This is a genomic window from Shewanella sp. SW24 (assembly GCF_025653395.1).
GTDB lineage: Bacteria > Pseudomonadota > Gammaproteobacteria > Enterobacterales > Shewanellaceae > Shewanella > Shewanella oncorhynchi.
The window spans coordinates 403701-461371 of record NZ_JAKKSH010000002.1; the positions used below are offsets into that span (position 1 = coordinate 403701).

At 45.1% G+C, this 57671-nt stretch carries 52 protein-coding genes and 1 pseudogene (2 of these 53 cut by a window edge); 25 read left to right on the top strand and 28 right to left on the bottom strand.

Annotated elements, in window-relative coordinates; translation table 11 throughout:
- From fba to tkt, 4 genes are all read right to left on the bottom strand, one after another.
- Window positions 1-290 carry the start of a class II fructose-bisphosphate aldolase gene (gene fba, locus L5M17_RS03485; RefSeq protein WP_028761627.1) on the bottom strand. Its footprint begins 778 nt before the window's first position, so the window shows 290 of its 1068 coding nt (coding positions 1-290); its start codon is at window positions 288-290; the stop codon falls past the left edge of the window.
- Between the two features lie 223 nt (window positions 291-513).
- Window positions 514-1689: a phosphoglycerate kinase gene (locus L5M17_RS03490; protein WP_263145237.1), complete on the bottom strand. Its 1176-nt coding sequence runs from the start codon at window positions 1687-1689 to the stop codon at window positions 514-516.
- 134 nt (window positions 1690-1823) lie between these two features.
- The gene (epd, locus tag L5M17_RS03495; protein WP_105250098.1) at window positions 1824-2840 is read right to left on the bottom strand and encodes an erythrose-4-phosphate dehydrogenase; all 1017 of its coding nucleotides are present in this window, start codon (window positions 2838-2840) and stop codon (window positions 1824-1826) included.
- A gap of 116 nt (window positions 2841-2956) precedes the next feature.
- Window positions 2957-4951: a transketolase gene (tkt, locus tag L5M17_RS03500; protein ID WP_028761630.1), complete on the bottom strand. Its 1995-nt coding sequence runs from the start codon at window positions 4949-4951 to the stop codon at window positions 2957-2959.
- A gap of 445 nt (window positions 4952-5396) precedes the next feature.
- Here tkt and metK point away from each other — a divergent pair, with 445 nt between their 5' ends.
- The 3 genes and pseudogenes from metK to L5M17_RS03515 all read left to right on the top strand — a co-directional run.
- Complete coding sequence (gene metK, locus L5M17_RS03505; protein WP_028761631.1) at window positions 5397-6548, top strand: methionine adenosyltransferase; 1152 nt, start codon at window positions 5397-5399, stop codon at window positions 6546-6548.
- A gap of 156 nt (window positions 6549-6704) precedes the next feature.
- Entirely contained in the window at window positions 6705-7190 is a 486-nt protein-coding gene (locus L5M17_RS03510; RefSeq protein ID WP_105252989.1) for a hypothetical protein, read from the top strand.
- 77 nt (window positions 7191-7267) lie between these two features.
- Window positions 7268-7593 (top strand): annotated as a pseudogene (locus tag L5M17_RS03515) (transposase); the annotation flags it as partial.
- Between the two features lie 137 nt (window positions 7594-7730).
- Here the strand turns inward: L5M17_RS03515 and L5M17_RS03520 are convergent.
- Window positions 7731-10145, bottom strand: coding sequence for a TonB-dependent receptor domain-containing protein (locus L5M17_RS03520; RefSeq protein WP_263145242.1), 2415 nt, complete (start codon window positions 10143-10145; stop codon window positions 7731-7733).
- Window positions 10146-10303: 158 nt separating this feature from the next.
- Here L5M17_RS03520 and L5M17_RS03525 point away from each other — a divergent pair, with 158 nt between their 5' ends.
- Both L5M17_RS03525 and L5M17_RS03530 read left to right on the top strand, forming a co-directional pair.
- Window positions 10304-10708, top strand: coding sequence for a GNAT family N-acetyltransferase (locus L5M17_RS03525; RefSeq protein ID WP_263145245.1), 405 nt, complete (start codon window positions 10304-10306; stop codon window positions 10706-10708).
- Window positions 10709-10805: 97 nt separating this feature from the next.
- Window positions 10806-11918 carry a hypothetical protein gene (locus L5M17_RS03530; RefSeq protein ID WP_263145247.1) on the top strand — a complete coding sequence of 371 codons (1113 nt, stop codon included), beginning with the start codon at window positions 10806-10808 and terminating at the stop codon, window positions 11916-11918.
- A gap of 261 nt (window positions 11919-12179) precedes the next feature.
- On the opposite strand, the gene L5M17_RS03535 is transcribed toward L5M17_RS03530, so the two are convergent.
- The gene (locus L5M17_RS03535; protein ID WP_131525100.1) at window positions 12180-12530 is read right to left on the bottom strand and encodes a hypothetical protein; all 351 of its coding nucleotides are present in this window, start codon (window positions 12528-12530) and stop codon (window positions 12180-12182) included.
- A gap of 80 nt (window positions 12531-12610) precedes the next feature.
- Window positions 12611-13153, bottom strand: a complete 543-nt coding sequence (locus L5M17_RS03540) for a GNAT family N-acetyltransferase (protein WP_263145251.1) — start codon at window positions 13151-13153, stop codon at window positions 12611-12613.
- Between the two features lie 168 nt (window positions 13154-13321).
- Here L5M17_RS03540 and L5M17_RS03545 point away from each other — a divergent pair, with 168 nt between their 5' ends.
- Window positions 13322-14338, top strand: coding sequence for a GGDEF domain-containing protein (locus L5M17_RS03545; protein WP_263145254.1), 1017 nt, complete (start codon window positions 13322-13324; stop codon window positions 14336-14338).
- A 36-nt stretch (window positions 14339-14374) separates the two neighbouring features.
- On the opposite strand, the gene L5M17_RS03550 is transcribed toward L5M17_RS03545, so the two are convergent.
- The gene (locus L5M17_RS03550; protein WP_028759411.1) at window positions 14375-14605 is read right to left on the bottom strand and encodes a hypothetical protein; all 231 of its coding nucleotides are present in this window, start codon (window positions 14603-14605) and stop codon (window positions 14375-14377) included.
- A gap of 71 nt (window positions 14606-14676) precedes the next feature.
- Here L5M17_RS03550 and L5M17_RS03555 point away from each other — a divergent pair, with 71 nt between their 5' ends.
- Complete coding sequence (locus tag L5M17_RS03555; protein ID WP_113939802.1) at window positions 14677-15093, top strand: META domain-containing protein; 417 nt, start codon at window positions 14677-14679, stop codon at window positions 15091-15093.
- A 72-nt stretch (window positions 15094-15165) separates the two neighbouring features.
- On the opposite strand, the gene L5M17_RS03560 is transcribed toward L5M17_RS03555, so the two are convergent.
- Together L5M17_RS03560 and L5M17_RS03565 are read right to left on the bottom strand one after the other, a co-directional pair.
- Window positions 15166-16500 (bottom strand): dicarboxylate/amino acid:cation symporter, encoded by a 1335-nt coding sequence (locus L5M17_RS03560; protein ID WP_263145256.1) that lies wholly within the window; start codon window positions 16498-16500, stop codon window positions 15166-15168.
- 209 nt (window positions 16501-16709) lie between these two features.
- Window positions 16710-17006 (bottom strand): hypothetical protein, encoded by a 297-nt coding sequence (locus L5M17_RS03565; protein ID WP_113939800.1) that lies wholly within the window; start codon window positions 17004-17006, stop codon window positions 16710-16712.
- Between the two features lie 213 nt (window positions 17007-17219).
- On the opposite strand from L5M17_RS03565, the gene L5M17_RS03570 reads away from it, so the two are divergent.
- Window positions 17220-17663 (top strand): GNAT family N-acetyltransferase, encoded by a 444-nt coding sequence (locus L5M17_RS03570; RefSeq protein WP_263145257.1) that lies wholly within the window; start codon window positions 17220-17222, stop codon window positions 17661-17663.
- Window positions 17664-17772: 109 nt separating this feature from the next.
- Here L5M17_RS03570 and L5M17_RS03575 read toward each other — a convergent pair whose 3' ends face one another.
- Both L5M17_RS03575 and L5M17_RS03580 read right to left on the bottom strand, forming a co-directional pair.
- Window positions 17773-19068, bottom strand: a complete 1296-nt coding sequence (locus L5M17_RS03575; RefSeq protein WP_028761640.1) for an aromatic amino acid transport family protein — start codon at window positions 19066-19068, stop codon at window positions 17773-17775.
- A gap of 451 nt (window positions 19069-19519) precedes the next feature.
- Window positions 19520-22084, bottom strand: a complete 2565-nt coding sequence (locus tag L5M17_RS03580) for an acylase (protein WP_263145259.1) — start codon at window positions 22082-22084, stop codon at window positions 19520-19522.
- Between the two features lie 258 nt (window positions 22085-22342).
- On the opposite strand from L5M17_RS03580, the gene yjjX reads away from it, so the two are divergent.
- The 4 genes from yjjX (at window position 22343) to L5M17_RS03600 (ending at window position 27242) form a co-directional block, all read left to right on the top strand.
- Window positions 22343-22906: an inosine/xanthosine triphosphatase gene (gene yjjX / locus L5M17_RS03585; RefSeq protein ID WP_263145262.1), complete on the top strand. Its 564-nt coding sequence runs from the start codon at window positions 22343-22345 to the stop codon at window positions 22904-22906.
- 1 nt (window position 22907) lies between these two features.
- Window positions 22908-23957 (top strand): bifunctional helix-turn-helix transcriptional regulator/GNAT family N-acetyltransferase, encoded by a 1050-nt coding sequence (locus L5M17_RS03590; RefSeq protein ID WP_212599752.1) that lies wholly within the window; start codon window positions 22908-22910, stop codon window positions 23955-23957.
- A 241-nt stretch (window positions 23958-24198) separates the two neighbouring features.
- Window positions 24199-26661 (top strand): ankyrin repeat domain-containing protein, encoded by a 2463-nt coding sequence (locus tag L5M17_RS03595; protein ID WP_263145264.1) that lies wholly within the window; start codon window positions 24199-24201, stop codon window positions 26659-26661.
- 161 nt (window positions 26662-26822) lie between these two features.
- Window positions 26823-27242 (top strand): hypothetical protein, encoded by a 420-nt coding sequence (locus L5M17_RS03600; RefSeq protein WP_263145267.1) that lies wholly within the window; start codon window positions 26823-26825, stop codon window positions 27240-27242.
- A gap of 140 nt (window positions 27243-27382) precedes the next feature.
- Here the strand turns inward: L5M17_RS03600 and L5M17_RS03605 are convergent, their stop codons facing one another.
- A complete protein-coding gene (locus tag L5M17_RS03605) occupies window positions 27383-28588 on the bottom strand; it encodes a serine hydrolase domain-containing protein (protein ID WP_263145269.1) in 1206 nt (401 codons plus the stop codon).
- A gap of 252 nt (window positions 28589-28840) precedes the next feature.
- Complete coding sequence (locus tag L5M17_RS03610) at window positions 28841-29158, bottom strand: hypothetical protein (RefSeq protein ID WP_173497308.1); 318 nt, start codon at window positions 29156-29158, stop codon at window positions 28841-28843.
- A 166-nt stretch (window positions 29159-29324) separates the two neighbouring features.
- Between L5M17_RS03610 and L5M17_RS03615 the strand changes: the two genes are divergently transcribed.
- Window positions 29325-29642 carry an ankyrin repeat domain-containing protein gene (locus tag L5M17_RS03615; RefSeq protein WP_263145273.1) on the top strand — a complete coding sequence of 106 codons (318 nt, stop codon included), beginning with the start codon at window positions 29325-29327 and terminating at the stop codon, window positions 29640-29642.
- Between the two features lie 119 nt (window positions 29643-29761).
- Here L5M17_RS03615 and nqrF read toward each other — a convergent pair whose 3' ends face one another.
- The 6 genes from nqrF to L5M17_RS03645 form a co-directional block, all read right to left on the bottom strand.
- Window positions 29762-30979: an NADH:ubiquinone reductase (Na(+)-transporting) subunit F gene (nqrF, locus tag L5M17_RS03620; protein ID WP_105250115.1), complete on the bottom strand. Its 1218-nt coding sequence runs from the start codon at window positions 30977-30979 to the stop codon at window positions 29762-29764.
- Window positions 30980-31056: 77 nt separating this feature from the next.
- The gene (gene nqrE, locus L5M17_RS03625; RefSeq protein ID WP_105250116.1) at window positions 31057-31665 is read right to left on the bottom strand and encodes an NADH:ubiquinone reductase (Na(+)-transporting) subunit E; all 609 of its coding nucleotides are present in this window, start codon (window positions 31663-31665) and stop codon (window positions 31057-31059) included.
- 9 nt (window positions 31666-31674) lie between these two features.
- A complete protein-coding gene (locus tag L5M17_RS03630) occupies window positions 31675-32295 on the bottom strand; it encodes an NADH:ubiquinone reductase (Na(+)-transporting) subunit D (protein WP_028761892.1) in 621 nt (206 codons plus the stop codon).
- Window positions 32292-33098, bottom strand: coding sequence for a Na(+)-translocating NADH-quinone reductase subunit C (locus L5M17_RS03635; protein ID WP_263145275.1), 807 nt, complete (start codon window positions 33096-33098; stop codon window positions 32292-32294). Before L5M17_RS03635 ends, L5M17_RS03630 begins: the two co-directional genes overlap by 4 nt.
- Window positions 33088-34320 (bottom strand): NADH:ubiquinone reductase (Na(+)-transporting) subunit B, encoded by a 1233-nt coding sequence (locus tag L5M17_RS03640; RefSeq protein WP_028759366.1) that lies wholly within the window; start codon window positions 34318-34320, stop codon window positions 33088-33090. Before L5M17_RS03640 ends, L5M17_RS03635 begins: the two co-directional genes overlap by 11 nt.
- On the bottom strand, window positions 34320-35693 hold the full coding sequence (locus L5M17_RS03645) for a Na(+)-translocating NADH-quinone reductase subunit A (protein ID WP_105250119.1): 1374 nt from the start codon (window positions 35691-35693) through the stop codon (window positions 34320-34322). Before L5M17_RS03645 ends, L5M17_RS03640 begins: the two co-directional genes overlap by 1 nt.
- A 454-nt stretch (window positions 35694-36147) precedes the next feature.
- Between L5M17_RS03645 and L5M17_RS03650 the strand changes: the two genes are divergently transcribed.
- The 4 genes from L5M17_RS03650 to L5M17_RS03665 all read left to right on the top strand — a co-directional run bounded on the left by L5M17_RS03650 (window position 36148) and on the right by L5M17_RS03665 (window position 39210).
- Window positions 36148-37188, top strand: coding sequence for an NADP(H)-dependent aldo-keto reductase (locus tag L5M17_RS03650; RefSeq protein ID WP_263145279.1), 1041 nt, complete (start codon window positions 36148-36150; stop codon window positions 37186-37188).
- A gap of 107 nt (window positions 37189-37295) precedes the next feature.
- Complete coding sequence (locus L5M17_RS03655) at window positions 37296-37724, top strand: hypothetical protein (RefSeq protein WP_173246641.1); 429 nt, start codon at window positions 37296-37298, stop codon at window positions 37722-37724.
- A gap of 232 nt (window positions 37725-37956) precedes the next feature.
- Window positions 37957-38730, top strand: a complete 774-nt coding sequence (ompV, locus tag L5M17_RS03660) for an outer membrane protein OmpV (RefSeq protein ID WP_317629585.1) — start codon at window positions 37957-37959, stop codon at window positions 38728-38730.
- Window positions 38731-38751: 21 nt separating this feature from the next.
- Window positions 38752-39210 carry a CC0125/CC1285 family lipoprotein gene (locus L5M17_RS03665; RefSeq protein WP_028761861.1) on the top strand — a complete coding sequence of 153 codons (459 nt, stop codon included), beginning with the start codon at window positions 38752-38754 and terminating at the stop codon, window positions 39208-39210.
- Window positions 39211-39471: 261 nt separating this feature from the next.
- Here the strand turns inward: L5M17_RS03665 and L5M17_RS03670 are convergent, their stop codons facing one another.
- The 5 genes from L5M17_RS03670 to L5M17_RS03690 all read right to left on the bottom strand — a co-directional run bounded on the left by L5M17_RS03670 (window position 39472) and on the right by L5M17_RS03690 (window position 44686).
- On the bottom strand, window positions 39472-40764 hold the full coding sequence (locus L5M17_RS03670; protein ID WP_219234439.1) for an ATP-binding protein: 1293 nt from the start codon (window positions 40762-40764) through the stop codon (window positions 39472-39474).
- Window positions 40761-41465 carry a response regulator transcription factor gene (locus L5M17_RS03675; RefSeq protein ID WP_105250123.1) on the bottom strand — a complete coding sequence of 235 codons (705 nt, stop codon included), beginning with the start codon at window positions 41463-41465 and terminating at the stop codon, window positions 40761-40763. The genes L5M17_RS03670 and L5M17_RS03675 overlap by 4 nt, the downstream gene beginning before the upstream one ends.
- Window position 41466: 1 nt before the next feature.
- On the bottom strand, window positions 41467-41856 hold the full coding sequence (locus tag L5M17_RS03680; RefSeq protein WP_198572850.1) for a DUF3019 domain-containing protein: 390 nt from the start codon (window positions 41854-41856) through the stop codon (window positions 41467-41469).
- A gap of 9 nt (window positions 41857-41865) precedes the next feature.
- Complete coding sequence (locus tag L5M17_RS03685; protein ID WP_028761859.1) at window positions 41866-42705, bottom strand: MipA/OmpV family protein; 840 nt, start codon at window positions 42703-42705, stop codon at window positions 41866-41868.
- A gap of 280 nt (window positions 42706-42985) precedes the next feature.
- Window positions 42986-44686: a methyl-accepting chemotaxis protein gene (locus L5M17_RS03690; RefSeq protein ID WP_263145291.1), complete on the bottom strand. Its 1701-nt coding sequence runs from the start codon at window positions 44684-44686 to the stop codon at window positions 42986-42988.
- A 324-nt stretch (window positions 44687-45010) separates the two neighbouring features.
- Between L5M17_RS03690 and L5M17_RS03695 the strand changes: the two genes are divergently transcribed.
- From L5M17_RS03695 to L5M17_RS03710, 4 genes are all read left to right on the top strand, one after another.
- Window positions 45011-46360, top strand: coding sequence for an aminotransferase class V-fold PLP-dependent enzyme (locus L5M17_RS03695; RefSeq protein WP_263145293.1), 1350 nt, complete (start codon window positions 45011-45013; stop codon window positions 46358-46360).
- A gap of 69 nt (window positions 46361-46429) precedes the next feature.
- Window positions 46430-46876: a SufE family protein gene (locus tag L5M17_RS03700; protein WP_263145296.1), complete on the top strand. Its 447-nt coding sequence runs from the start codon at window positions 46430-46432 to the stop codon at window positions 46874-46876.
- Between the two features lie 176 nt (window positions 46877-47052).
- The gene (locus L5M17_RS03705) at window positions 47053-48219 is read left to right on the top strand and encodes a membrane dipeptidase (protein ID WP_173497298.1); all 1167 of its coding nucleotides are present in this window, start codon (window positions 47053-47055) and stop codon (window positions 48217-48219) included.
- A gap of 83 nt (window positions 48220-48302) precedes the next feature.
- A complete protein-coding gene (locus L5M17_RS03710; RefSeq protein ID WP_113939784.1) occupies window positions 48303-49475 on the top strand; it encodes an AAA family ATPase in 1173 nt (390 codons plus the stop codon).
- Between the two features lie 37 nt (window positions 49476-49512).
- On the opposite strand, the gene L5M17_RS03715 is transcribed toward L5M17_RS03710, so the two are convergent.
- On the bottom strand, window positions 49513-49830 hold the full coding sequence (locus L5M17_RS03715; protein ID WP_198572856.1) for a cupin domain-containing protein: 318 nt from the start codon (window positions 49828-49830) through the stop codon (window positions 49513-49515).
- Between the two features lie 180 nt (window positions 49831-50010).
- On the opposite strand from L5M17_RS03715, the gene L5M17_RS03720 reads away from it, so the two are divergent.
- Entirely contained in the window at window positions 50011-52410 is a 2400-nt protein-coding gene (locus tag L5M17_RS03720; RefSeq protein WP_263145301.1) for a toxin-antitoxin system YwqK family antitoxin, read from the top strand.
- Between the two features lie 143 nt (window positions 52411-52553).
- On the opposite strand, the gene L5M17_RS03725 is transcribed toward L5M17_RS03720, so the two are convergent.
- Both L5M17_RS03725 and L5M17_RS03730 read right to left on the bottom strand, forming a co-directional pair.
- On the bottom strand, window positions 52554-52928 hold the full coding sequence (locus tag L5M17_RS03725) for a PH domain-containing protein (protein ID WP_105250128.1): 375 nt from the start codon (window positions 52926-52928) through the stop codon (window positions 52554-52556).
- A 201-nt stretch (window positions 52929-53129) separates the two neighbouring features.
- Window positions 53130-55046 carry a peptidase U32 family protein gene (locus L5M17_RS03730; protein WP_263145303.1) on the bottom strand — a complete coding sequence of 639 codons (1917 nt, stop codon included), beginning with the start codon at window positions 55044-55046 and terminating at the stop codon, window positions 53130-53132.
- A 203-nt stretch (window positions 55047-55249) separates the two neighbouring features.
- On the opposite strand from L5M17_RS03730, the gene rluA reads away from it, so the two are divergent.
- The 3 genes from rluA to L5M17_RS03745 form a co-directional block, all read left to right on the top strand.
- Complete coding sequence (gene rluA / locus L5M17_RS03735; RefSeq protein ID WP_105250130.1) at window positions 55250-55927, top strand: bifunctional tRNA pseudouridine(32) synthase/23S rRNA pseudouridine(746) synthase RluA; 678 nt, start codon at window positions 55250-55252, stop codon at window positions 55925-55927.
- A 95-nt stretch (window positions 55928-56022) separates the two neighbouring features.
- Window positions 56023-56484, top strand: a complete 462-nt coding sequence (asnC, locus tag L5M17_RS03740; RefSeq protein ID WP_006080290.1) for a transcriptional regulator AsnC — start codon at window positions 56023-56025, stop codon at window positions 56482-56484.
- Between the two features lie 206 nt (window positions 56485-56690).
- Window positions 56691-57671: the start of a S8 family serine peptidase gene (locus L5M17_RS03745; RefSeq protein ID WP_263145306.1), read on the top strand. The gene runs 2883 nt beyond the window's last position; only the first 981 of its 3864 coding nucleotides appear in the window; its start codon is at window positions 56691-56693; its stop codon lies beyond the right edge, outside the window.

Genomic DNA, 57671 nt, shown 5'->3' on the forward strand with positions numbered 1-57671 from the left:
AATTGGATAGAACGCTGACAAATATCAGGATCGGTACCGTGGTCTTGGTGAATACACACAGGAATATCTGGGTACTGCTCAAGAGCTGCTGCCATCAAATATTTTAAGAACTGTGGGCGAGCGTATTTACGCGCGCCAGCAGAAGCTTGCACTATCACAGGGCTGTCTGTTGCTTCAGCGGCCTGCATGATGGCACGCATCTGCTCTAAGTTGTTAACGTTAAACGCAGGCACACCGTATCCATGTTCTGCTGCGTGATCAAGTAGTTGTCGTAGGGAAATTAACGCCATTTTTTAACTCCAATAATAGGGTGATATCTATCACCGAGGTCGCTATCGTTTGGATGGATTTTTATACCCGCATTCAACTCTGTACCTTAAATAAACAACTTAAATTAAGTACCTTAGATGAATACGGGCGGTTTTTTTATAATTTTTTACTTTTTATCAAAGCTTTGATGTTATCAGAGCTTATCGCGGCGTCTTATGCGCCGCGTATTTTAAAACTTAATGATTAAGCGCCGCGCTTTTCTAACATAGCCACAGCCGGTAATTCTTTACCTTCGAGGAACTCGAGGAAAGCACCGCCACCAGTCGAAATATAAGACACTTTATCGGCAATACCGTACTTATCAACCGCAGCCAAAGTGTCACCACCGCCTGCGATAGAGAACGCTTTTGAATCAGCAATAGCTTGGGCGATACGCTTAGTACCTTCACCGAATTGGTCGAATTCGAACACGCCCACAGGGCCGTTCCACACGATAGTACCAGCAGATTCGATGATTTTAGCCAGTGCTTCAGCGCTATCTGGACCAATATCGAAAATCATTTCGCCATCAGCGACTTCGCTAACCGATTTTAACGTTGCCACTGCTGTTGGGCTAAACTCGCCCGCAACGACCACATCGGTCGGCACAGGAATATCGGCGCCACGGCTCTTAGCATTAGCCACTAAACGCTTAGCTTCGTCGATCAAATCCGCTTCATACAACGATTTACCGACATTGTAGCCCGCCGCCGCAATGAAAGTATTGGCAATACCGCCGCCAACCACTAACTGATCAACGATACCCGAAAGACTTTCTAGCACGGTCAGCTTAGTCGACACTTTAGAGCCACCGACAATCGCCACCATAGGACGCGCAGGATTATCTAATGCCTTGCCTAAGGCATCTAATTCTTGTGCCAGTAATGGACCGGCACAGGCGATTGGGGCAAACATGCCCACGCCATGAGTCGATGCTTGGGCACGATGTGCAGTACCGAAGGCGTCCATCACATAGACATCACACAGCGCCGCCATTTTTTTCGATAAGGCTTCGTTGTTCTTGCCTTCACCCACGTTGAAACGCACGTTTTCGAACACAACCACTTCACCCACGGCAACGTCAACGCCATCTAAATAGTCGGTCGCTAAACGCACAGGACAAGACAGGGCTTTAGCCAAATAATCGACCACAGGTTGCAGAGAATATTCAGCATTGTATTCGCCTTCGGTCGGACGACCTAAATGCGACATCACCATCACAGCCGCACCTTTTTCAAGTGCCAACTCGATAGTCGGTAGAGAGGCGCGCAGACGTGCGTCACTGGTGACGACGCCGTTGCTGACAGGGACATTGAGATCTTCGCGGATAAGCACGCGCTTACCTTGTAGATCCAGATCTGACATATTGATAATTGCCATGGTAACGCTTCCTTTTATAATCAAAAAACAAACTGTTTCACACATAGCCGGTATGAATTGACTGCCGCTCGGCGCTCGACATCCCGTCGAATTGGCATAAATTCAGTGACCCACAAGTGAATAATCTACTTTTATCAGCCTCGCTTGGCCGCAATCATCGCCAAACTCGTATCTAACATACGATTGGCAAAACCCCACTCGTTATCGCACCACAGGAGTAACTTTACCAACTGACCGGCGCTCACGCGGGTCTGGGTACCATCGACAATACTGGAGCGCGGATCATGGTTGAAATCACATGAGACTAAGGGCTCATCAGTATAGCCTAAGATGCCATTAAATCGCCCATTGGCGGCTGATTCCAGCACCTGATTGACTGTGGCAATATCGACGGTTTTTTCTAAGGTCACGGACAAATCGATGGCGGTCACGTTGATGGTGGGCACGCGCACCGAAATCGCTTCAAACTTATTTTTCATGTGTGGCAAGATCCGCTCAATACCGCGGGCAAGCTTAGTGTCGACAGGGATAATCGATTGACCAGCAGCGCGGGTACGACGCAAATCATCATGATAAGCATCAATCACTTGCTGATCATTCATCGCCGAATGGATAGTGGTAATGGCACCGCTTTTAACTCCGAAGTGGCGATCGAGCACATCGATCACAGGCACGATACAGTTTGTGGTGCAAGAAGCGTTGGAAACCACTGTGTGTTCGGCGCGGAGTAAATCGTGATTCACACCATAGACAATCGTGCCATCGACATCCGCTGAGGATGGATGGCTTATCAGCACTTGTTTAGCGCCAGCATGAATATGGGCTTCGCAGCTTTGACGATCAACTAATACGCCTGTGGCTTCATAGACAATATCTATGTCCATCTCGTGCCAAGGGAGTTTTGCCGGATCGGGCTCGTGGAGAATTTTTATCGCATCGTCGCCAATCAGCATATGATCATCAACAAGCTTCACTTTATGCGCAAACCGACCGTGGGTGGTGTCGTACTGGGTCAGATGAATAATGGCTTCAGGTTTAGCTAATTCATTAATCGCGACAATCTGCATTTGCTGCCGTTTTCCAGACTCATATAAAGCTCGGAGAATAGAGCGGCCGATACGGCCATAACCATTGATAGCGACTCGGATCATTGAGGTCTCAATTTCCTCTTAATACAAAAACGGCCTGCAAACGATTGCAGGCCGCATTATACAGATTAACACTTAAAAAGTTTAACCTTTTGTATTGAATCTAATCCCTTGAGCGATTAGCCCAATGATTTTGCAGCATTCAGCACATTTTCAACGGTGAAACCGAAGTGATTCAATAGCACGTTACCCGGCGCAGACTCACCAAATGTGGTCATGCCCACAACTGTGCCTTCAAACCCGACGTACTTGTACCAGAAATCGGTATGCGCCGCTTCAATAGCCACACGTTTAGTCACAGCACGTGGTAATACAGATTCTTTATACGCGGCATCTTGCTTATCGAACTCAGTTGTCGATGGCATAGAGACGACGCGAACGTGTTTACCTTGCTCAGTCAGTGCAGCGGCTGCATCCATTGCCAATTGTACTTCGCTACCAGTTGCGATCAGGATCAGTTCTGGTGTACCCGCACAGTCTTGCAGTACATAAGCACCTTTAGCCACATTAGCTAATTGCTCAGCGGTACGCGCTTGAGCTTTCAGGTTTTGACGGCTGAAGATCAGTGACGTAGGTGCATTACGGCGCTCAATCGCAGCTTTCCAAGAAACTGCCGTTTCTGCCGCATCACATGGACGCCATACGGCCATATTTGGCGTCATACGCAGGTTAGCTAATTGCTCAACTGGTTGATGCGTTGGGCCATCTTCACCTTGACCGATAGAGTCATGGGTATAAACGAAGATGTTTTGAATGCCCATCAGCGCCGACATACGAACTGCGTTACGAGCATATTCCATGAACATCATGAACGTTGCGCCGTAGTTGATGAAACCACCATGCAGCGAAGCACCGTTCATAATGCCGCTCATGCCGAATTCACGCACGCCGTAGTAAATGTAGTTACCAGCTGGATCGTCTTGAATACCTTTAGAACCTGACCACAGTGTCAAGTTAGAACCCGCTAAGTCAGCAGAGCCGCCTAACAGTTCAGGCAACATAGCGCCAAATGCACCGATAGCATTTTGTGAGGCTTTACGGCTCGCAATACCTTCGGCTTTGTCCTGTGATGCTTGCACGAATGCCTGCGCTTTTTCTTCGAAATCAGCAGGTAATTCACCTTTCAGAACGCGACGCTCATATTCAGCAGCCAGTTCTGGGTGAGCTGCGCGATAAGCTGCAAACTTCTCGTTCCACGCTGCTTCACGGGCAGCACCGGCTTCTTTGGCATCCCAACCCGCATAAACGTCAGCAGGGATTTCGAATGGCGCATGTGGCCAGCCAAGGAATTCACGGGCTGCTGCGATTTCCGCATCGCCTAGTGGCGCGCCGTGGCAATCGTGGCTGCCTGATTTGTTAGGTGAACCAAAACCGATAATGGTTTTGCAGCAAATCATGGTTGGTTTATCAGTAACGGCTTTCGCCGCTTCGATAGCAGCACGGATTGCCGCGCTATCGTGACCATCAACACCGGCAATCACATGCCAGCCGTAAGCTTCAAAACGCTTTGGCGTATCATCGGTGAACCAGCCTTCAACATGGCCATCGATAGAAATACCGTTGTCATCCCAAAATGCGACCAGTTTACCTAAACCTAAAGTACCGGCTAATGAACAGGCTTCGTGGGAAATACCTTCCATCAAACAGCCATCGCCGAGGAAGCAGTAAGTGTAGTGATCAACGATATCGTGACCATCACGGTTAAACTGTGCCGCTAAGGTTTTCTCAGCAATCGCCATACCAACAGCGTTGCTGATGCCCGCACCGAGTGGACCCGTTGTGGTTTCAACACCTGGGGTGTAACCGTATTCTGGGTGACCCGGGGTTTTAGAATGCAATTGACGGAACTGTTTAAGCTCTTCAATTGGTAATTCATAACCAGTCAGGTGAAGTAAAGAGTAAATCAGCATTGAACCGTGACCGTTAGAGAGGATAAAACGATCTCTATCTACCCATTTCGGATTGTTCGGGTTGTGCTTAAGGAAATCATTCCACAGCACTTCAGCAATATCTGCCATACCCATTGGGGCGCCGGGATGGCCTGAATTTGCTTTTTGAACTGCATCCATACTTAACGCACGGATTGCGTTTGCGAGTACTTTACGGGAAGACATGCTCTCTCCTGCTTGTTTGTGGGGTCTAGCGGGCAATTTGGATGCATATTTTCCCCTACATGCCAGTGTGACGCAAACTAAAATTACCATTCACTCAGCAAAAGATGGGCGAATATGTACCCAAACAACCTGAAGATGCAGGATTCAGGTCGCTTGGGTATACAAGTCGCAGAAACAAGCCGGTCACTTTGCTCGCGTTTACTTGAGAGGGCATAGCAAGGATCACTTGTAATGGAGAAATAAATTTCTCAAAAACATAGCAAACTTAATACTATGAAATATAAGAAAAATAACCTATTTATGACTGAGCGTAGTCGTTTTCAGGTCACAATCTGAGAGGATTTTTTATTATCGGGGGTGATCGGCAATCGGATTTAAACTAAAATAGCCGTCTAGATGTAGATGCTTCTACACGTTTGAATGCTAACGACGAGATTTTCCTACTATGGCAAAGCACTTGTTTACTTCTGAGTCGGTCTCAGAAGGTCATCCCGATAAGATTGCAGATCAGATTTCTGATGCTGTGCTAGATGCAATTCTGGCTCAAGATCCAAAAGCACGCGTAGCGTGTGAAACTTATGTCAAAACCGGCATGGTATTAGTGGGTGGTGAAGTCACTACCTCTGCCTGGGTTGATATTGAAGAAATCACCCGTAAAACGGTGCGTGAAATTGGTTATACCCATTCAGATATGGGGTTTGATGCAGACTCGTGCGCAGTATTAAACGCCATTGGTAAGCAATCACCCGACATTAATCAAGGTGTAGACCGCGCAGACCCTGCAGAGCAAGGTGCTGGCGATCAAGGGTTAATGTTTGGCTATGCCAACAACGAAACCGACATTCTGATGCCTGCACCTATCACCTATGCCCACGCATTAGTGAAACGTCAGTCTGAAGTCCGTAAAAATGGCACGCTACCTTGGTTACGCCCAGATGCGAAAAGCCAAGTCACTTTTGCCTATGATGATGGCAAAATTGTCGGTATCGATGCAGTTGTGTTATCGACTCAACACAGAGATGACGTTTCACAAGCCGACTTAATTGAAGGTGTGATGGAAACCATCATCAAGCCAGTATTACCAGCTCAATGGTTAAACAAAGATACTAAGTTCTTTATCAACCCAACTGGCCGTTTTGTTATCGGTGGTCCAGTAGGTGATTGTGGCTTAACGGGTCGTAAGATCATCGTTGACACTTACGGCGGCATGGCCCGTCATGGTGGTGGCGCATTCTCTGGTAAAGATCCATCAAAAGTGGATCGTAGCGCGGCATATGCTGCCCGTTATGTAGCAAAAAACATAGTTGCAGCAGGTCTTGCTGATCGCTGTGAAATCCAAGTGTCTTACGCTATTGGTGTGGCAGAGCCTACCTCTATCAGCATCGAGACCTTCGGTACAGGTAAGGTGTCTGAAGAAGTGCTGATCAAGTTAGTACGTCAACACTTTGAACTGCGCCCATACGGTTTAACGGCCATGCTAGATTTAGCACGTCCAATTTATCAAGCGACCGCCGCTTATGGCCACTTTGGTCGCAGCGAATTCCCATGGGAAGCTACTGATAAAGCCGAAATATTGCGCGCTGACGCGGGTCTATAGTCTTAATTCATTTCAATTTTTACACTTAAGACCCATAAAAAAACCGCTATCCAGCGGTTTTTTTATGTCTGACATTTGGTTAGATTAATAGTGCTAAGACAAATATGGCAAGATAAAAAGCAGCATATACACAGACCATTAGAGTGCACAGACCCTATGACCGATAACGCCATCTTATTACAGCAACTTCAATCTTGTGCATGGGCAGCCAACGTAGGTCTGCCAGAGGAAACAGCAAAGACATACGGTACATTAGAGGAGATCGCCGCTTTTCTTGAATCCGATCCTGAAGCCTTTTTTGAAACACCTTACGAAATCCACTATGAAAGCCTGTGTGTAACAGACCATGACTTGGCAAATTCGTTAAAAACAAAGGCAGTAGTAAATGATGTGCATGCTTGGATTTCTGACAGCGAAGTCGATGAAATTTCTAAGTCAGCTTACCTCTCCACTTGGAAAATTATTCCCGTTGCAGAAATATGCGCGCTGACATCCGATGACGCTAATACGCTCGCAACACTGCTCCTAGCTGACGTTAAACTTTCAGCCTTTACGAGTGAACGCCTATCTTGGTATCTCTGTGGAAGAATACCCTTTGGTTATATTGGTACTTATCCAAACGGACAATGGCTGATTCTGTAGGCTTATACGCTAGCACCTTTAATTTTTCTGACTTCATCTAGGGTCTATTGAGCTTTCGAGAATGATTTTTAGAGAGCATGCCAAGATTGATACTAACCAATGCACGCAGGGAAACACTATTTCATTTAATGAACAGCACAGGCCGTGTTTATGATAAACCTGAACATAGATAAACATTTGAAGGCATTCTTTACCGCCTTCTAGCAGGCCCCCCTTAGCAAGATTGACCCAAAGAGTTGGGCCATTGGAGTACGGTTTTTAGAGGGTTTCATTTATGGTCTAAAAAGACATTCAGGCCTATTTACTCAAAGCTTTAGTGAAAATGGCCGACACGGAATGGGTCTTTATTGATGGCTCGATAGTGCGGACTCACCAGCACAGTGCAGGTGCACTGAGTAATGAGTAATGAGTAATGAGTAATGAGTAATGAGAGTTACCCTATTGTTTAATTGATAGTGGATACCTTTATCAAACGGGTAACTCTCAGTTTTATCTATCGCCCATGAATATCAAATAATGGCTAATGCACAGGGTATTCGTTTAGAAACGTACATTCATACCAACCCAGAAGTTACGGGCCTTATCTTTGTTATTAAAATCATCAATGTAAGATGCTGTGTATCCGTTTTGGCCATTATCGTCAGAGACACAAGTGGTGCTAGTGTCACTACATTCGGTGAAGACAATATCGTATGAAGTAAAATCTTTATCAAACAAGTTATTTACTCGCATGTTGAAGGTGACAAACTCACTCGCCTGATAAGAACCACCAAGATGGAACACGTTATAACCTTTATAGTAGAGTGCAGCATCATTAATGATATCCCAAGAGCGATAACGTTTAGCACGGTATTCTGAGGTCAAGAATACGTTAAATGAGTCGGTCAACTCCCATTTTAATGTCGCGTTTGCCATATGCTTGGCACTGTTCCCGAGTGGACGGCCTTGCTCTGCACCGCTTTTCTGCTCGCTATCTGTGTAGGTATAATTAGCATTTAACGTTAAGGCATCTAGAATTTCCCAACGTCCCGCGAGCTCAGCACCTTGAATAGTAACTTTATCTATGTTGACTGTTTTGCTACTGACTGCATAACCTAAATCAGCATATTCACCCGCATCGGAACATTCTATGCTCGTACCTTTACCACAGGGTTGTGAAGCAATCTTATCGTCAAAGTCATTTTTAAAGATAGTGACGTTAAAATTATGGCCATCTGGATGGGACCAATACAGGGCGACTTCGCTGGACACACTGGTTTCAGCTTCGAGATCTGGGTTACCAAATTGCGGTGAGGTTCCTTGGCCACCAAAGCCAACGACACCATCATACAATTGTGTGGTTTTAGGTGTTTTAAAACCTGTGCTCACCCCACCCTTTACAGTCCACTCATTATTAATGGTGTAAACGCCGTATAGACGTGGGCTGAGTTGGTTGCCAAATATTTCATGATCATCATGACGTAAACCCGCAGTAACAGATAAATCAGAAGTCATGCTCCATGTATCTTCAGCAAAAACAGACCACATATTGTGTTCTTGTACTGCGCCCGGCGTACCTTCTTCCATACCAAATACACCGTCTTTCAACTCACCACGAATCACCTGCGCCCCCGTCACTGCGACATGATTTCCTGCAGCTTCAAATGGAATATCGAGTTTCATATCAAGCGTATATTGATTACTTGCCATTTCGCGTTTAGGTCTAGGCAGGAAAGTGGATTCAGCAATCGCTTTACGTTCGGCTTCAGTCATGCCGGTGTAATCCCCTTTACCATCAATCATCTGCAGTAGTAATACTCTTTCAGCAGTGGTAAATGGCAGTGTGCGGCCATTATTTTGTGTGTCTACATAGGATAGTGACACAAAGCTTGTACCAAAATCCCAAGCACCTTCATGGGTTAACGCCCAAGCATCACGGGTAAATTTTTGAGTCTCGCTGTAACCCGCTCGCGGATTTGATCGTCTTGCCCATTCACCACCGCTGGCTAGACAAGCAGCCTCACGGGAACCTACGCCGCCTTTACAGAAGTTACTGGCAATCCAGAGACTATCGATATTATCAACAGTACCAAGCGGATACTCGCGTTCACCGTTATCATTGATCAGTGGCGTATTATCATAATCTTGAGATGAGGAATCTAAATCAAACCAAATTTTGTGATGTTCATTTAGCGTCCAACTTAAACTCCCACCTAACATATGATTTTCGTTATCGACTGTTTTACCGCCACCACCAAAACCGAGTGAACGAGTGCGTACTTCTCCATTGGGATAATCTACTGGTGCATACTCTGGTGTAGACCCCATTCGATCATAAATACTGCCATGAATCGATAACCCAAGAACGCCTTTAATGAGGGGACCCATCACGCTGAAATCGGTAGTGATATCTTCGCCATAGGCATCATTGGTTTGATGAGTTCGGCTGTGAGTGATAGAGCCAGACCATTCGTCGCCCACTTTTTTAGTGATGATGTTCACCACACCACCTAGAGCATCTGCACCGTATAACGTTGATGCTGGCCCACGAATAACTTCAATTCGATCAATAGCATCAAGTGGTGGTACATGACCAAATTGATTGCCACCAAAACTGTTTGGATAAATATCACCATGGTTATTCTGACGCTTACCATCGACAAGGATTAAGGTATAGTCAGATCCCATACCGCGTAGACTGATGGTACCTTGCCCTGTTTTATCACGGGTTTCACCAATATCAACCCCTTCCAAGTCACGCACTGCATCTAGGAGAGTGGTATAAGGTTTTATCATCAAATCTTCTTGGGTGATAACAGAAATACTGGCGGGTGCATCAACCAATTTCTGTTCATATCCAGAGGCAGTAACAACCATAACTTCCATTTTTCTGTCGGGAGCCTCTTCGGCTTGGACAAAATTACCCGTAAATACAGCGGTAATGGCAACTGCCAAGCAAGTTTGACGAAATAACATAAACCTCTCCTGTTTAGTAAACTTAGTTTACAAATGTAACTTATAAATGATTTCGCGAATGATAATGATTAACATTAGCGAGATCAATCAAAAGTTGAATACAACAGAAATAACATTTACGTTTATAAAGTAATCACATTCCAGAAAGAGTTTTTGACATGAACTTTGAAGTTATGAGTGAAGAAAATATCGCGATTGTGGATGCGCTGGTAGACGGCGTTAGGCAATTTAATGCTGGGCTGTTAGGACCTGAGAAATCAGTGCCTTTGACTGTCATTGCACGTGATGAAGCTGGCAAGTTGATTGGTGGTGTGGGTGGCCGGACTATCTATAAAAACTTCTTAATCAATGTTGTCTGGGTTGATGAGCAAACCAGAGGCACTGGGCTTGGGCATAAACTGATGGCACTTGCCGAAGCTGAGGCGAAACAACGCGGTTGCCTAGTAGCCCAAGTGGATACCTTATCGATTCAAGCCCCAGTATTCTATGAGAAACAAGGTTTTGAGATCATAGGCACAGTCACCACGACACCTGAGCGCTACTTTATGGTGAAAAAGTATTGATAATTGGTAAAAGTACTATTGATAAAAATGCACAAATAATATCAATGACTATAAACAGACGAATAAAATAGATTTACTCTATAAAAAAGGAAATTAAATGAAGTTATTTCTTTCCACAATAATATCTTTTCTTATGTTTGGCTGCATGTCTTATACTTCATCGATACCAGAAGGGTATACAGGAGAGCTTGCTACAATTGATGATAGTTTTCAAAGACTAAGTCGAAGTAAAGCAAGTTTTTATTATATAAAGCTAATCGATGGAGAACCTATCCATAATAGCTTAACAGCATCTTCAGCGGCTTCTAATGGAAAAGGCTCGCAATTGATTGCAATGGGCGCATCAAGGTCGATTCCAATCAAACCCATAAACTTATATCTCATCGGCCAAGTCCATCACTCCGCTCCAATCGGATATATTTTTAGCTCAACCTCAAACTATATCATTGAGGGAGAAGTTAATTTTACACCGAAGAAAAACGAAAAATATCTTATTAATGGGAGTTTAAGTGAAGATTACTCTGCGGTATGGATAGAGGATATTAACGGAAATGTTGTATCAAAAGTTATTGAGAAAAGAGGCCTATCTCATGTTTCAATAATTGACTCAGGTCTTCAACCCAAAAAGATAGAACTTTCAAAAAAAGAATTATTCCTCAAATTGGCTAGCGGAGAAAGTGAAAACTTGGTTGTTTCAAAACTAGGCAAGCCGGACAAGATTACCAAATATGGTGGAAATTTCCTGATAGAAAAACCACCTAGCGTAACCTATCAGTATGAAGGCCTTGGAAGTATCCAGTTCAGTGCACAAAAGTCAGCAGCTCTCTTTATCGAACGAGTGACCCCAAACATTGAATGGTCAGATGATATATCATCAATAAAAATGCAGTTAAACAGCACAGGAGCAACATTACAGAGTTTAGCCAAAGGCTATTATCAACAAGATCATATCAAAATAGAGGTGCTAGATTTATTTGCTGAAAAAATCTGGACTGAGAAAAAGAATGAAGATCCCTACGTGATCGATGCTGTTTCTTGGCTTTGTAAAGTGTTAGCCAAAAGCAATAACTCACGCTACAGGTCAATATTACAAAACATTGCAACTGAGGCAAACGAAAATAAACTACGAAAACATGCCAAAAATAGCTTAGACCTATTACCAGTCACGGATGTTGATCAATTCATTCCAACGGAAAATAAATTTTACTGAAAATGAATTAAAACGTGTTTGTGCCTAGTGTTAACTAGGCTTTTATATTAAAAATTGTAAATACTAAACCTTATTTTAGTACAATCTCACTTCAATTTTATATTGAGTTAATTGGCAGTGATTCTATGTAGTTTAATTATGTCGTCAGCAAACATAGACTTACCACAGACTTCTTTGGGGGGAATGTTAAAAGTAGCAATCCAAGACAAGCTGCTGAAAACCTGTTCACCTTTAGTGGCGACCTGAAGGTCAAGTATGAATTTAGCAATGATCGAAATGGGCATTTTGCATGCAGAGTAGACCGATCTGCTCTTGGGATAAAATAGCGCATTCTAACGCGCTTTTGGAGTTTACACGGCTAAGTTCCTTATCGGTCAGTCGCGTAATCACCGTCGAATAGGCATTGGTTCGACCACAATCGAGCCAAATATTCCCCACTTGTACCCAATAATGCTGCACTTGCCCTGAATCGGAGATAAACTCGACTTCAAATCCCCTCGCCTCACATTCATGGTGAGCGCACTCAGATAGGACCAATCTCAAGTTGTCCCAAGCCGATAAATTGACTTCGGCATAGGCCGTTAATAGTGACTCAACAAATTGTACATTCATGTATTTATCTCCGTTATTTAACCTGAACTCGGGTTATTTACACAGTAGAGATTGAATCCTTAATTTCTATCATCGAACAACTAAGCTTGGGTCTTTGCCGCCATTAAATAATAATCTCTTGCCGAAACGGTGAAAAAATCCACAACCTGCATGTGCGCTTTACCCGAGTGAGCGGCAAAGGAACGTTCATTATCTTCAGCAATAAAGGTCAACATATAGCTAAAATGCGGAGCAACTTGGCGACGAATTTCATGGACTAATGCCTCGAAAATCCCTTGCCCACGGTAGGCTTGCTGCACCCATATCGGCCCGTATTGGCAAGAATTGACCTTAGTTAATTTAGGTCCATCCCAATCGAGTTGCCCCAAACGATTCAACAAAGTGCGGTAAATGGGCCAATGTTCGAAAAAAACCCAACGGCCTGCAATCACGTAACCGACGATCTGCTGCTCAACCTGCGCCACTACAATCCAATGGTGCTGCACTAATTCGCTCAATTCACTGTGGGAAAAAGCTTGCCCTTGTAACCCCATACTGGCGGAAGCTAATTCATCATTAAGATGTTTTTTCTCTAGCATCGCTAATAAATCAACATCTTGAGGTAAGGCTAGTCTAATTTTCACAGTGTTCTCACAGCATTATTTCGGCTTTGGGCCCAATTTCAGCCCGCCAGTATACTCGGTTGGGTTAATAGGCACAGCAAGAACAAGGCAATATTTAGGGCTTTGATTTGCTAAATATCCTTTTATTTCCCAAACTTAATGGATATTTAGCCATAGTTAGGCGTTTGTATGTTGCCAGAAACCATTAATCCCAACTTGAGTTTACTTGATACCGATAATCAACAAGTCAATCTCACACGCTGGATGCACCAATGTGAGCTCATCAAAAGCTATTACAACGCCAACACGGTTTTCATATTCCAAAAAATCAGTGCAGGGTTTGAAATCATCGTCAGTTCAATCACTGAAACACCGCAATTTACCGCAGGCACTTTATATCCCCCAGCACTCGAACTCTTCAAACAGATACAAAACAGCCAACCTGATGGTTTATATCAAAACCTCGGCAGCTTTATGTTAGAGGATTTACCAAGGGATTTTGATGGTATTCAGCATATTCTCTCACGTCCTATCGCTTGGCCGGATGGTAGCCAATTTGGTGCCCTGTGTGTACTCAACCCGCATATAACAGAACCACTAGTCAATGCCGCTATGCTCGAACCGTTTCAGATATTGCTGCAACAGGAATTATCTCTGCTTTGCCAGAACCATCGCATTGAATCCCTTTCGATGCGCGACCAAGAAACCGGCATGCTCAATCATTATGGTTTTTTGATGATGGCGCCAAGACAGCTCAATTTAGGCCGCCGCTTTGGCGCCCATGCAGGTATCATCTTCTTTGAATTACTGAGCACGGATAACACTCCAATACCACTCGAAAATAATCACCACAGACTGTTAGGCAAGTTAATCCAAGATACGATAAGAACCGCTGACGTTGCCGCCCATTACAACAGCACTCAATTTGTGGTACTTGCTTTTGTGGATGGTGAACGGGATGTTCTACATATTATGAAGCGAGTAGAAAAGCAGCTAGAACAACAAAACCATCAGCTAAAACTCGATGTGAGCTACAGTTTTTTTACCCCAGAATCCAGCGCCAAACTTGCACCTATGATGGAACTCGCGCGGGGCAAACTCGATTCAATGCGCCCACCTGTATCCCAAGCCGCAGACACGCCAGTAGAACCCGCCATTGACTCAAGCTTGTACGATAATCCCGCCGCAGATTCGGCAGAGCTTTGATTTAATGAAATTTAGACTTAATTAGACAGTACAAAATTACTTGGAATGCTCATCTTGGCGCTTCGCCCATTGGATAAACAGCACCACAGGATAGGGCGACATTAAGACCAACCCTAAACCAATCAGACTTGAGATCAATAACATGCCGCTTATCTCTAGACTCCATTGCGTCAACATATAAAACCCAAGTCCACAAACTAGCATCAATACACCTAACCAATGTAAAAACTTCAACAAATTCAGAGTACTTTTAAATGAGCCTGTCATATAAACCCCTTTAGATCTTACGAAAAACTTGTCACACTATGGCCATAATCATGGAAAAAGGAACCGCAACGATGTTAAAACAAACATTCATTTTAGGTGCATTACTCTTAGGCATCACCGCCTGCCAAAGTGCCGATATAGCACCAAATGATACTATTCCATTAGAAGGCCGCTGGCACATTGAAATGGTTCAAGGCCAACCGACTATCGATTACAGCCCAGCGCAAATTACCTTTGAGGCCGAAGGTAAATTACATGGCAACAACAGCTGCAATAACTTTTTCGGTCAATATACTCAGCAAGGCGAAGAGCTTAAGCTATCTCCTGCCGGTAGCACAATGAAAGCCTGCGTGGATGCCCTAATGCAGCAAGAGCACAAAGTGATGCAAGCTATGCCATTAGTTACCAAAGCAAAATTAGTGCAAGGCCGACTTACCTTACTTAACAGCGACGACAAGCCAGTGTTAGTGTTAAGCCAAATGAAGTAACCATAAAACTTGTCAGCATAAAAAAACCGCCAATGGCGGTTTTTTAGTTAACGAACTAGCAATAAAAGCTCCCTATGCTTTGACACTCTTAGCCGCTGCAATTTCGAGGGCGATATTCTGTTCGGCTATTACGGCGCTTTGATCTATGTCGGCATTATAATGCGCCATATCCAACTCATCTTCAGACTTTGCAATGACAGTCGTCGCCACTAAGTCACCGGAGACGTTTACCACAGTACGCACCATATCTAAAATACGGTCAATTCCCGCAATCAATGCCACCCCTTCTAAGGGAAGCCCTACGGTTGTGAGTACTAAAGTCAACATCACTAAACCCGCACCGGGCACACCCGCAGTACCAATAGAGGCCAACGTCGCCGTTAAAATAATGGTGAGATAATCGACGACAGTCAGGTCGATACCAAACGCCTGTGCCACAAACAGCACTGTGACCCCTTGGTATAATGCTGTGCCATCCATATTGATTGTTGTGCCTAGCGGTAATACGAAGCTAGAGATTTTCTTATGAACCCCCAAATTTTCACTCGCACACTTCATACTCACAGGGAGCGTGCCCGCAGAGCTCGATGTGGTAAACGCCACTAACATGGCATTGCTAATCCCTTTAAAAAACTGCAGCGGGCTTAACTTTGCAAATCCGCGCAGTAAAAAACTATAGAATCCAAGCACATGAATAATACAGCCAAGATACACAGCAATAATAACTTTGATCAGTGGCCAAAGCATATCAATCCCATACTCCCCCGCTACCCAAGCCATTAGCCCAAATACACCGTAGGGTGCGAGCTTCATCACCATGTCGGCCATTTTATACATGGCCTCAGCTAAACTTTCGAACACTTTAATTGCAGGTTTGCCATGCTCGCCAATCAGCACTAAGGCGATACCTAAAACAATCGCAAATACTATAACTTGCAAAATTTGCCCGCTTGCTAAAGCCGCAATAGGGTTCGTCGGCACTATGTCGATCAAAGTATCGACTAAAGAAGGTATTTCTTTGGCAGTTTGAGTCGCGCCTTCTGCCAATGACAAACCTAAACCAGCACCGGGTTGAAGAACATAACCGACAATTAAACCGATAGTGATCGCGATAGCCGTGGTAAAGAGATAAAACGCAAAAGATTTAAAACCAATACGCCCCATCTTGTTCGTATCTTGCATCGAAGTGACGCCCACAATCAGTGAGCAAAACACCAATGGCACAATCAGCATCTTAATGGCATTAACAAACAAGGTGCCTATCGGCTTTAAGTGAGTCGCTTGCTCGCCGAAGATGATGCCCACTAAAATACCTAGCACCATACCGATAACAATTTGCAGCCACAGCGGCACTGACATCCAGCGAGACCAAACACGGCCTAATGCTGACGACTTTTGTTTTGTCATATTGATAACCTTGAATTCGAAACTATGATGGGGCAAAGACCAAAACTAGCGCGCTAGTTTCTCAGTCTAAATGGGGCAATCGCCGAGTCTAGCAGAGGGGTTTTAATCGAGAGATGATCTGGGTCACGTTGAGCTAAACCGCCTTAAAATCAGTAATATTAACCAAACCAACTTTGTTAAATTGGCCACCGAGATGTTAGTTTTTCTGCTTAAGCATCAAAATATTCTGTGACTTTTTTTGGTGCTATTTGCTGACGATAAAGCGACGCAGGCGGTTGCTCACGCTCAATCAAATAACTCCAATAATCGTCATCAAAACCACTGAAAATAAAGTCGGACTTACCGTTAGCTTTTAAGACCAACCACCACCAAACTAAACCCCATAAACCGAAGCTCAACAGCGTTAAAATAAAATGCAGACGATGATTTATCTGTTCATCAGCAGCAATATCATAGACGGGTAAAATTTTAAGTTTATAGCGGCGAGTAGACTTAATAAATCCCATCATTAACTCACTTAGTTCAGCGAAAGGACACTAAAGATAAGCCTAGAAGATAAGACTTTAGTCGTGCAAATATCCACAGTAATAAATAATATCAGTGCCTAACCTGCCACTGCCAAACTCGTTATCCCTCGTCGTTCCATGATAAAGTGAATCACAAAATGTTGTTTACTAAACAAGAGCGGTATTGCCAAATAACCGCCTAGGAGTTGTAGTATGTTGATTCGTAAAGCTAAGGCTCAAGACCTAATCGCCTTAGTGCAGTTTAATCAGGCCATGGCCCAAGAAACCGAAGGCCTAGCCTTAGATGAAGCGACACTGGCTCGAGGTGTGGGCACGCTACTTGAGAGCCCGCAAAAAGGGTTTTACCTGGTCGCTGAAATCGCAGGTGAGCTAGTCGGCTCGCTCATGGTGACATTTGAATGGAGCGATTGGCGTGCGAAGGATTATTACTGGATCCAGAGTGTGTATATTCGCCCGAAAAATCGTCGCCAAGGCATCTATGCCAAACTCTACAGCGAAGTCAAACAACTGGCCGAAGCCAATGGTGGTGCCGCCAGCTTCCGTTTATATGTCGAGCAAGAAAATCTCGCCGCACAGCAGACCTATCAAGCGTTAGGGATGAAGCAGAGTTACTACTTAATGTACGAAGAAAAATAAGCGATTCAAATGTTATACGTAATAAAAAAGGATCGGGCCAATGGCACGATCCTTTTCTTTTTACGACTCACGATTCACATTCAAACCGCGTTCCTACTAAGATTAAAACTTAACGAAAGAAGCCAAACAGAATAGCCGTCATTGCCAATAAACCCGCTATAACCACGAAGATATTGCTGATGCGACCACGGTGCGCTTTTAATGCTGGCACTTTGTATACAGCGTACATAGGCATCAAGTACAGGATAGCCGCGATAATTGGGCCACCTAAAGCTTCAATCATATTCAAAATACTTGGGTTTTTGATTGCCACGGCCCAAATCGTCACAAACATAAACACCAGAATAAATTTGTTGATTTTTTGCTCTGAAATGCCTTTCTTATTCGTGTCTAACTGCTTAACAATAATCCCCTTCATGCCTTCTGTCGCGCCCATGTAATGGCCAAAGAAAGAAGACACAATCGCGATAAAGGCGATTAATGGACCAAAGTAGCTCACAAAACCACTTGAATGCACGTTGGCGAGATAAGACAAAATCGGTAGATTCTGAGCTTTCGCTTCGGCCAATTGTGCTGGCGATAATGACAGCACACAAGAGAACACAAACAACATCACAAAGCCCACTAACATCATGGAAGTATTACGTAAAATAACATCAGCTTTGCGAGAAGCATTCGCGCCATGGTCACGTTTCAATGACACAGAAAACTGTGAAATCGCTGGAGAATGGTTAAAGGCAAACACTAAAACTGGAATCGTTAACCAAACTGTGCCTAAAAATGCACCCGCTTCTGGTACAACGAGTAAAGCATCCATTTTCCATTCAGGGATCAGGTAGATAGACATAAAGGCCAAAATACCCACCAGCGGATACACCAGCAATTGTGTCACTTTGAGCATGAATTTCTCACCTGCGACCATTACAGCCATCATACCGAGGATCAATACACCCGATAGAATGAAGCGTGGTGGCGATGCCATGCCTAACTGATTGACGATAAAGCTATCAACAGTGTTGGTAATACCCACACCGTAAATTAATACAATCGGGTAGATAGCAAAGAAATACAGTACGGTAATGGCTTTACCCGCACCAACACCAAAATGCTCTTCAACTACTTGAGTAATGTCGCTACCAGGAATGCTTGATGAACAAACAAAACGAGATAAACCACGGTGGGCAAGATAGGTCATAGGACCGATGATCACTGCCATTAACACAAGAGGCCAAAAGCCGCCCATGCCCGCATTGATAGGTAAAAATAAAATTCCAGCGCCAACGGCAGTGCCGAACAAACTCAACATCCAAGTCGTGTCTTGGCGAGTCCAAGGTAAGTGTTTCGTTGAATCTAGATTCTGTGTGCTTTGAGGTGTTCCAAGAACACTGGTCGCATCTTTTTGCATATAAAAGTTACCTTACGGTGTGACTAGCATAATAAATTCGCGCTAAGGATAACCAAAAAAAGCCCATAAAAGTTGATCTGACACGGCTTTATGTAAGGGAATTTCATAATAAACTGATATTGAGATCTAGATCGCTGATTTAATGTAATAAGTTTTCAATGCAGCATCAAAACATATACATAAAAAGCCACTTAAAAATACAAGATATTCACCTCAAGCCAAATCCAGTGACATTGCATAAGCGCCGAGAAAAACAGCTAACCGGACATGTGTCACAAAAATCAACAAAACAAGACGCGTCACAGCATACTCACGTCTAAGGTAGATTAAGATCACAGTCGTTAATGTTAAATTTTTACAAATCGCTATCAGTCGTAAACACGCATAAAAAACGGCTCATCCGGATTCAACTCCGAAGTGAGCCGCTAACGATTAAAGCGCAAAATCTAACTTATGGTTTTTGTAGTGTCAGCTCAGTTGTCGACACTACAGCTGGGGCTATGTCAGCCTCTTTGAACAACAAAGGACGGAAGCTTTTAGCACTCGAGTACAAGATACTTTGATCGGCAAACGCAGGCGTTAAGATATTACTCGACTCAGAGTAAGTTAAAATCCCCCGCGCCACAGGCCCCTCGTCGGTAAAGTTCACCGCCATCATCCAACTTGACCCGTAACGCACTTGGTATCCTTTCGCCGTTAAGCCAGAACTCATCGCCTTGCCAGTGACCACATCCATCACAGCAGCGTATTTGTGTTGCGGGATCAAAGTGTCATCACCCGACAAACTGGTTGAAAACACGTTGAATCCACCTTCAGCATTATGGCTACCCGGCCAAGGTAAACGCGACCCGCTTGGCGTTCCATCTGGCAGCGATTTCTCTACAAATTGCACATCCCCCAATGGCGCATCTAAGGCAAAGCCTGCGGCCTCAAGGTTAAGCGCACTGTGAGCCAAGGCCTTTAAGGCACTACCATCCGTAGTCAAGGTTTTAGGTGTCGTTGCCGCATTAGCGGGATCGAATCCTTGGGTCAACATGGTTGTTTGGCTGAATAGATGGGCAAATTCACGTAGTAAAGCACCACCTTTACTGTCGTTATCTTGCTTACCGTTCCACGCCTTTAATGCCGCACAAGCCGAAGAGACATCCTTAGATAAACTCGCCGACACCACCACAGGTGTACTGCCTTGGGCATCACACTGGGCAATCAAGTCAGGCAGCACTAACTCGGCGAGATAACTGCGATTCGACAGCACAGCTGCTTCGAGTTCTTCCAAGCTGAACTTGCCATCAGCCCCCGCGGCGTCCTGCATTAAACTCAAACCCATCCGTGTCCGCAGTGATAGCTGTCCAGCCTCTGCGCCGTACATAGGCGAGAAGTAAGTCAGCGGTTCATTCAAGTTAGTCGACCAAAAGGAGTCATTGGAGTTTTGCACAAAGTCGCTGCGCTCAAGCTTGGGCGCACGTTCATAGGGCGTAGGACCATCGAAGCTAAACAACGAAGTGTTACCGGGTAAAATCGTAAATCCGGCTTTTGCCTTAGCCGCTTTAATATCCGGTGAGGTTTTTAACAACACGACTGCAGATTCGGATAATCCTGGCACAGTTGAGTCGTCGATATAAAAAGCATTGCCCTCTTTATCGGCGTACATAGTGTTATTGAAGATGACACCATCGTAGTCCTTAAATGCCTGTTGGAACTCTTCTTTGTTCGTCGCCATGTTCATGGCTAACCAATGGTCAACAGGGTCCATAGTCCCCATATTGGCATCTTGGATCATAAAGGCACTGCCATCATCCCAACCAAAAGGCGCTAAAGCGGGAGGAGCTTCGACCATAGGGCCTTTGGCGGTAGTATAAATATCTTTCTCGGCGACCAGCATGCCCGCAGGACCTGCATTCACTAGAACCGATACTGTCTCTTTGGTGATCGGCATAGGTTTACCATCAAACAAATACTGCATCCGATCACCCGAGACTAACTCAAGGTTATACATCACAAAATGCTCAGCGGTAGAGAAGGTATGAGTCCAAGCGAGATCTTTATTGAAACCAATATTAATCGGTCCAGGCATACCCACTAACGAGCCGCCCATCATATCTAAATGCCCTGGGATCGTAATATGGGATTGCCAAAAACGCAGGTTACCCGTATGCGGGAAATGCGGATTACCTAGCACCATGCCCTTACCATTTTCGGTTTTATCCTTCCCTAAACCCCAACCATTTGAACCTAAATCGCGGGGATTGGTCTCTGGTGTCGTGATACGAGCCGCGCGGGCAATCAACTTAGACTGCATATCGGCCACAAACGCAGTTTGGTCTTGGCTAGGCGCAGGCCCAACGATACGCGGCATGTATTCCTGTGCATCTCCTGGGTTCGCGTAAAAAATCAGATCGAGAAAGTTAGCTGCGCCCGGTAATAAGGCGATAGAAAACAAATAAGTCACCACATCTTCTGGCACTATGGGTTTCACCCAAGGCTGACCACCACAGAAAGGTTCTGCCGTTTGTGTGCCCGCTTCGACATCAGCAAGATATTGGTTATAACCAGAGGCAAAACCTTGGATAAGTGCCCGAGAGTTTTCACTAAATTTCGGCCATTTTTCTTCGGCTTGCGCTCTGATCTTTAACGCTTTATAGGCAAAATCTGAGATAAGGTTACCGTTATCTTCCGCCGTAGGTTGACCCGTAGTGAAGTCAATCGACGCATGGGGGCCAAAGTACATAGAACGCTGTGAGTTCGCCTTGATAAAACCATCGGCTAATACACATAAGTTGTCCTGTGCCTGCGCATAACCACTACCAAAACCTAAACTTTCTAAGTTGTCGGCTTGGATATGCGGCACGCCGTAGGTCGTACGACGAATACTGGCTTTGAGTAAACCATTGGGGGCGAAAGCTTGCAGTTGAGTTTCAGGTTCGGTAGGCGTAGTGCTATCTTCGCTATCGTTACAGCCAGTCAGTATTACACCGCAGGCCATTCCCATAGCAATCACGAGTTTGTTGAATTTCATTATTATTATCTCTTGGTTTTGGTTCCTTCAATGACATAGCCTTACTGCCTATTCCAGCCCAAATTACTGAAGGAGCAATAGTTGCATGTCGCTTCCTAGTCCCTAAGGCTGGCTATTGCCTCCCCTACTGTTGGCTTTTTTACTGAGCTTCGCCGACGACTGTGGCAGAATAGAAAACCCAAACGCTTAGACACCTCAGACCATTTAAGCAATGATTCAAACGAGCGTCCACATTAAAATCCAAAATAAATAACTTATATGCAACAAAACATTATTAAGATAAAAGTGGGTTCTAAAAACCCGGTAAAAATCAACGCGGCAACTAACGCCATGGCACAGCTGTTCCCAGAGAGCATCATAGAAGCCAGCGGTATGGATGCCCCTTCTGGTGTTGCAGCGCAGCCAATGACAGATCTCGACACTCGACAAGGGGCGATCAATCGGGTGCGCTATTGTCAACAGCAGGACCCGCAAGAGACTAAAGCCGACTACTATTTTGCGATGGAAGGCGGTGTCGATTGTTTCGACTTTGGTCCTGCCACATTCGCTTATATCGCTATTGGCCATAAAGACCAGCTTGCCATTGGCCGCAGTGCGATTTTACCTTTACCAATGCAAGTTTATCGGGCATTAGAAGCGGGGGAAGAACTCGGGGATGTCATGGATAGGTTGTTCAATACAATCAATATTAAGCAAAAAGGCGGTGCCATAGGTTTACTCACCCACGGCCATGCGACCCGTGAAAGTAATTACACCCAAGCGATTATTCTCGCCATGGCGCCATTATTGAATCCTGATATTTACACAGCAGATTGTTATTAATATGTTGCAAGAGGAGTTAAAGCCCGCTAACTTAGTTGTGACATGCAACCAAACCTATTCGACTATGGCTCAAACAGACGCACCATTGGCTCAAGATCCCGCGAAGCCTGTGACTCAAACTAAGCAAACGACTGAGTCAGGCTCATCCGCCCAACTCAGGCATTTGTCTCGCTATCTGGTGAGAAATTTAGGCATGCTCAACGCCGCCTTTGGGGATTTACCCCTTTCTCCCGTGCAAGCCCATGCCCTGTTTGAGATAGGCAAGCAGCCCCTGACCATCAAAGAGCTTGCCTGCAAACTCAGCATAGATAAGTCCAATGCGAGCCGCGCTATCAAGCATTTGATCGATAAACATCTTGCCCAGAGTCAGGTACATCCACGGGACAGTCGCTGCTTAGTTGTGCAACTGACACCTGCGGGTAAGAAGTTACTCGTTAAATTGGATACTCAGCAGAATCAATTATTCCAAGGGATCTTAGCCCAACTGACTCCATTGCAAACTTCACAAATCGAAGAGGCCCTCGTGTTATATAACCAAGCCGTACATAACGCCAAGCAGCAAAGTGGTTGCCACATTCGCCAAGCCACAGCCCAAGATGATGCCGCAATTGCCAAAGTCATCCGCGATGTTTCGGCCGAATACGGCTTAACCGCGGATAAAGGCTATAGCGTGGCAGACCCGACCTTAGATTGCCTAAGCCAGATTTACTCCCAAGCGGGCGCCAACTATTGGATTATTGAATTAGAGGGCCGCATTTTAGGCGGCGCCGGTATTGCGCCTTTAGCTAACAATGATGGCGTCTGCGAACTGCAAAAAATGTACTTTATGCCAGAAATCCGCGGCAAAGGACTCGCAAAACGCGTAGCGTTAATGGCACTCGATTTCGCCCGCGAAACGGGTTATCAAAGCTGCTATTTAGAAACCACCGCTGTACTAAATGAAGCCGTAAAACTCTATGAGAAATTAGGCTTTGTACATCTGTCGGCTCCCCTAGGGAACACAGGCCACGACGCCTGCGAAATGCCGATGCTGCTAGATCTTAATCAATAGGATATGAAGCAGAATTCCAATCAAAGTAACAATGCCAAACATGTCATCATGCAACTTGTTTGGCATTATCAATTTGTATCACAAAATGTTATTCAAACAGGATCATTTTAATTATCAGTCTTAGGGCATAGTTTTTCTTAACTTAAATGCATTAATATATGGCAATTTTACCTCACTCAATTTTTAATAAATTGAAAGGTGTTTGATATAATTTTGTTAACGGCATTAAATAGGGAACATTATGCTCAGTTGGATTTTTAGTGATAAGAAACTCACACTTAGGGAAATATGCCTAGATAACACGCTTTCGACCTCGGCTAAAATAAAGAAAGTTGATCAATTTCTTGCCGATAGTGGAGATCTCAACTTTATTGATCTCAATGTTTCGCCCTGCAATATATTAGTTCCACTATCTTGCAGTCCTCAGTCCGATTTAGTGCTTATAAAATACTTGCTCAGCAAAGGCGCTAAAATCGAATGTAATGGTTTCAGTGCATTGCATTCGGCTATTGAATATAACAACTCAGAACTCGTTACCCTATACCTAGACTCTAGTGCCAATCTTTACTTTCAAAATCAATATAACAATTGCTGGCTCAACTATCTATTTCATCCTAATCCGCAATATATCTATCAACACCATCAACGTAGAGATATGATCGATCTTCTACTTGCAGCTAACTTAGATATCAATAAACCGGTGAGTTTCTGGACCAATGGTGAATTAAATCACCCACTAGAAATATTATATGATGAACGCAATAAAGATCTGTTCCTGCATATCATTAATAAAGATATCCCATTAGATATTGGCAAATTAAGCCTAATTGAAAACATTATTTCTTCGAGCGAATTTTGGGGAGTAGAAACATTTTCTCCCTTGGTTAAACGCTTCCCTGCATTTAAAAAGTCACGCTATATTATGGCCAACGATAGCAGCTTCTGGGATGATGCCAATTTACTCGAACTATGCGTTTACACTAAAGCGCAAGACTACACTGAATACCTGTTAGACCATTATCCGCAGCTCAAAGCCGATTCTCACGCCAAAAGTTTGGTCTATGCGGCATTGACCTCAGAATTTGACCTTAGGATTATCGAAAAACTGATTAAGGCCACCGTCGATATCAATCGCATCTATAGGATGACACCGCCTGATGCCGACCATTCACCCTTGCTCAACCAATATATTAATAATGCCCAATTTACCGATCCGAATAAACGGAGTTACATCTACCAAGCCCTTGAACTGTTGCTCAAATATGGCGCTAATCCAAATGCCGAATTTGTGAATACGGGTAAATCCTATGAGATGTTAGTCTGGTCGAATTTACGACTATTGGTTTATCCAATGGTCGAAAAGAAAACCTTTCTGCCCGAGTTTTTCGATCTGTTCCTGCAATATGATATGGATATCAATAAAAAATTTGGTGCGGTGGATGAACCGACCTTACTGACTATCTGCCAGCGTGGTTCAGGGAAAGAAGATCAAGCAACGCTTATCCAAGTGATGGAATATCTGCTCACCAAGGGGCTGGATTTAAGCCTCACCAATATCTATAACACTAACTATGTGTCTGCGGCGGCCATCTCCTGTCGAAGCCAACTACTTGAATGGCTCATTCACCAAGGCGGGGATATTTTTACCCATTGTGGCCACGATAATTCGCCCATTCTACACAAGGCGATTTCGACCTACTGGTGGGATGAAATTACCGGCCATATGCGGCGAAAAACCGTAGAACTATTACTGCGCCATGGAGCAAAGTTAGAAGAATTCTCGGTGGATGAGCAATTTACGCCATTAATGTGCTCCAGTTACTACGGCGCGCAGTCCTGCGTAGAGGCGCTACTCGAACATGGCGCCAACCCCAATGCCATCAATGGTGAAGACACCACTCCTGCCCTTTGCGCTGTGATAGGCGGCAGTTCAATCGAGTTCCCCCGCTTTGAATCAACGGCGGTGCGGATCTTAAGACTTTTGCAGCAATATGGCGCCGACTTAACCGTGACCAATAGCTTAGGCAATAGCCCGCTAATAGCGGCTATTGAGCAAGAATATAAAGAGATTTTCGAAGCGCTGCTGCAAATAGCCTCCTACAGTGAAACTCAGCTTGAGCAAGCACTCAGCAAAGCCCTGCCGCAAAGCTATTTCCAGCGCCGCCTGCTACAAACACTGGGGCGCGAGATACCGCCAGCCCCCACAACCATAGCCCACAATCGCGCAATACCAGCAACAGCTTCGAGCAATGCCGATCCTATGACGGCCAATCCGCAAGCATCTGAGGTGAATGTGACACCTGCGCCCGTCAAGCAAACCAAATTAGAGGTGAGTAATGCGGCGGCAAATCGAGATCAAATCCCAACGCTATTCGATCTCAAAACCAAAGTGCAGAGCTTTTTTAAACTGATCGCCACCGATCCGACGATCACAGTTGAACAACTCAATTCGGTGAGAGTCCTTATTGATCAATTGATAGAAAAACTCGACAACTTTAGCTTTTTCCGCAATCAAGCGACAAAGGCCGAATTTGAGGAAGGTGTTCAGGAATATATCGATGAAACCGTCGAAGAAATTAACGGAATTATCGAGGATGATTATCCAGCGCTTACCGAAGCCTTAGTCGATTCAGTTTGGACGATTTTGCAGTACTTTAGGGTTGATATTGATATCGAGACCGCACTTAGAAAGCGCTTTTGGTAACTGTAAGTCACAGATTAACGTCTCTTTGTTAGGGACGTTAATCATTAAAATAGAGTTTGAATTCTCTGTTAGCTAACAAACTTACACCCTTAACTAAAGAAAATGGCTCTTTAAAAGACACAAGTGCCGATAAAATCTATTCAATGAGGAGATTCAACCATATGAAACATCAAGTACTATTTGGTATAAAATCAACAAGTAAAGATGAAAAAACAATTCATAATAAACTCAAAGAATTTCTAGCATTAATAGATAGAAAAACATCTACAGCTAAGAACCCTACTATGCTTGAGAGTTTTTTACCATTCAGGATAAAACATTACCATTGGAATCTAAATAAAGAGACAGGCACATTCATTAAATTATTTCCCAATGTAGATCTTGATGCAAATACTTTCGCACCATCAAAACCAGAATGCAGCTGGTTATTGAGTATCATTTTCCACCAAGATTTTCCTGGATACGAAAGAATTAAATCCGAAGATTATATAATTAGCTTGTTAGACTCATTGAACTATGAATATGAAATGATATATGAAACAGATAGTCGTGATTCAATTAAATATGGCGACATTAAGTAGTAAAAGACTATATTTATTCCCTTAACGCGGGAGATAGTAGCCATTATCTCCCGCAGAAACTATATCTTAGAAATCTTTTAAGTACTAAAGTACCATGCTTAATATCAGCATAAGGGCACTTATGTCAGTAGTCAGTTTACTCAAATCACTGGTGCAAGTGATGTTTTAACAAGCAGTAACTGGCTACGAATGATTTGACGTATCTGATTATGCAGTTCAAATACTCGAGCGCGATCATTAAGATTTAGCGATAGATTTTCCAGCATCACCAGATCCAAATTAAATTCAGGATAATGAAGTGTCATCGACATATAGCCAGATAAATAGCCCGTATGACTGTATTCGACGAGACCATCGTCCTTATTGATCCTCACCCCATAGCCATAGCGCATATTCGGCCATAAGAATTGGATCTCGGTATACGCCGTTGTCATCCGTTGATAACTCTTTGCACTCATCAACTTGCCAGAGTGTAATAGATGCTGAAAGGCGGCATAAGCTGGCACTGAAGCAATCAATCCCCCGGCAGGTAACAAAGCTTCATCAAGCACTAAGTCAGCAGGGGCAATCACCTTGCTTTCCTGTAAACCTACGGCGAGTGAAGGCACTTTGGCGTGAATCGCCTCAATACTGCCAAGCTCAGCGCTCAAGCCATTAAGCTGGTATCGCGTTGCAAACTGCGCCACTTGCTCGGCAAAGGATTGGTGATTGACCTTCTCAAGCACTTGCCCTAAAAGTGAATAACCGAAGTTGGAGTATTCAAATTGGCTACCCGGCTCGAATCGATTAGCCTTACCCAGTTTATCGACACCCGATGTATGCGTCAGCAGTTGGTGCAGCGTAATCCGCTCGTCATATCGACTGGTATTCAATGCATCCGCACTTAGATTTGCCCACGCCACAGTGCCTTTTAGCGCCTTATTCCTCCCATCTGCATCACCAAAAAGATAATGATTAAGCGATAGGTTTAAGTCGAGTTTCCCCGCATCGACCGCCTGCAATATCAAGGTTGCGGTGATTTGTTTAGAAAGTGATGCCATCACAAAGCGCGAATCTTGACTAATACCTTCCCCCTTTTGCAGTTCAAGCTGCGGCTTGCCCTCCTCAAGCAGGATAACACTGCCACTAAATGGCTGCGGCGAATCCTTTATCGCGGCTTGGATTAAGGTCTTAATCTCCGCCACCTTCGATACTGAAGATGCGGTTTGGCTTTCAACGGCAATAGAGTTACTGCCTTGCCCGATTTGCTCTTGTTCAGCACCTGTTTCTAATAACAAACCAAAACTATTGGCACTTGGGAATAATAAAAAACCAGTCAACAGGGTACTAATAACACTCAAACGCATGGGTTATCCTTAACGTAATTAACAAATAATGCTGCCTGCTAGAAAAAAGCAAGCTTATCACAAGCGCTTTTTATGGATAATACAATTTAATCTTTACAATTGAATTATAAAGGAAATATTCCATATAAAAATGACACAACAAAGTGATACCTAGGGCAACGAAGCTAATCCGAACAGTATAAACCAAGTGGCAGTCTTCCCCAGTTTGTAGACTGAATATCTCAAGTTGCAGCGAATACACATTCAAAATGGCTATAAAACGACAATAGTAATAATTATCGCACCTAACATATATAAGCCTGCAGAAAGTGATATCGATTTTAGTGGGCTAAACTCCTCAACTTCCAACGTCTGTATATCTTCAATTTTGACTAGTTGCCCTTCTCCCTCGATCTGCTGTTCCGTTGCACTTTCGACTTGAAATTCCATTTGTTCGCCAGATATTGTGGTGACTTTGACCTTTTCACCTATGTAGCTGGATACCGATTGAGAATCCAATTTAACTTCATTGAGTGAAGAGCATGCGCAGAGGGAGAAACAGATAAGTGATACTACTGCTAACTTTTTCAAACAAGCCTCCTATCCTACAACTATTACATCCATGATAAGTTATACCTGTAGACATAAGCATTTAGGTATATGCTACTCAGCTTATGGAGTTTCGCCCACAAGTTAAAGAAACCTAGGCTAAATCCACTTAAATTAAATCCTTTGGATGAGGTTAAATAGCGATCAAATGAGCACTGAACTCATCGATGCGGTTAAAGCCAAAGATACGCTTGCTGTTAAGCGCATTATTGCAAATGACGCTGATCTTGAAGGCGTGGACAATGGCGGGATGACGGCACTCTTGCATGCCTGTGAGTTGCAGTCTTTTGAACTGCTCAAATTATTGGTGAATGCGGGGGCCAATGTGAATCATCCAAACTCGCAGGGGTATCATCCGCTCGATATTGCTTACTGGCACGGTGAGTTTCGCATGGGATGCTATACCGCTGAGAGTGAGCTCATAGTGAGCTATTTAACCCGCCACGGCGGCAAATCCTTTAGCTAGGTGAGGTGCTAAATAGCATCAAAATGCGAAAGCTAAAAACTGCGAAATGATAAAAAGCACTATAAACAAAAATCGCGTTAAGCTGGGCCTAACGCGATTTTTTATTACTCACTTACAACCTAATCACCAAAGTCATCGAGTAGGATGTTTTCTGGCTCAACGCCTAGGCTTTCAAGCATCTTAATCACTGAAGAGTTCATGATTGGAGGACCACACATGTAGTACTCGCAGTCTTCTGGTGCCTTATGATTTTTAAGATAATTCTCATAAATCACATTATGAATAAAGCCAGTGTAGCCAGTCCAATTATCCTCAGGCAATGGCTCAGATAACGCCACATGCCAGACGAAGTTGTCATTCTCGGCCGCTAGGGCATCGAAATCCGCTTGGTAAAACACTTCACGGGTTGAACGGGCGCCGTACCAGAAGCTCATTTTACGTGTGGTTTTCTTACTCTTAAGCTGATCGAAAATGTGTGAACGCATTGGTGCCATGCCGGCACCGCCGCCGATAAACACCATTTCTGCATCGGTTTCCTTCACAAAGAACTCACCGAATGGCCCTGAAATGGTCACTGTATCGCCCGCTTTCAAGTTGAAGATGTAAGATGACATCTTGCCCGCTGGCACATTGGCCGATGGTGGCGTCGCAATCCGCACGTTCAGCATAATGCGGCCCTTTTCATCGGGATAGTTGGCCATAGAGTAAGCGCGCAACACTTCTTCATTAACGGTAGAGACAATGTCAAACAGACCGTATTTGTCCCAATCGCCACGGTATTTTTCAGGAATATCAAAGTCAGCGTATTTCACCACATGGGCTGGCGCTTCAATTTGAATATAACCCCCCGCTTTAAAGCGAACATCTTCACCTTCGGGTAACTCAAGCAATAACTCCTTGATAAAAGTTGCCTTGTTATCATTAGAGATCACCTGACATTGCCACTTCTTCACCCCAAAGATTTCTTCGTCAAGTTCAAGTTCCATATCGGTTTTCACTGAGACTTGGCAGGCGAGACGACAACCTTCTTTAGCCTCTTTCTTAGTGATATGGCCCATTTCAGTCGGCAGAATGTCACCGCCGCCCGATTTAATTTTCACTCGGCACTGACCACAGGTTCCGCCGCCACCACAGGCAGACGGAATAAAAATACTCTGACTCGCCAAAGCGCCGAGTAACTTGTCACCCGCGGCAACTTGAATGCTTTTTTCGGCATCTTCGTTGATGCTGATCGTCACTTCACCCGTAGCCACTAATTTCTTTTTGGCGATTAGAATCACTATCACCAATAGACAGACCACTAGCGTGAACATGCCTATGCCAATTGCCATTTCCATCGTATTACCCTTTTCTAGCTCTTTTCTAAAAAGAATCTGGTTTCACTTTCTCAATTCTTGGCTCGCCTACTGTAGCTTTACAGCGAGATCCCTGAGAAAGACATAAAGCCCAGCGCCATCAAGCCTGTAGTAATAAAGGTGATACCAATACCTTGTAAGCCTTCGGGAATCGCGTTGAATTTCATTCTTTCGCGCAGTCCCGCCAGCAGTACAATCGCCACCGCCCAACCAAGACCCGAGCCCATCGCAAACACCACTGACTCACCGAAGTTGTAATCACGGTTCGCCATAAAGATCACCCCTGCAAAAATCGCGCAGTTCACTGTGAGCAAAGGTAAGAAGATCCCAAGGGAGTCATACAGGCTAGGAATGTACTTATCCAAAAACATTTCAAGGATTTGCACTAATGCCGCAATCACACCAATGAAAGTGATCAGTTGCAGGTAACTTAAATCGATACCGGGTAATCCCGCCCAAGACAGAGCGCCAGGTGCGAGCACTTTGACGTAAATCAGCTGGTTTAACGGCACGGCTAAGGTCATCACCACAATCACGGCAACGCCTAAACCAAAGGCGGTTGACACCTTTTTAGACACGGCCAAGAAAGTACACATGCCCAAGAAGAACGACAGCGCCATGTTGTCGATAAAAGTGGCCTGCAAAAATAGATTTATATAGTGTTCCATATCTGCTCCTTAACCCCGTTTCCGCTGGATCACATTGATAGTCCAGATCAACACACCAATCAGGAAGAAGGCGCTCGGTGGTAACTTGAACATCTCATTTGGCAAGTACCAGCCGCCATTTTCGATGGTGGTGAACACAGGGTGACCGAATAAATTACCCGTTCCTAACAGCTCGCGTACAAAGGCGACACTGATCAAAATCAAGCCATAACCTGTCGCATTACCGAGCGCATCGACGACCGCTAAATGCGGTGGATACTTCATGGCGAAAGCTTCTGCACGGCCCATGATGATACAGTTAGTGATAATTAACCCAACGAATACAGAAAGTTGCTTAGATAACTCATAGGCTACATCCTGCAGAACCATGTCGACGATAATCACCAAGGAGGCGATAACCGTCATCTGCGCGATAATGCGCACACTGGTCGGGATAAAGTTACGGATGGCAGAGATAATCAGGTTAGAAAACACCAACACAAAGGTCACTGCCAGTGTCATCACCACAGCGGTTTGCATTGAGTTACTGACCGCCAGTGCCGAACATACGCCCAGCACTTGCATTGCGACGGGGTTATTGGCAAACACTGGCCCCGTTAACATGTCACGCATGGATAAAGTGTTGCTCATTTTGCCTCTCCCAACTCACCTTGCAATTCACCCTGCGCTGCCGACGCTTTCAGCTGGTTGAAGAAGGTTTGAAAACCTTCAACGCCAAACCAAAACTCCATTGCGCGCTGCACGCCGCGGCCCGTCATGGTCGCGCCACTCACCGCATCCACACCGTGAAGATCGCCTTCTTTAACGCCACCCTTTACAAGACGTATCGCAAATTTGCCTTTTTCATCAAATAATTGCTTACCCTTCCACAACGATAACCAATGGGGATCGGTCACAAAGTCGCCGATACCAGGGGTTTCACCGTGTTCGTACACGACTAGCCCTTTAATGGTGTTGAAATCGGGTTCAACCGCCACATAACCGTAGATCATCGACCACAGACCTTTACCGTAGAAAGGCACAACCACGCTGTCTAACTTGCCGTTGACATCGAGCACTTTAAACACGCGGGCATCGTTCGCACGGGTTTTAATCTTGGCAATATCTTTTTTCGGCGCACTTGAAGTCTCAGGATTAATTGCCGCCATACGCTCATCGAAATCGAGGACGTTAGCGTCTGAGTCCACCTTACCTGTGTCTAGGTTGATCAATAATGGCTTAACAGATTTAGCAAAAATCTCTCTAAACTCATTGCCCTGACCTAGGTTCACATCGGCGGCCATCAACACATAGCGCTGCACTTCGTCACGTTTTTTGGCGACTTTACGTTCTTTCAATATGCCTGCAGTGCCTGTGATCATAAAAGAGCACAGGAGGCAGAGCGTGATGGTGAAGATCATGGTCCCCACCACAGTATCTTTCTTAAATACCATGACGTTTTAATCTCCGTTTGATGTTGGCGCGGGCCACCAGATAATCGAACAGCGGCGCCCAAAGGTTGGCGAACAGAATGGCTAACATCACGCCCTCAGGCATTTTGGGGTTAGCGACACGGATAAGCACAGTCATAAAACCAATCAAAGCACCGTAGGCAAACTTGCCTTGGCGAGTGTACGAAGTGGTCACAGGATCGGTGGCCATAAACATCATCGCCAGCGCAAAACCGCCAGTGACAAGATGCCAAGTCCACGGCATTGCCATCATTTGATTGCTGCTAGAACCGATGTAATTACACAGCGTTGCAGTCGCTATCATGCCCAGCAACACACCGAGCACAATGCGCCAATCCGCTAAGCGGCTGATCAGCAATAATGAACCGCCGATCAAAATCGCTAAGGTGCTGGTTTCGCCAATCGCACCCACGGTAAAGCCAAAAAAGTTGTTCCACCAGTTAGGATCGCTAAAGGCGCTAAACCAAGAGTAATCGGCAAAACTCAACTTGCCCGCTGCGGTTTGTGCCAGCGCCGTTGCACCAGAGAAACCATCAACGGCAACGAGCTGTTTAATGGTTGAAACTTCAGATGGATAGGCGAAGTAGATAAAAGCCAAGCCTGCCAACGCAGGGTTAAGGAAGTTATATCCCATGCCGCCAAACAGCTCTTTAGCCACGACCACACCAAAGGAAATCCCCATGGCCACCAGCCACAACGGTGTCGATACTGGCAAGATTAAGGTAAACAGCAGGGCCGTCACGAAGAAGCCTTCGTGCAACTCTTGACCACGAACCCGCGCAAACACCACTTCCCAAAACAAGCTGGTGAGCAGTGCTGTCAGGTAAATCGGCAGATAAAAACTAAGACCATAGAGGAATAAACCTAATATCCCAGTGTCTTGGCTAAGGCTGCCAAACAGGGTATTAAAGATTTCTAACTTCCAAATATCTGGCGTCGATAATCCTCCCGCGAGCGCAAGCTGTGCCTGTAGGCCAATGTTATATAGACCGAATAAAATGGCGGGCAGTAAACACAAACCGACTAGCGTCATGGTACGTTTCACGTCAATCGCGTCACGCACATGCACTTGGCCCTTAGTGCTACGACCGTTGGCAATGACGAGTGAGCGCAAGAAGCCCTTCATCGACTTACCCGTTGCGTAGTACTCTTGTTGTAAATCAGAGGCGTCCTGTAAATCAGGTTTTTTCACTTGTTTGGTCATTAACCTTCCCTCTCAATAACATCTAGACAGGCACGTAATTCTTTACCAAAGTCATATTTGCCGGGACATACGAAGGTACACAGCGCCAGATCTTCTTCATCTAACTCCAATGCACCTAAGGCCTGCGCCTCGTCGGTATCACGCACCACTAAGTCTCGAACGAGCAAGGTGGGTAAAATATCCAATGGCATCACGCGATCTAACTGACCAAAAGCCATCATGGCGCGAGCTGAACCGCCCTGATGAGTCGTAAACTCGAACAATTTAGTCGCACCAAACAGGCGTGATGTTACGGCACGAGTGATGGAGAATTTGTCAGAACCACCGCGCACCCAAGGGAGAACATGGTGCTGCGAATCTTCGCTTAACACTGACACTTGGTTGTGGAATCGGCCTAAAAAGTCATGTACGCCCGCCGCGGTATGGCCAGATAACACAGATCCCGATACCACGCGGTTATGGCCAGGTTTGATTTCATCACTCACTAAGGCACTTAGCTCAGCGCCCAACTGAGTGCGCAGTAAACGCGGGTTCAGCACACTCGGGCCACCTAAGGCGACGATGCGGTCGGTATACAACTCACCGGTTTGGAATAACTTGCCATAGGCAATCACATCTTGATAACCGATATGCCATACCTGACGTTCTAAACTCACTGGCAAGGTAAAGTGAATATGAGTGCCCACTAAACCCGCGGGATGAACACCATCAAAGCGGCGCACCTCAAGTTGTGGTAATGCTTCTTTAACAATCGCTTCGCCCTTATCCTGGCACAGGTAAACCTTGCCTTCGGTTAAACGGCTCAACACCAGCAAGCCAGCTTTAAAAGCCTCGGTTTGCTCGGCGATAATCAAACGGGGATCAGCGGCCAGTGGATTAGTATCGATAGCGGTGACGAAAATACCTGCTGGCGTGCTATCGAGCGCAGGCACGCGCGAGAAAGGCCTAGTACGCAGGGCCGTCCATAGACCACTCTTCACCAACTGGTCTTGAACGGTTGGTCGAGGGAGAGCGGCAATGTCTTGATGGATATCGAAAGAAATCTGCCCATCGCGGTTTTCACCGTCATCACAACGAATGACGACTGATTGTAGAATTCGACGCTCGCCGCGGTTAATCGCTACGACTTGGCCACTAGCGGGTGCAGTGAACAACACACCAGGCGTTTTTTTATCTTCAAATAGGGCTTGGCCCTTTTGAACAAAATCACCCTCTTCGACCAACATCGTCGGCTTAAGCCCAACGAACTCTTCTCCCAGAACAGCCACTTGGGATGGCTTAGCACCGAGTTCAATGACCTGTCGCGGCTCACCAACAATCGGCAAGTCGAGGCCTTTTTTGATCGTTACAATTTGGTTTGAAAAATCTGCCATCACAAATATCAACCATGAAAAATTTTTAGATAAATTTAGGGTAGAGATTTGTTAACGCAGATTCCGATATTGGCGTCACATTCCGCTGCAAATTCGTAAGTTAGATACGTAAATTTACGCAATTTTGTGACACAGATTCACATCCTTACTTACTGTAATCTGCAAATGTAGTTTTATAACAATTTATTCATAAATACGTCATTACTGATTTAGTAGTACCTAAGGTTTACAAAAATAAGCCAAAATCTCCATTTCAGTGCAGTAAAGCGCTAAAACCGTTAAAAGAGCAACTCAGCGAACAAACTTCAGCCAATGGCATGCCTCAAAATGGGGCAGGATGGCTAAACTTGCTGGCTATTTTTAGCGCACTAACATTTCAACCTATGGTTTAACCTTTGCTTTACAGCAAAAGCTTGGTAGCCTCAAACTAAGAGAGTTTCCGTAGGAGAAATAGATGGAATACAGACGCATACCGCATTCTAATCTTGAGGTCAGTAAAATTTGTTTGGGCACTATGACTTGGGGCGAACAAAATACCCAAGCCGAAGCGTTTGCACAGCTGGACTACGCCATAGGCAATGGCATCAACTTTATCGATACGGCGGAAATGTATCCCGTACCACCTAAGCCGGAAACCCAAGGGGAAACCGAGCGTATCCTAGGGCACTATATTAAGGCCCGCGGTAACCGAGACGACTTAGTGATCGCCACTAAAATTGCCGCACCGGGGGGTAAAAGTGATTACATTCGCAAAAATATGGCGCTGGACTGGAACAACATCCACCAAGCGGTCGATGCATCTTTAGCACGCCTCCAAATAGACACTATCGACCTTTATCAAATCCATTGGCCTGACCGTAATACCAACTTCTTTGGTGAACTGTTTTACGATCAACAAGAGCATGAACATCAAACACCGATACTTGAAACCCTAGAAGCGCTCGCCGAAGTGATCCGCCAAGGTAAAGTGCGCTATATCGGTGTGTCGAACGAAACGCCTTGGGGCTTGATGAAGTACCTGCAACTCGCCGAAAAACATGGCTTGCCGCGTATTGTGAGTGTGCAAAATCCCTATAACTTGCTTAATCGCAGTTTCGAAGTCGGCATGAGCGAAATCAGTCACCGCGAAAACTTGCCATTACTGGCCTATTCGCCACTGGCCTTTGGCGCCTTGACGGGAAAATATTGCAACGACCAATGGCCTGAAGGCGCGCGCCTGACCTTGTTTAAGCGTTTCGCCCGCTATACAGGTTCGCAAATGGCTCTGGAGGCGACAAAAGCCTATGTCGATTTGGCCCGCGAGTTCAAACTCACGCCCGCACAAATGGCGTTAGCTTTTGTTAACTCACGTAAGTTTGTCGGCTCCAATATCATAGGCGCCACCGACTTATATCAACTGAAAGAAAACATCGACAGTTTAAAAGTCACCTTATCACCAGAGCTATTAGTGCGATTAAACCAACTGTCCGATCAATTTAGATTACCTTGCCCTTAGTCGATAATCGGGTTAAATAGTGGAACTATGGCATCAGGTAAATGCACCTGATGCTATAGGCTTTTCAGCGGTAGAATCACACCTCAATTGATTAAATGGACCTTATCATGTTCTATATACTTTTTTGGCTAATGCTATGTTTTGTCACTGCAATTATAGCTTCCAGTAAAAACAGATCAGCCGTTTTATGGTTCTTCATCTCATTTATTGTGAGTCCATTGATTGGCATTATTTGCGTTGCTTGTATGCCTGCAATCACGAAAAATGAGGCTCAAGCACACACAAATGAAAATGTTCAAGAAGATAAATCACTTTATCGTGACTGCCCAGAATGCGCTGAAGAAATAAAATGCGCAGCCCGAAGGTGTAAACATTGTGGCTCAGAGGTAGTTCCGCAGGAAATCCCCCAAGTAGAACATGCTGCAATCTTAGATGAAAATGCTGACGGTCAGCCATGCAGTATCTGTAAAAGTAGAAGAACGCATGACCTATATAACGGTGTCGCTATTTGTAATCAGTGTAAAGTTTGGAATTAGTCTGCTACTTGGTTAATTCGATGACCTAATAGCATCAAGAAACGCTCTTGATGCTATCAATTTTAAAAATTAATAATCTTAAAACCTTATTACAAACCTAATCCCTCCTCGTTTAATAAGAGATTCCCCTCCTTTCAAACCTTATCTAGGTTACATTCGGATACAGAGTCCTTTTAAGAAGTGAAATATAGTGGCATCACAGTCACTAGACAGATGTCTTAAGGATAAAAAAATGAAAAAACTTTGCTTTGTAATCACAAGTGTTTTGATGTCAAGCCACGCTCTTGCTGAAAGCAATACCTACATTCGTAACGGTAATATCTATAGTCATCAAGATCAGTTCTTTGCTGGCGCAGGTGTTGCTACTGGTAGTCAGTTTTATAAGGGTCAAGATCACCAGACAGGTGCCTACCTCAATGGCGGCTACCACGGTGAAGACTTCAACGCCGATCTGTCCGGCATCAACTACCGCTTTTTAGGCACGAACGATAGTGCCGTTAATTTCAGTATCTTTGCCGTTGCCAATCCTGGCTTTGATGCCGATGATGCGGATATTTTAACGGGCATGAAGGATCGCAAATTCAGTGGCGATCTGGGTTTAAACGCCGACATTAATTTAGGAAATGGCACGTTATCGACCAAATTCCAACACGATGTCACCAATATTTATGATGGTTTTCAGGCTGATATCACCTATTACCATCCAATAAATGTAGGCTTCGGTGATCTGGTGCCTTATGCGGGTGTGCACTACTTCAGTAAAGACTTCGCAAACTACTACACAGGTGTGACGTCATCTGAAGCTACGGCGCAGCGCCCTGCCTATCAAGCCGACGGCACCTTTGCATATAAGCTAGGCTACGCTTTGGTTATTCCAGTCACTAAGCATTTAGATATTACTCAAGCCACAGGTTACTCGCACATAGGTGCCAACATGGCTGACTCTCCGCTCATAGACAGTAACAACCAGTGGGTTACTACCCTTGGCGTGAACTATAGCTTCTAAACAACCTGACGAGACAAGACCATGACACTTATCAGAAAAACATTTTTATGTGCTGGATTAGCTCTGATGCTTTCAGCTTGTGCCACTTCCTACGATACCGAAAAGCAATTTTGGTCTTTCGGTAAAGGATTTGAAACCGCACAGATTGCACCCGATAGCTGGCAGATAAGCTTTGTTGGCAATACCAACACTGACCGCGCATTGGCCCGAAAGTACGTCATGCGTAAGTCAGCAGAGTTATGCAAACAAGCGGGTTATAACTACTTCACTTTTACTCACGAACAAACCGATCGTGATGCAATTGGCCAGTTTGGAGTAGGAGCGAGCGCGAGTAAGGATATCTTGTGGGGGAGTTCGACGATGAATCAAGAAACCTCTGTCATGGTCGAAGTCACAGGTTTACATAGCAAGCCAGAAAATGCGAGTTCCCGCATCTATGAAACAGATTACATACTTAACAATGTCAATGTGAAAAGTTAATTGCTCATCAAAAATGCACCAGTCTAGATTCTCGTTAGGTATCAAGGCTGGTGCGTTTTATTTATAAATCCCCCCTGTTTAGCACCAATTCGTTAGGCACTCATTCGTATAGTGAATTGAGTCATTCCGCCTCTGTCTCTAAATCAACACAGCAGATTAGATGACGCAGATTTAGCCACATTGCTCGCTTCAGCTCATGTTAAAGAAACAGACAAAAACGACTCAAACCTCGCATTACACCAATCGTATTAAACCCCAACTTTAAACTTCAGCCTTGAATTTTAGTGACATGCGAGCCCCACCCAAGTCAGGAGCACGGCCAATACGTAATGGGGAACCCATCCAACAACCAATTCTATCGACAATCGCCAGACCCATGCCATGACCGGAATTTCCGCGGCTATGCTGACCACGCACAAAAGGTTTAATCACTTGAGCAGATTCCTGTTCATCTATGCCAGGGCCATCATCGTCAACGTGTAACCACGCAATCCCATCTTCCAATGCCAACATCAACCGGATATTGGCACGGCCAAAACGCAGCGCATTACTGAGCAAGTTATTCACCTGCATTGACAAGTACTTAGGATCTGTTTTGATATTTAGCGGTATTGGGCAGGTGATGAGTTCCATTGAAAACCCTGAGTATACTTGGCCTTGATACTTTTCCAGCAACCAAGTATTAAGCTCAATAGGTTGCCAATCAGGTTGGATATTCGCCTCATCGAGGCGGGCATAGCTGAGCAGTGTCATGACCAACTCTTCCATAGTGTCCAGATCGCGGTTCAATCGCTGAAAATACTTCACCCTAAGTTGTTCGCTTTGGGTTTCTTCTAACGCCGCAATACCAAATCGCAGCCGCGCAATCGGAGTTTTTAAATCATGGGAAACTGCCCGACTAAGCAATTTATTGTCATCGATCAATTGCTGGATGCGATCTGCCATGCGATTGAATTCGCTTTCTATTGTGCCTATATAGGACGCTTTACTGACCACAATTCGCTGCTGTAATTCTCCCATACCAAATGCTTGAGTCACCTTACTGAGATTAACCAGTTGGCGGATTAAAGGAGACACCCACACCAATAAAATCACCACCACACCGCCATAAAAAAGCATGGTATACAGCTTATTCGCGTTAAAACTCACATCGGCTGGCGTCACTATCTGGGTATTGATATTCAGCACCTGACCCGTTTTAGGCAATAAATAGTGCAAAGAGATGCCATCATCGGACTCCAGCAGTAATGATTCCCCTGAATAAAACTCTGTTTTTAGGGCTGAGGGTAAGACAAAATCCGCTTCATTCACCAAAGACAATTGATCTGCATTTCGCTGATTCCAGTTGTCTATAAACGCATTATTTGGGGCGGGATCGTTATCTAAGGTTTGCGCCAGTGAACCGCCCAGCAGTTTTAATGCCGCGAGGTGAGTTGCTGGGCTAGGCGTTTCATTATCAGGATCAATAAGTGTTGCAAACTCACTTATCGACCAGCCTAGGCTGGCAATGGCCACCAGCACGACCAGCACCAGAGAAGTCATTAACTTCTTCATAAAGCTTGCTCGGCCTCATCGCGGCAAAACAAATATCCCTTGCCACGAATGGTTTTGACTTTATAGGGCTGACTCAACGCTTCCTGCAACTTCTTGCGTAAGCGCGATATGCGAATATCCACCGAGCGGTCTAGGCCATCGTATTCAATGCCCCGCAGTTGAGCCACCAATTCATTGCGGCTCACTATCGTACCCGCCTTCAATGCCAGCAGCCACAAGACATCAAACTCATTGGCATTCAAATCCAGCGGCTGTTTATCAATGGTGACTGATTTTGCCGTCGCATTTAACACTAAAGAATCAAACACTAATTGCTGCTTTTGCTCCTCATCACTCACTCGGCGTAACAGGGCCTTTATCCGCGCTAACAGCACCTGTGGTCGAATCGGCTTAGTGAGGTAATCATCAGCCCCAGCATCTAACCCGCGGATTTCATCGCCGTCCTCAACGCAAGCCGTCATAAATAAAATGGGCCCAGTATAAAATGCCCTGGCCTCCTTACACACATCGAAGCCATTCTTAACGGGCATCATCACGTCGAGTAGCACTAAGTCAGGCATCTCATCGGCTATCATCTCTAAGGCAAAATCACCTTGGCTAGCCACTGTGACTCCGTAACCGTGATCCAGTAAATAATCACTGATCCACTCTGCCAGTGAGGTATCGTCCTCTACGACTAAGATATGCTTTGCAACTGACATATTAGAATAACCTCCAACCGGACTGACTCTGTTTAGGGGCCTTATAAACCCATGTCACGACCACTTTAACTTGCGCGAGCGGTTGCACATCATCATTACGGATAAGACTAAAAGTCGCCGTTTTATCCCCTTCAAAACTATATTGATATTCTTGCAAAGCTTTGCCAGTCCAACAGGTTAACTGGTGCTGACGGTCAGTCAGTATGAGGCAGTATTCGCCGCTCGCGGGTGTCTGCCATCGGAACAATACATCTTGATAGCAAGTTTGCCCTTTATGCAGTGCAATGCAGCGTTCTGGGGTTGCGGTAAAAATAACGGCATCATCCTGACTCCAAGCCAAAAAAGGCGCGCTCAGCATCACTACCGCTAACAATGGATAAAATCGATTCATGCCCTCCTCCTAAAACACATAGCTAAGAGAAGCATTAAAATACGATGTATAACTCGCTTGATTGAAGGGACTGTCGGTCACTTCTTGGGATAACACATTGAAGCGATACATGGCCCGAAAGACAAAATTTTCACTCAACGGATAGGCAACCCCTAACTCCATGCCGTAACTGAAAGAGCTATCCGGCCGATACTCAGGAAAGCGTTCAGTGGCTTCTTCCTTACTGATCCCAAAAAGATAGCGATTCAAGGTGGCAGATGAGTAACCTACGCTCCCCAATACGTGAAAATTCCAATTACGAACCTGCCAGGACTTACCCAATCTTGCAGAACTTTGAATACCTTGATCATCATAATAATCAGATACTAACCTATACTGAAAAACATAGTTATCGCCCCAATAACGTGTGGCACGAAAACCGGCACCAACATAGAGAGAATCTTCCGATAGTAGATAAGCATTGCGGCCAGCTTCATCCAGCGTACTGGGATCCACATCAGGACGGGACCATGAACCTTGCAAGTTAGCTAATAGCAGTTCTAATGACCAATCCTCTGAGCTCCAAAGATTAAATCCCAAATTAATGCCATCTTGAGATTGATGGATCATCTCAACAAACAGCCCTTTGTACTGGTACATGCCACTGACTAACAGCGACAACTGTGCAGAACCTGAATCCGTTTGCCGAACATCGACTTGATTAATCCCGTAAACACTCATGCCCAGCTCAAAATCACCGCCGTCAGCAAGGCGATTAGTTCCTCCAGTAACACTGCTCGCAATATCTGATGCTGCAGCGGTTCTAGGAAGAATGCTCAGCGTTAACACAAGAAGCCAAAGAATACGCATGCCCATTTAATTCACATTTTTAGTCGTTATTTAGCGCTACATATTACAACAGTTTGTTGCAAGTCACTGCACAACCAGTATCATTTTTACGGCAATTGTGTGTCGGATAACAAGAGAGACCTATATCCCAAACAACTTGAATCCTGCATCTTCAAATTTTTTGGGGATATACACACCTCACATTGAGTTAAGGCACAAATGAGGCTCAAGCTAAGATGAAGTGGCGCAGTTAAGTTAACCGCTGTCAGTCGTTGGCACACTGAATTATGGGCTAATGCATTTAAACAACTCGCACCTTAAACTGCTGCATCGTTTCCCTCAATGAATTCGCCTGCTTAGACAGTGACTCGCTGGCTTTAGCTGTTTCGTTAGCGCTGCTGAGTACCAACTCACCCGAATCACGAATCGCATTAATGCGCTCACTAATATCTTCGGCGGTCACGGCTTGCTCCTCACTAGCGGTCGCGACTTGAGTATTAGCCTGAGTCAGTTCAGTCAACGCATCTAAAATCTCAAATAGGTGCTGCTTGGCTTGATTAACGAGCAATGACGACTCACTGATTTGCTTGTCGTTATTGGCGAAGGATTCGACTGAGGATTTGGCATCTTTCACGAGTGTTTGGATAAGATCGCTGATCTCCTGCGTGGCCGTTTGACTGCGCGTTGCCAGTGCCCGCACTTCTTCGGCAACGACAGCAAAACCACGACCTTGATCTCCCGCCCGCGCCGCTTCAATCGATGCATTCAAAGCTAATAAGTTCGTCTGCCCCGCAATCGCATCGACCACTGAAACAAAGTTGAGGATTTTTCCCGTACTTGCCTGAACCTGTTGAATAAGTTGATTCGAATACTGGGCGCTGGCAACCAACTGCTTCGAGATTTTTTCGCTCGCATCGACAACCTCACAACTTTCTTTCACTTTATGCTCAGCTTGTCCCGCTGAGTAAGAAGCGGTTTCTGCACTACTCGCCACTTCAGTGATCGTTGCTGCCATTTGGGTCATAGAGGCGGCGACTTGGTCAGTGTTATCCTGCTGCCTCAACATAGCCTCACGATTATTCTTGGCCACCGCATTAAGCTCAGTCACCATAGAGGCAATTTCTTCACTTCGAGCAATCACTTGGCCAACAGTTTTACTTAAAGTCCACGCCATTTGATTCATACTGACGGTAAGTTCGCCTAATTCATCCTTGGAATCGACGCGCAGCTCTTGGTTAAAGTTGCCCTTTTCCATCATGGCGGCAGAATTACGTAACCGATTGATAGATTTGACCATGTATTGACTGCAAGCGATGCCAATCAATAATCCTATGACTAAAGACACTATCGAAATAATCGTTAAGCCATAAATCGCCCTAAGCTCTTCTTCCTCAGTCACAGAAACCGCAGTTTGGGTCATTTGCTCTAAACGCTCAACGAATTGCCTCAGCTCAGTATTAAATTCGTTTTGCGCAATCTCTAAAGATTCAACCCGCTTAGCCAAGGCTGCAGGTTCTTCTTTTTGCTGTATTCCAGTAATCACAGTGGCAAGCAGGGCTTCATAATTACCAAAACGTTGAATAATAGTGCCAATCTCTTGATTTAACTGCTGAGTTTTTTCATGTAATTGCGGATTTTCAGCCTCTTTTAATGCCTCATTGAGCATAGACTGAGTCGAGAGTAACTCCTTGCTAATGTCTTCATTGTGCTTGATAACATCCGCAATAAAAGCCACTAAAATTTGCTGGCTCGATGCGGTTTCAATGTCCGCGGCACGAAACGCTTTTTCTAAAATGACAGAGCTTTCAAGCTGCTTAATGGTGACGTCAGTTGATAATCTCACTAACGGAAGATTCTCTTCTGCAATGGCTTGAATTTCCTCCGATACACGCTGCATCTTCAACAAACTAAATCCAGACAAAATCAAGATCAGCACTAACATCACCCCAACGAGGGCGATCATCTTATGTTTAATCCGTAAGTCTTTTAAAAGCTTCACCATAAAACTACTCTCCAGCAAACACTGACAACGAAGGACGTCCAATTTAGGATAGTCGGTGTTTTAACTTTCGGTGGATGAATTAAGCGTAAAGTATTAGCTGAATTTAAAAGAAAAACTTAAACATTAGAAAAATCGCATCATAAGTCTAAAACCGTTTAAGGCGTGCGAAATATCTATTAGGCAGCAGTTTGAACAGACCTTGGTGAAATTAGGCGTTCAATACCACTGTCCAATACCAACGCCTCAACAAACCGCTAAAACTTGCATTCACATGGCAGATCACAGAAGATCCCTTGGCCTTTTTCATTGCCCTTAGCCTCGCCCATGACTCAACCTGCATCGCCTACGCCAAATACTGTGACTCACACAGCGACGAATACAATGGCTGACATTGAAACATCCCATGCCTCGGCGAGTGCTATGCCTGATACCACAGTGACACTTTGCTCATCTGAGGCATATCAGCTAAATGCTCAGATTCGGTCGCAATTCCCAGCGTTAAATCAACTGCTTGATGTCTATCCCTTGTGTTATCTCGACACCGCAGCCACCAGCCAGAAACCGCAAATGGTGTTAGATGCCATGGCGCAGTTTTACGCTAACGACAATGCGAATGTACACCGTGCTGCGCATCAGTTATCAGCGCGTTCGACCTTAAGCTATGAGAAAGTGCGCGATCAGTTGCAGCAATTTTTGAAGGCAAAACGCCGCGAAGAAATCATTTTTACCCACGGCACCACAGAATCAATCAACTTAGTCGCCTTTGGACTCACTGCACACGTAAACGCAGGCGATGTAATATTAATCGACGCCGCCGCCCACCATGCCAATATCGTACCTTGGCAGGAACTGGCAAAACGCACGGGGGCAATGATTAAACCAATCCCGCTCTGTCAGGATTGCCGCTTAGATATCAACGCCTATAAAACCTTGCTCGAGTTAAAGCCTAAAATCGTCGCCCTGTGTCATGTTTCCAACGCACTAGGTACAGTCAATCCCGTGGCTCAGCTAGTGCAGTTAGCGAAAAAACAAGGTGCTATCACCTTAGTTGATGGCGCACAGGCAGTTGCGCATTTAACGCTGGATGTGACTGAAATCGATTGTGATTTTTACGTCTTCTCAGGGCATAAAATGTATGGTCCCACTGGTGTTGGTGTGCTTTACGGCCGTTTCGACGCGTTAGATAATCTCGCGCCACTATTAACTGGCGGCGAGATGATTAAACGCGTGAGCTTTGAGGCGACAGAATTTGGCAACCTGCCGAATCGCTTAGAGGCGGGCACACCGCCGATTGCTGAAGTCATAGGTTTGGGTGCGGCCATTACATTTTTACAAACCGAACTCATGCCGCAGGTTCAAGCTTATGAAGCTGAACTAGTTAACTATTTACAAAGCCAATTGCGCGCGCTCGGTGAAGTGCATTTATACGGCGCCTTTGATGACAATATCGGTGTAGTCGCGTTTAATCTTGCCGGTGAACATCACCAAGATGTAGGCATTTTGCTGGACCAACAAGGGGTTGCCGTTCGTTGTGGCCATCATTGTGCCATGCCATTAATGCAGAGCCTGAATCTTAAGGGCTGTTGTCGCGCCTCTATCGGTATCTACACCAATAAAGACGATATCGACCGCTTTATTGCCGCGTTAGCCTCGGTAAAAGACTTGCTGCTGTAATCCAGCATTTAGCCACTGTTCTACCCAACTCATACGATGCTCAAAATAAGTTAGACAGGATTTCGCCCTATGACAGATTCAATCATGCCTATGCCAAATGAGGCCGATTTTCACTATTTAGTGCAAGATGCCGAAACCTTACTGGCGCGTTTTACCAATGCCCCTAACTGGCAGGAAAGATATCGCCACATTATGTTGTTAGGGAAAGACTTACCAAGCTTAAGCCCTGAGCTTCGCATCGAGACCGCTCAAGTAAAAGGCTGCGAGAGTGATGCGTGGATTTACCATCTAGAACAGGCTGGCAAACACTATTATTTAGCCGACAGCGATGCCCGCATCGTTAAGGGATTGATTGGATTATTGCTTGGTGCCTGCCATGGCAAAAGCCGCACTGAAATCCAAGCATTTGATCCTACAGCTTACTTCAAACAATTGGGCCTAGAAGGTCAGCTCAGCCCATCGCGCACTAACGGCCTTAACTCACTGGCAAAAGCAATGGTTGAAGCCACTCGATAATCATAACCCGAGGGTTTTCATTTACTGTGACAAGCGATAATTGAAACCACTCGGCAACAACAAATAATCACAACTCTAGCTCAGGGGCAAAGGCCAAAAAAGGGATTTAATCAAAGACTTCTACGCCCTAAAAAGGTATAAAGAAGTTACATTTGCGTTATTGATAGGAACCGAGCATGCCCATCAAGGCAGTCAATCACTACCGTCGTACACTCCTTAAAGGTCTTGGCGCAGCAACTCTGTTAAGCCCACTCGCCAGTTTACCTAGCTTTGCCGCCGCACAGAGGCGGATATATGTCGATGGTTTATCTTTCCTTCCCGATAACTTAAGTGATGTAACTGCCGCTAAGCTCGATGCCTATCTTTGCGATATTTCGGCTATTGAGACCATAGAACAAGCCGATGGCACTCAAAACTACAAACGCACTTATAAAGCTTGCATGGAAAGCATTAAGCAGGCCGCTAAACGGGTGAGCGATCATCCCGATATTTTACTGCAAGGTCTGAGGGGGCGAGATATTCAACGTGCCCGCGACAGCCAGCGCACTGCGGTATACTTTCAAATCCAAGGCGCAGATTGTGTCGAAGAAGACAGCGAAGCTAACCAGTGGGCGCGGGTAGATGAGTTTCATCAACAAGGGCTACGCGTACTGCAGCTCACCCACCATTACGGCAATACCTTTGCCGGTGGCGCCTTAGATAATGATGCCAGTGGCGGACTCAATAAACCACTCACGGCCCACGGGCACGAGCTTATCGCCAAACTCAATCACGCCAATATCTTGGTCGATGTGAGTCACTCCAGCGCTCAAACCGCTTTAGATGTCGCAAAAATCACTAAATCACCCATAGTGCAAAGCCACGGCGCAGCGCGCGGTATAGTAAACCATGCCCGTTGTTCCCCCGATGAAGTGATCCGCGCCATCGGCGATAGCGGCGGCGTATTCGGCGTATTTATGATGAGTTTCTGGCTTACCAATAATGCCGTGCCCACGATTGATGATTATATTCGCCAACTGGAATACGTTATGCGTGTTGGTGGAGTGGACTGCGTGGCAATCGCTAATGACTTCCCGCTCCGTGGCCAAGAAAACCTACTGGCACTGGGTAATGACAACGCCAAAGGCATTAAAGAATATCAAGAATGGTGGTACAGCCTGAGGGCGAAAGGCGTGCTAGGTTTTGATGCAGAGCCAAGGCATGTAGTAATCCCCGAGCTGAATCATATCGATCGCATGAGCCGTATCGACGATGCCTTAGCCAAGGCACGCTTTAAATCTACCGACCGCGACCGTTTTATGGGTGGTAACTGGCAAAGAGTGCTCAACAAAGTGCTACTGTAAATGCCATTGTTTTATCGTCATGTTTAATTTACTTTGTCGATAAATTTACTGGCTTATCAGCTTGTTTCAGTCTTGGATATTCTATGCTGACCACACTCGCTATTTTCAATTATCGCTCTCTGCGTGAAATCGTCTTGCCCCTAGGGCAACTCAATTTGATCACTGGGGCGAATGGTAGTGGTAAATCGAATCTATACAAGGCACTACGTTTACTCGCACAAACGGCGCAAGGCGGCGTTGTCAATGCTTTAGCCCAAGAAGGCGGACTCGACTCCAGCTTTTGGGCGGGACCAGAAAACCCCACCAAAAGTATGCTAGCGGGCGACACCGCCATTGAAGCCACCGTCAGGCAAGCGCCAAAACGCCTAAAGCTTGGATTTGCTGGCGAAGATTTTAGCTATCTTATTGAACTCGGTTTACCCAAACCCGACGCCACTACGCTGTTTGGCTTAGATCCACAAATCAAGCGCGAAGCCATTTGGAACGGGCCTAAGTATCGCCCCTCAACTGTATTGGTTGAGCGCCGTGGTCCTATGGTAAAGAGTCGCAGTGCTGACGGACAAGGCTGGATAACCTTAGGCGCACACCTGCAAACCGGCGACAGTATTTTTACCGAACTTGCCGATCCAGAGCGCAGCCCTGAAGTGCTAAAGCTTCGCGATAGTATCCGCGCATGGCGTTTTTACGATCACTTCAGAACCGATGCAGAAGCGCCAGCCCGTCGTCCACAATTAGGTACAGCCACGCCAGTATTGCACCACGATGGGCGCGACCTTGCATCAGCAATTCAAACCATTTTTGAGATAGGTGATAAAACGGCTTTTGACCATGCGGTCAGCGATGCGTTTCCCGGTGCTGAGGTTCGAATCGAACCTCAAGAGGGCGGCATTTTAGTGCTCGCATTTCATCAGCATGGTTTATTAAGGCCACTCAATGCCAGTGAATTGTCGGATGGCACCCTGCGCTATTTGCTGTTAATCGCCGCCCTACTGACCCCAAGACCGCCAGAGCTTATGGTGTTAAATGAGCCAGAAACTAGCCTACATCCCGACTTATTACCTGCGCTTGCACGCTTAATCGCTAAGGTATCGGAAGAGTGCCAGTTGTGGGTGGTTTCCCATGCTAATCGGCTTATTAATGCCTTAAGCCAATTTGAACACTGCAATACCTTGGCCTTAGACAAAACCTTAGGCCAAACGCAGATCCAAGGCCAAGACTTACTCAATACACCCAGTTGGCTATGGCAGAATCGTTAACCTGTAGCCTTAGCCTTAGCCTTAGCCTTAGCCTTAATCAATCGTAAAATACCGCGAGCCAAAGGGTTTCTGAACTTATAGAAGTCGAAGCGACTCGATGTTTTTGATGGGGCGGAATCGTTAAGTAATCACCAGGGGTTAGCGTAACGGGTTCACCTTGTTCAAATTCAAGCGTCGCCTCGCCTTTGAGCAGCATCACCCATTCATGTTGAGTTTGATCGTACCATTGAGCTTCGAGCGTAGCTTGCCCATTGGAAACGATACGTTCTACGGTCACAGTGTCATTACCCGCCAGTTTTTCAAACACTTCGGCCGATAAATCTGTGGGTAATTTTGCAAAAAAGTTATCAAGCATTTTGTCTTTATTCCTCTGCTTTTATTAATGTGCCACTCTGATTAAACGGTATTTGGAGCAATCAAGCATTGAGAAACGAATCCATAAACCGCTATGATATGCGCACAGAAATACTCAGTTACCATGAGTATTCCTCAGATAAGCTTATTGTTTTACATATGGATATGGAGATTTCCCCCAATGTCGTTGTTTCGCGCACTCAAAGCCAAGTTATTTCCCTCAAACCAAACTAGCCACGATCCAAAAGACATTCATCTTCAAACTGAATCACAAACACTCAGCCAAGAACAAGATTTAACGCAGGAGCCGTCAGTCGCTGCGCCGCTATTCCAGCGCCACTTCAGCTTAAAAATTCATGCGACAAAGGCAGACGCGACTTCTTGCGAAGAAAATGCCAACCACGGCTTAACTCTCTATCACTACGATACGCCCCAAGTCATAGAACTCTTGGGCTGGGAAAACGCCAATGAATGCTGCGACTTCCACCATACCGAATTCGACCGCCTCGAAATCAGCAATCAATTCCCTTTCCCCAAGCAGCACTTTTGGCTCGACCAGGTAAAAGTGTGCAGTATCACCCCCAAAAAGAACAGCCAAATAAAGGCGTTGTGGCAAGTTGAGCTTAACAATCTCGATGCATTATTGATAAGCCACTTTACCCTCGATGCTGACAATATAGTGCAAGGCGATATTCAAGATTACGCCAGCCTAACAGGCCAACTGCACCGCACTTTTCACCAACTCAATACTGAAGATGGTGCGGGTATACTTAGAATCATCACCCAAAGCCCAGGGCTTACCCAAGCCGTCGATTCAAACTATTTTGGCGAACGTAATGGCGTGACCCGTCAATTCAATGCCCTAGGTACCCTGTTATTTGAAGGCAACTTTATTAATGATCAGCAACTTGGAACACAAACGTGGTACGACCATGAGGGCAAGATCAATCAAATAGAAGATCGCCATCCCCAAGGTCAATTTATTCAATACTTTTATGGCAATGGTCAGCTTAAAGAAACCGCCGAACAAGATAGCAATGGATATTATATCAATACGTTAACTCGCTACTATGAATCTGGACAAATACAGCTGATCCGGCCCTTAGTGCAAGATGTTATCCACGGAATTGAAAAACAATATTACCCTGATGGTTCACTAGAAGCTGAAAGATATTACAACCAAGGCTATGAATATGAAGCCGTTTGGTATCATCCCAATGGAGCGATTAAACAAAAAGTGTTTAACGATGTGACGGGCAAAGTCATTGAAGAGTTTTACGACTCAGGTAAGCCTGCATGGCGTGAACCCTTCAATACCGAAGGCCAATTACATGGCGAACATGTAAAATGGTATCCCAATGGTCAACTTGAAGAAAAAATCTATTTTGAGGATGGTAAAGAACAAGGCATGGCCCTTTGGTATCATGACAATGGTCAACTCGCCCTTGAGATCTATCTTGAAAAGGGACTCAGGGAAGGTCTATTTAGAAGCTATTATAAAAGTGGCGTGCTTTCGGCCGAAGGCCAATATAAAAATAACCTCTCGGTAGCCCCTTTTATTGAATACCACGAAAACCAGCAAATTCAGATGTACTTACCGCACACACAGGGCAACCGTGATGGCACTGCTCGCTGGTTTTATGAAGATGGCACGATACGCACGATCTCTGAATATGAAGTTCGTGATGGTCAAGGCTACCTCAAAGAGTCCAGCTTTTATAATAACAAAGGGATCCTCGAATCCTATCAGAGTCACTCGAATACCCGCTGCAGCTATAATCTTGATAATAATCAAAGGGAATACTATCAAGAAGGTATTGCCGATACTCACATCGAATATTATGAAGATGGTGCCATTCGCTGGTTACTCACCCGTACGCAAGGGGATTTATTTAGCTCTAAATCCTTATCCCCTCAAGGTTTAATTTTAGAAACTGGCACAATCCAAATTACTAATGGTCGTTACCTCGATATCGGCCATTGGCAACGTTTTACGCCCCAAGGAAAAGTGTACCGCGAAGCCTGGCTAGATGAACAAGGCCAACTGATAGAAAGCCGTCACTACTTTGATTTTCATGAAAATATAGCAACTCAGGAAGATGAAGAACCTGAATGGGATAGCCCAGAAAATCCTAGTTATGACTATGATGAAGACGATGCTGATGGGCAAAGTAACGGACCAAATAACCGTACGGATAACAGCGAACATCATGCTAGCAATAGTAGAAATAACGCATATTTATCTCGTCAGAAGTATCACGCACCCAATGGCAATACCACGACAAAACAGCGAGAAGATAAAACAATAGCAGTAGATGTCGCCGCTCACACCGAAGAACCCATATTGGCTTATCATTTAAAATTTGATGATGAAAGCAAACTTTATGCAATGAAACGCTATCATCCCAATCGCCAGATTGCCGAAGAAGGTAATTTACAAATTCAGGGACAAGAGCAATTCTGGGTCGGCATCCACAATCAATACGATGAGCAAGGCAAACTCAAGCTTTCCGAAACCTATACTATGGCGGGCGAACCGATAGAGCACTCCACTAGCACAAGTAGGATAGTGTTAAATTAATCAAGCAGATTTGAATCACACTCGATAACGAGGATAGGTAAGCCCAGATAAAACTTGGCTTACCTTACTCACATTAACCGTCAGCTTGCGATAACAATTCCAAGCTTGATAGCACTAAATGAATCTAAGTCGCAGCACTAAAACTAAAGTGCAAAAGTGGCAATAGTCTTTTGAATACCCACAACATCCGTGCCACGCTTGAGTTCTTTGACTAAAGGTTCGCTCTGGCCTGAGATCCAAATTTTAAGCTCGGCATCCATATCAAAATGCCCTGTCGTTTCCACTTCAAAATGGGTAATGGATTTATAAGGTATTGAATGGTAAGTAACCTTCTTGCCTGTAAGTCCCTGCTTATCAATTAAGATCAGGCGTTTATTGGTGAAAATAAACAAATCACGGATCACTTTGTAGGCGAGTTTTAATTCTTCTTGAATGCCCATGATAGGCCTTAATTCCTCGGCTAATTCCTGTAAATCAACCTCAGCAGCATTACCGAGTAAACCGTCTAACAATCCCATTTTAACATCCCTTATTATTGATATTATTTTCAATAAGATATCTGCTCATTACCGCATGTGCAATATAAGGCTTTGATGAAAATATGAGAGTGACGCTGGTGAGGGCAACATCAATGAGAGGTAAGCTGTTGTAGGCGCGCGGATGCAAGCTGAATAGGTACTAGGAGCATTGCACTCGGGCAATGCTCCTAATGACAAATGTTAAAGGTGCTTCTGGCCTCGCACTTGACGGTTTTCGCCGACCACCATCATTTCGCATTTAGGGCAGTCGAATACCAACTTGAGCACATCATTGCCGATTTCAAGCACCATAGGATCGGCCTTGATCCCTGGCACTTCTTTCGGACACAGATTGAAGTTAAAGCGTAGGCAATGCTTAGTGATCATCAATGGCACATCTTCGGTAACGCCATTTTTCTCATAGGTATCTTGAATTTCAATCACGCCATGGCGTTGATAAAAATCCTTGGCCTTTTCGTTGGCAACATTACCTAAGTAACTCAAATGCTTGACGGGATAGACTGCATCTTGATTATGCTTCCACGGCAGTGGACGCACATAGCCTTGCACACGAGCAGCCTCTAGAGCGGCCACACCATCACGGCGCAGACCATTGAGCACAGATGCAGGCAAGAACCAAGCTTGGGCCGTATCGATACTAATGCTACGGGCAACAAAGTCGGTACTGCCGAGCTTACCCAGCTGAGTGCGAGTATTTTGTAAGGTCTTATCGACATCTGTCGCAGGCGTCTTCTCGACCACTAAATTAACTGTGGCTGTAATGCCATAGATATCGGTCAATGTCAGTGCGAGTCCGTCTTGGGTATCGCTCAACCGTAAATCGACGCCGATAATCCGTTTAGAAGATTCTTTAGATAACAGGGCTTCGAAGGCTTGGTTATGGTTACGGTACAAAGTCATGCCGACTTTTAAATCCTTTGGCACCTGCAATATATGCAGTTTTAACCCTTCAGCGCGGTTAACCCGCAGACCTTGCAGCTTGTCATCGGATTGTTTGGCCATAGCAAAATTCGCAGGGAAAAATGCTAAGCCATCGCCGTTATTAAACTCATGGCTAGAGCTCACTTGGATAAAGTCTTTACCTAGACTGGCCACTTTACCGACTTCTTCGCCTATGTATTTGGGCGAGCGGAAATCTTTAATCCCTTGGCTACGTTCGTTAACAAAGTAATCTGTACTGCCACGGTTAAAGGTCTTTTCAGGATCAGGGGTAAAACTATGTTCGCAGCGGCCGTGGGATGAAGCCTTAAACTCAGGGCGACGCGCCATAATCGCATCCAGCTTTTGGCGATAATGCGCGGTGACGTTTTTAACGTAACTTAAATCCTTTAAGCGACCTTCAATCTTAAACGAGCGAATGCCCGCATCGATTAGCGCCTCAAGGTTTTCGGTTTGGTTATTGTCTTTTAAAGACAATAAATGTTCGTTCTGCGCTAACACATCACCTTGACGTGTTTTAAGATTGCCCGGCAGGCGGCACATTTGCGAGCATTCACCGCGGTTAGCACTGCGGTTACTAAAGGAATGACTCAAATTACACAAACCACTGTAAGCCACGCACAAAGCACCGTGGATAAAGAATTCGAGCTGCATATTAGTATGCGCGGCGACATCACGGATTTGGCTTAAGCCCAATTCACGGGCAAGCACCACCTGAGAAAAACCAACTTGCTCTAAAAACGCCACTTTTTCTGGACTGCGGTTATCCATTTGGGTACTGGCATGCAGGGCAATCGGCGGCAAATTGAGCTGCAATACACCCATGTCCTGCACAATCAGCGCGTCAGCACCCGCTTCGTACAATTGCCAAATGAGTTTTTCGGCGTCGGCCAGTTCGTTATCCATCAAAATGGTATTGAGGGCGACGAATACCTGAGCATGGTATTGATGAGCATAAGTACACAGGCGCGCGATATCTTCAACACTGTTACCCGCCGTTGCCCGCGCACCAAATGCAGGACCACCTATATATACCGCATCGGCACCATGGCGTATGGCTTCAATACCGTAGTCAGCATTTTTTGCAGGCGCCAATAACTCAAGACGGTTATGGACGTGAGAAAGATTCTCGGGAGTGTATATCTCTGGCTGGCTCATGGCTTCACAGACTCAAAATGATCATTAACGAAAAGGACGGGAGTATAACAAAAACTCAAATACAGCTCTATCAGCAAATCATCAACTAACGCGCTTTCCTTCTGTTCGAGCGGGTGGTTACAACAGGCAATCTTTAGGCCACGCACTTGCGCCCTCAAGCCGAGCAGAGTATCTTTGCCCCGCATTGACCAATAGGCACTATAATGACTGATTTTATTTACCAACCACCTACAACTCCTTGGCTCGACATTCTTTATCAAGATAAAGACATTATCGTCATCAACAAACCTTCAGGATTGTTGTCTGTGCCCGGTCGCGACCCCGCCCATTACGACAGTGTCTATGCTCGAGTAAAAGCTGAGCATCCCCATTGCCAAATCGTCCATCGCCTCGATATGGCGACCTCAGGCGTGATCGTTGTCGCCCTTATTCGTAGCGCCGAGCGGGAATTAAAACGTCAGTTCCACGATAGAGAAACCAGTAAGACCTATTATGCAAGGGTCGCAGGCCATTTCAAAAATGACACTGGCAGCGTTGATTATCCACTGATCTGCGACTGGCCAAATCGCCCTAAACAGAAAGTCGATCATCTTGTTGGCAAACCGTCTTTGACTCACTACCAAGTAATGAGCCGCGCCAAACGCTCAACGCTGGTTAAACTGATGCCAATCACAGGCCGCTCACACCAATTACGGGTGCATATGATGGCGCTAGGACATCCGATTTTAGGCGATGGTTTTTATGCCGACTCACTGGCAAAATCCTTAGCGCCTCGACTATTACTACATGCAGCAGAGCTCACCATCAAACATCCCTACTCGGGTGTCAGTATGACTTTTAGCGCAAAAGTCCCTTTTTGTGAGCCTTTGGGCGAACAATGATCACTAAAATCAAATAATACGGGCAAAATCGGTAGCAATTCCCCATAAAAAAACGTAACTTTATGACAATTCACTACGTTATAGAGAGTTTATTTATGGATACCGCATTTCAGCGCGATCAACTCGATAATCATATCCTCGAAGCCCTAATGCAGGATGCCCGCACACCCTTTGCCGAACTCGCTAAACGCTTTAGCGTGAGCGCCGGCACTATCCATGTTCGGGTAGAAAAAATGAAGCAAGCGGGGATCATTACAGGTGCGCAGATCACGGTAAACCCTAAAGCCTTAGGCTATGACGTTTGCTGTTTTATCGGTATCAACCTTAAAAGTGCTGGCGATTACCCCGCAGCTATCGCCAAACTCAACGCTCTCGAAGAAGTCGTCGAAGCCTATTACACCACAGGCAACTACAGTATTTTCGTCAAGGTCATGTGCCAATCCATCGACGGCTTGCAACACGTGCTCATCAATCGCATCCAATCTATCGATGAAATCCAGTCGACGGAAACCTTGATCAGCCTACAAAACCCAATCGTCAGAGCGGTTAAACCTTAAACAGGAAAAACAGCAAACACCTACAAACAACATAACAAATACCAAAGTGTGATTAACATCTTTTTTACCGCAAAAGTGTTAACCATACGATACTTTTGTGTTACAACTTCATTGCTACCGCCAAAGAGCGCAGCAGAAACTATAACAATTCAGCTACAGGCACGTTTAATAAAGTGCTGAAAGCATTAATTGACAAGGAAGAAGTTGTGAAGACAAAACTATCGATCGCTATCTCCGCTGCACTACTCTCAAGCGCAGCTATTGCTAACAGTGAATTTACATTTAAACCTTACTCTCCAGAAATAAGCGCGCATGATAAATATACTAAACCGCAAACATCAGCCACTAACCTCGATGCTCCACAACGTTTTATTGTTGAGATGGAATCTCCTGCACTAGCTAAGTATAGAGGCGGCATCGGCAACTTCGCAGCAACAGCTTTAAATTCGAAAAAAGAAAAACTAGATATTCAATCTACTAATGTCAAAAGCTATTCAAGTCACCTAGCTAAAGAGCAAAACGCTTTTGCTAGCAATTTAGCTAAAATTGCGCCAAATGCAAAAGTGGAACGTCATTTCCAAACACTTTTTAACGGTATAACAGTTGTTGGCCAAGGACTAAGTGTTGAAAAAATAGCCAAAATGCCTGGAGTGAAAGCAGTATACCCAGAGGCTATATATGAAACTAACATGGATGCATCACACCAAGTGATTAATACCCCAGCTATGTGGGAAGCCGTTTCCGGCATGGCTAATGCGGGCAAAGGAATGAAAGTTGCTATTATTGATGGCGGCATTCGTCCGGAAAACCCCATGTTTACCGATGCAGGCTTCACAGCACCCAGCGGTAGTCGACCATCGGATGACTACTGCTCGACTGTCGATGTTTCATTCTGTAACAACAAGCTGATCGTTGCGCGTTGGTCACAGCCAACATCACCTGTGTGTCCTAATGAATACATGAGTCCACTTAGCTATGGTGGTCACGGAACTCACGTTGCAGGTACCGCTGTCGGTAACAAGATATCAACTACTTATAAAGATATTCCCGTTCAACTATCTGGTGTAGCACCAGCAGCTTACCTTATGGTCTACAAGGCTCTTTACAGTAAGCCTGATTGCACAGGCGGAACCGGCTCTAACATCATGTTAATGGAAGCCTTAGAGCATGCTGTTAATGATGGTGCA

Bases quoted from the DNA above. Each gene is read 5' to 3' on its own strand.
- L5M17_RS03630 (WP_028761892.1), bottom strand. From the start codon at position 32,295: ATGAGCAACACTTTATCCATGCGTGACATGTTAACGGGGCCAGTGTTT.
- L5M17_RS03520 (WP_263145242.1), bottom strand. From the start codon at position 10,145: ATGTTATTTCGTCAAACTTGCTTGGCAGTTGCCATTACCGCTGTATTT.
- L5M17_RS03715 (WP_198572856.1), bottom strand. From the start codon at position 49,830: ATGCTTGATAACTTTTTTGCAAAATTACCCACAGATTTATCGGCCGAA.
- L5M17_RS03710 (WP_113939784.1), top strand. From the start codon at position 48,303: ATGCTGACCACACTCGCTATTTTCAATTATCGCTCTCTGCGTGAAATC.
- L5M17_RS03605 (WP_263145269.1), bottom strand. From the start codon at position 28,588: ATGCGTTTGAGTGTTATTAGTACCCTGTTGACTGGTTTTTTATTATTC.
- L5M17_RS03635 (WP_263145275.1), bottom strand. From the start codon at position 33,098: ATGGTATTTAAGAAAGATACTGTGGTGGGGACCATGATCTTCACCATC.
- L5M17_RS03545 (WP_263145254.1), top strand. From the start codon at position 13,322: ATGTTGCCAGAAACCATTAATCCCAACTTGAGTTTACTTGATACCGAT.
- L5M17_RS03575 (WP_028761640.1), bottom strand. From the start codon at position 19,068: ATGCAAAAAGATGCGACCAGTGTTCTTGGAACACCTCAAAGCACACAG.
- L5M17_RS03645 (WP_105250119.1), bottom strand. From the start codon at position 35,693: ATGGCAGATTTTTCAAACCAAATTGTAACGATCAAAAAAGGCCTCGAC.
- L5M17_RS03730 (WP_263145303.1), bottom strand. From the start codon at position 55,046: ATGAGCCAGCCAGAGATATACACTCCCGAGAATCTTTCTCACGTCCAT.
- L5M17_RS03590 (WP_212599752.1), top strand. From the start codon at position 22,908: ATGTTGCAAGAGGAGTTAAAGCCCGCTAACTTAGTTGTGACATGCAAC.
- L5M17_RS03555 (WP_113939802.1), top strand. From the start codon at position 14,677: ATGTTAAAACAAACATTCATTTTAGGTGCATTACTCTTAGGCATCACC.
- L5M17_RS03650 (WP_263145279.1), top strand. From the start codon at position 36,148: ATGGAATACAGACGCATACCGCATTCTAATCTTGAGGTCAGTAAAATT.
- nqrF (WP_105250115.1), bottom strand. From the start codon at position 30,979: ATGGAAATGGCAATTGGCATAGGCATGTTCACGCTAGTGGTCTGTCTA.
- metK (WP_028761631.1), top strand. From the start codon at position 5,397: ATGGCAAAGCACTTGTTTACTTCTGAGTCGGTCTCAGAAGGTCATCCC.
- L5M17_RS03530 (WP_263145247.1), top strand. From the start codon at position 10,806: ATGAAGTTATTTCTTTCCACAATAATATCTTTTCTTATGTTTGGCTGC.
- L5M17_RS03675 (WP_105250123.1), bottom strand. From the start codon at position 41,465: ATGTCAGTTGCAAAGCATATCTTAGTCGTAGAGGACGATACCTCACTG.
- L5M17_RS03600 (WP_263145267.1), top strand. From the start codon at position 26,823: ATGAAACATCAAGTACTATTTGGTATAAAATCAACAAGTAAAGATGAA.
- L5M17_RS03680 (WP_198572850.1), bottom strand. From the start codon at position 41,856: ATGAATCGATTTTATCCATTGTTAGCGGTAGTGATGCTGAGCGCGCCT.
- L5M17_RS03725 (WP_105250128.1), bottom strand. From the start codon at position 52,928: ATGGGATTGTTAGACGGTTTACTCGGTAATGCTGCTGAGGTTGATTTA.
- rluA (WP_105250130.1), top strand. From the start codon at position 55,250: ATGACTGATTTTATTTACCAACCACCTACAACTCCTTGGCTCGACATT.
- L5M17_RS03565 (WP_113939800.1), bottom strand. From the start codon at position 17,006: ATGGGATTTATTAAGTCTACTCGCCGCTATAAACTTAAAATTTTACCC.
- yjjX (WP_263145262.1), top strand. From the start codon at position 22,343: ATGCAACAAAACATTATTAAGATAAAAGTGGGTTCTAAAAACCCGGTA.
- L5M17_RS03705 (WP_173497298.1), top strand. From the start codon at position 47,053: ATGCCCATCAAGGCAGTCAATCACTACCGTCGTACACTCCTTAAAGGT.
- L5M17_RS03535 (WP_131525100.1), bottom strand. From the start codon at position 12,530: ATGAATGTACAATTTGTTGAGTCACTATTAACGGCCTATGCCGAAGTC.
- L5M17_RS03670 (WP_219234439.1), bottom strand. From the start codon at position 40,764: ATGAAGAAGTTAATGACTTCTCTGGTGCTGGTCGTGCTGGTGGCCATT.
- nqrE (WP_105250116.1), bottom strand. From the start codon at position 31,665: ATGGAACACTATATAAATCTATTTTTGCAGGCCACTTTTATCGACAAC.
- L5M17_RS03510 (WP_105252989.1), top strand. From the start codon at position 6,705: ATGACCGATAACGCCATCTTATTACAGCAACTTCAATCTTGTGCATGG.
- L5M17_RS03695 (WP_263145293.1), top strand. From the start codon at position 45,011: ATGACTCAACCTGCATCGCCTACGCCAAATACTGTGACTCACACAGCG.
- tkt (WP_028761630.1), bottom strand. From the start codon at position 4,951: ATGTCTTCCCGTAAAGTACTCGCAAACGCAATCCGTGCGTTAAGTATG.
- ompV (WP_317629585.1), top strand. From the start codon at position 37,957: ATGAAAAAACTTTGCTTTGTAATCACAAGTGTTTTGATGTCAAGCCAC.
- L5M17_RS03490 (WP_263145237.1), bottom strand. From the start codon at position 1,689: ATGGCAATTATCAATATGTCAGATCTGGATCTACAAGGTAAGCGCGTG.
- L5M17_RS03550 (WP_028759411.1), bottom strand. From the start codon at position 14,605: ATGACAGGCTCATTTAAAAGTACTCTGAATTTGTTGAAGTTTTTACAT.
- L5M17_RS03525 (WP_263145245.1), top strand. From the start codon at position 10,304: ATGAACTTTGAAGTTATGAGTGAAGAAAATATCGCGATTGTGGATGCG.
- asnC (WP_006080290.1), top strand. From the start codon at position 56,023: ATGGATACCGCATTTCAGCGCGATCAACTCGATAATCATATCCTCGAA.
- L5M17_RS03700 (WP_263145296.1), top strand. From the start codon at position 46,430: ATGACAGATTCAATCATGCCTATGCCAAATGAGGCCGATTTTCACTAT.
- L5M17_RS03720 (WP_263145301.1), top strand. From the start codon at position 50,011: ATGTCGTTGTTTCGCGCACTCAAAGCCAAGTTATTTCCCTCAAACCAA.
- L5M17_RS03685 (WP_028761859.1), bottom strand. From the start codon at position 42,705: ATGCGTATTCTTTGGCTTCTTGTGTTAACGCTGAGCATTCTTCCTAGA.
- L5M17_RS03615 (WP_263145273.1), top strand. From the start codon at position 29,325: ATGAGCACTGAACTCATCGATGCGGTTAAAGCCAAAGATACGCTTGCT.
- L5M17_RS03640 (WP_028759366.1), bottom strand. From the start codon at position 34,320: ATGACCAAACAAGTGAAAAAACCTGATTTACAGGACGCCTCTGATTTA.
- L5M17_RS03655 (WP_173246641.1), top strand. From the start codon at position 37,296: ATGTTCTATATACTTTTTTGGCTAATGCTATGTTTTGTCACTGCAATT.
- L5M17_RS03665 (WP_028761861.1), top strand. From the start codon at position 38,752: ATGACACTTATCAGAAAAACATTTTTATGTGCTGGATTAGCTCTGATG.
- epd (WP_105250098.1), bottom strand. From the start codon at position 2,840: ATGATCCGAGTCGCTATCAATGGTTATGGCCGTATCGGCCGCTCTATT.
- L5M17_RS03570 (WP_263145257.1), top strand. From the start codon at position 17,220: ATGTTGATTCGTAAAGCTAAGGCTCAAGACCTAATCGCCTTAGTGCAG.
- L5M17_RS03580 (WP_263145259.1), bottom strand. From the start codon at position 22,084: ATGAAATTCAACAAACTCGTGATTGCTATGGGAATGGCCTGCGGTGTA.
- L5M17_RS03560 (WP_263145256.1), bottom strand. From the start codon at position 16,500: ATGACAAAACAAAAGTCGTCAGCATTAGGCCGTGTTTGGTCTCGCTGG.
- L5M17_RS03595 (WP_263145264.1), top strand. From the start codon at position 24,199: ATGCTCAGTTGGATTTTTAGTGATAAGAAACTCACACTTAGGGAAATA.
- L5M17_RS03690 (WP_263145291.1), bottom strand. From the start codon at position 44,686: ATGGTGAAGCTTTTAAAAGACTTACGGATTAAACATAAGATGATCGCC.